The sequence below is a fragment of the uncultured Sphaerotilus sp. genome (assembly GCF_963924895.1).
Lineage (GTDB): Bacteria > Pseudomonadota > Gammaproteobacteria > Burkholderiales > Burkholderiaceae_C > Sphaerotilus.
In genome coordinates this window covers 1-57671 of the sequence record NZ_CAWURG010000024.1, presented here as the reverse complement: position 1 = coordinate 57671, position 57671 = coordinate 1, and the positions used below count along the sequence as shown (strand labels likewise).

The following is a 57671-nucleotide window of genomic DNA, read 5'->3' as shown; positions in this document are numbered from 1 at the left end:
GTGGACCAGGCGCCAGTTCAGCCGCACGCTGCCGTCGCTGCTGGCGCTGCCCCAGCGGGTGCGGGCGGAACTCAGGCGCAGCTGGCGCACCCGCACGTCCATACGGGCCGCGTGGTGCGCGATGCGGGCCTCGAACAGCGCGCGGGCCTGCAGCTGCAGCCAGCGCTGCACGGCGTCGCGGATCTGCTCGGGCGTGGCGCCGGGCGGCAGGCGCAGGTGCAGCGTGCGGGGCTGGCCGAGGTGGGCCTGCGGCTCCTGCAGCACGGAGCGGGTCAGCGTGCCCGTCGTGCGGATCACCAGGTCTTCGCCGAGGTAGGGCAGGCGTGCGCCGTCGCGCCAGTCGATGCGCGCCGCGTCGAGCTGCACCAGGCGCTGGCCCTGCTCGGCGAGCTTGCGCAGGATCCAGTCCGCCTTGAGCTGCACGGCGCCGTCGATCTGCGGCTGGCTGACCCAGCGTGGCGCGCTCACCGCCAGCCCGCGCGGGCCGACGACAAAGCCGATGGTGCGCCGCGTGGCGCGCTTGAGCAGGTAGCCCAGGTGCAACTCGCCAAGCACCAGCTCGCGGTTGGCTTCGACCGGCCGCAGCAGGGCCTCGGAGTGGGCGAGCCCGGTGTCGGCGGTGGAGCGTGGAGACACGGGCACGGTCCGCTGCCGGTCAGCCCTGCGGTGTGGTGGTGTAGGCCTCGGGGTCGAGGCGGCGCATCTCGGACTCGATCCAGGCCTCGATCTCGCGCATCAGGTCGTCGGGACGGCGGCCCTGCGGGTTGATCGGGCGGCCGATGGAGATGTCGATCGTGCCCGGGCGCAGCAGGAAGCTCTTGCGCGGCCAGCAGCGCGCCGAGGTCACGGCGATCGGCACCAGCGGGGTCTTCGTCGTCACCGCCAGCCGCGAGGCGCCGGTCTTGTACTCGCCCTGGCTGCCGCGCGGGGTGCGCGTGCCTTCGGGGAACATGATCATCCAGGTGCCCTGGGCCATGATCCGGGTGCCCTGCTCGACGACCTTGCGCCACGCGTCCGAGCCGCGGCCACGGTTGATGTGGACCATGTCCAGCCGGCCGATGGCCCAGCCGAAGAAGGGGATGTAGAGCAGCTCGCGCTTGAACACATAGGCCAGCGGGTGCGGCATCAGCGCGGGGAAGGCGAAGGTTTCCCAGGTCGACTGGTGCTTCGGGACCAGGATCACCGAGGCGGTGCCGTCGGCCGCGGTCGGCACGTGTTCCATGCCCTGCACGCGCCAGTGCACGCCGCAGATCCACTTCGCGCCCAGGATCGCCACCTTGAGCCAGCCCGCGCACAGCCAGTACAGCGGCGCGCCGCGCGTGAACGCCGAGGCGAGCACGGCCACCAGACTCCAGGGAATCACGGTGACGATGAGCCAGAGCAGGAAGACGGCAGAACGCAAGTAGATGAGCATGGACGAAGGGATCGGTTCAGGAAGGAGCACCGCCACCCGCCAGGCGCTTGCCCTCGGCGCGGGCGTCGCTGTGTTTCTTGCGTTCGGCGCCGAGCAGCGCGTCGGCGAAGGCGGCGAGGCTGGCGTGCACCGTCAGACCGGGGATCTGGTCGCGCAGCGCCTGCACGCCGGCCTCGTCGAGCGCGGCGGCCTTGCCGGTGCGCACCAGGTGCGGCGCACAGCCGACGGCGGTGGCCGCCTGCAGGTCGCGCAGCGTGTCGCCGACGGCGGGCACGGCCTGCATGTCGTCCAGCCCGAAACGTGACTGGATGTCCTCGAACAGCCCCGGCAGCGGCTTGCGGCAGCGGCACTCGTCTTCCGGCGCGTGCGGACAGAAGAACACCGCGTCCACCCGGCCGCCCAGCGGCGCGAGCAGCGCGTTCATCTTCAGGTGCATCTCGTTGAGCGTGTACATGTCGAACAGCCCGCGCCCGAGGCCGGACTGGTTGGTCGCGACGACCACATGCCAGCCCGCCTGGTGCAGCTTCGCGATGGCCTCCAGCGCCCCCGGGATCGGCACCCATTCGTCCGCGGACTTGACGTAGTCGTCGCTGTCCTCGTTGATGGTGCCGTCGCGGTCGAGGACGACCAGCCGGATGGCGCTGCGCTCGCCCATGTCAGCTCGCCAGCCGGGACAGGTCGGCCACACGGTTCATCGCGCCGTGCAGCGTCTTCAGCAGGCCGAGGCGGTTGGCGCGCAGGGCGGGGTCTTCGGCGTTGACCATCACGTCGTCGAAGAAGGCGTCCACCGGGGCCTTCAGCGCGGCGAGGGCCTGCAGGCTGGCGGCGTATTCGCCCTGCTCGAACAGCGTGTCGGCCTGCGGCTGCACCGACTGCAGCGCGGCGGCCAGCGCCTGCTCGGCGGCGTCCTGCAGCAGCGCGGCGTCGATCTTTGCCTCGACCGTGCCCTCGGCCTTCTTCAGGATGTTGCCGATGCGCTTGTTGGCCGCGGCCAGCGAAGCGGCTTCCGGCAGCGCCGAGAAGGCGCGCACGGCGGCCAGGCGGCGCGGGATGTCGCCCAGGCGGCTCGGTGCCAGCGCGAGCACGGCGTCCACCTCCTGCGCGCTGTAGCCCTGTTCGCGCAGCGACACCGACAGGCGGTCGGCGAAGAAGGCGCGCAGCGGCGTGCTCGGGTCGGTGATGCGCTCGCCGAAGGCGGGCAGGGCGGCCTGGATCAGCGCGTCCAGGTCCAGCGGCAGGTTGTTCTCGACCAGGATGCGGATCACGCCCAGCGCGTGGCGGCGCAGCGCGAAGGGGTCCTTGTCGCCGGTCGGCAACTGCCCGATGCCGAACAGGCCGACCAGCGTCTCCAGCTTGTCCGCCAGCGCCACGACCGTGCCGGTGTGGTTGCGCGGCAGCGCGTCGCCAGCGAAGCGCGGCTTGTAGTGGTCCTCGATGGCGATGGCCACGCCATCGCGCAGGCCCTCATGGCGTGCGTAGTAGCCGCCCATGATCCCCTGCAGCTCCGGGAACTCGCCGACCATGTCGGTCAGCAGGTCGGTCTTGGCCAGCAGCGCGGCCTGCTGCACCTTGCTGTCGAGCACCTTGAAGTGGTCCTCGGCGTCCACCGTGAACGGCAGCGTCGCCATGCTGAGCTGCTGCACGATGGCGTGGCCGATGGCGCGCACACGCTCGGCCCGTTCACCCTGCGTGCCCAGCTTGCCGTGGTAGACGACCTTGGACAGGCCCTCGACCCGGGAGGCCAGCGTCTTCTTGCGGTCCTGGTCGAAGAAGAACTTGGCGTCGGCCAGCCGCGGGCGCACCACACGCTCGTTGCCCTGGATCACCGCGCTCGGGTCCGCCGGGCTGATGTTGCTGACGATCAGGAACTTGTGGGTCAGCTTGCCGTGGCTGTCCAGCAGCGGGAAGTACTTCTGGTTCGCCTTCATCGTCAGGATGAGGCACTCCTGCGGCACGGCCAGGAACTCCGCCTCGAACTGGCAGGTCAGCACGTTCGGCCGCTCGACCAGCGCGGTGACCTCGTCCAGCAGCGCGTCGTCGTCGATCGGCTTCAGGCCTTCCTTGGCGGTCGCGGCGGTGAGCTGGCGCACGATTTCGCTGCGGCGGGCGTCGAAGCCGGCGATCACGGCGCCTTCGCTGGCGAGCTGCTCGGCGTAGGTGTCGGCATGGCGCAGCGTGACGGTTGGGTGCGCGGCCTCGAAGCGGTGGCCGGTGGTCGTGCGGCCGGCGGTCAGGCCGAGCGTCTGGATGTTCACCACGTCATCGCCGTGCAGCGCGACCAGCCCGTGGGCAGGGCGCACGAAATTCACGCTCGACCAGCCATCGGCGAGCTGGTAGGTCATGACCTTCGGGATCGGCAGCTTGCGCAGGGCTTCATCAAGTGCGCTTTGAAGACCAACGACCAGAGACGTACCTTTAGCCAAACTGCGGAGATAAACGGCCTCGGCTTTGCCGTCCGATTGCACGATTAGCTCGTCCGGACCATCTTGGCAATTCGGCCAGTTGTCTGCCAGATTCGGCCGCCCCTCTTTGGCGAGGCGCTTCTTCAGTGCGTCAGTTGCTTTGCCTTCTTTGATGGCGACAGCGAGCGGCATCAGCTTGACTTCGACAGGCGAATCCTGGGCCGTCGATGACACGGACTGGATATGCACCGCGAGGCGGCGCGGCGACGCGAACGGCGTCACCACCGCATCGGCACTGGCCAGACCGCTGGCCTTCAGCGAGGCGGCCAGCGTGCCGGCGAAGGACTCGCCCAGCTTCTTCAGCGCCTTGGGCGGGAGTTCTTCGACGAAGAGTTCAACGAGGAGGTTCTTGGTATCGATGCTCATGGTCGTGATATTCACTGGTGCGCCGCTGCATGGGACATTATTTGCTGAGGCGTTGTCTCAGAGGGGCCTGATCGAGGATCTCGATGAGATCGCCTCGGCGGAAGGTGGCAGAAAGGCGTTGCAGCGACACGGAACCCTTGCCGTAGAGCTGGTTCAATGCTTGCTGAATGTCCTTCTGGGCAAAATCGGCGTAGCGTTCACCTTTCTCCAGCAGCATTGACTTCGCCTGACTGAAATTCTGGTGCGTGATTTGCTCCGGATTTTCTAGGCCCAGGTCTCGCAGCAGATATTGAGCTGAACGCATGGCAAGAAAACAGGACGCATATGCGATGAAATCGGGTGCGTCTGGCGCGGGTCTTTTACGGCGGTTTTCTGCCACGCGATAGACCAGCACGGCGATCACCAACTGCGCGCCTGAAAGTTTCGTCGAAAAAATACGGTCGTACAACTTGCCAAAGTGTTCGCGGGCTAAAAACTTCGCCTGATGGGGAAGCTTTCGCCAGACTGCCAGCACTGCTTCGGCGGCGACACTGCTGGTGATGTCCTCCGGGCGTGTCGGGCCATCGGTTCGTTTGCGCCGATAGGTGTACCCCAGTTCGGCAACCGAGAGGTCGAGGCGGCGCTGCACCGCATCATTGGCACGCAGGTCACGCAGATCGACTGGATTCTGGCTGTTGGTCGCATAGGTGACCTTGCTGACGAAGTCGGTGCGTTCGTCTTGCAATTCGTACAGTCGCAGCAGCACGAACGCTTGGTCGAGGTGGTCCTGGCTTGCCAGATCGAGGTCAGCCAGAACCCGCGCGATCGTGTTGGAGGTCTGCCCGCCGTTGATGATCTGCAGACCTTCGACCCGCACCTGATAATCTGTCCCTTGCAAGGCATTATAGGAAAACTTCGAGCAAGTCAGCGTGATGCCATTGTTGTAGAAATAAAAATGGCCGCGCTCTGCAGGATCAAGCAAGGTGGCGCGGATGCCTTCGTTGACCCGATTGCCACTCAGTCCGAGGTAACGCCGGATATTGCGTTCGAGCAGTTTTTCTCCGTGGCGCTGCACCAAGGCCGCCAGTTCCATCAATCCAATCTTTCCGACCAGAACGCGGCTGAAATCGAAATCCTCGACCAATGCTTTCCCTGACAGACGCAGGGTTTCATTGACGGGTTTGGTGGACTGCATGATGCCCACCAGTGTGTCATGGTTAACATGTTCCAGGGTGACCTGATCACCCAGATCGGCGCGCTGGAGATGGGCTTGTGCAAGGTCGGTCCACCGCTGGCCGTTGTTGCAGAGGATGACCCTGACACGGGGGAGCAATCCATCCCGGACACGGGAGCGGATATCTTCCACACGAACGGCAAGGCGTTTGTTGAGTGTGATCGCCGACGCTGGATCGAACAGGTAGCGTGCAGCAGTCAAGGCTTTCTGGACGCCGTCTTCCGGGAAATTGGCTTGGCCTTCCAGCTTGCGCTTGTATTTCCCTTGGAACAAGGTGACCAAGAATTCCCCATCCTGCTCCGGGCCGACATGAATGCCGTCAACACCGAAATCGTTGCCACCTTCCGTCAGTGCGTCCAATCCCTCATCCAGATCAAGATCAAGCAGCATTTGCATGACCAGCAGCACGAAGGCGGCCGACACAGCCTTCTCATCGGACAGCGTGCCCAAGCACTCCTGCAGCGATTGGCGCTGCTCGGTGGCCAGTTTGTTGACACGCTGGTCAATGATGGATGCGTTGAGGTTCATGCCAGTGTTGATTTTCAGGCTGGCGTGAGCTTGGTCAGGATCTCGTCCGCCCAGGCCTTGGGTGCCATCGGGAAGCCCAGGCGCTTGCGGCTATCGAGGTAGGCGGCGGCCACGGCGCGGGCGAGGTTGCGGATGCGGCCGATGTAGGCGGCGCGCTCGGTCACCGAGATGGCACCGCGGGCGTCCAGCAGGTTGAAGGTGTGCGCGGCCTTGAGCACCTGCTCGTAGGCGGGCAGGGCGAGCTGCTGCGCCATCAGGTGCTGCGCGTTGCCTTCGTGCGCGCCGAAGGCGTGCAGCAGGAACTCGACGTTGCTGTGCTCGAAGTTGTAGGTACTTTGTTCGACCTCGTTCTGGTGGAACACGTCGCCGTACTTCAGGTCGGCCGCGCCGTTGGTGCCCTTGGCGTAGACGAGGTCGTAGACGTTCTCGACGCCCTGCAGGTACATCGCCAGCCGCTCCAGCCCGTAGGTGATCTCGCCGGTGATGGGCTTGCAGTCGATGCCGCCGACCTGCTGGAAGTAGGTGAACTGCGTCACTTCCATGCCGTTCAGCCAGACTTCCCAGCCCAGGCCCCAGGCGCCGAGCGTGGGGTTCTCCCAGTCGTCCTCGACGAAGCGGATGTCGTTCTTCTTCAGGTCGAAGCCGAGTGCTTCCAGCGAGCCGAGGTACAGCTCCAGGATGTTGGCCGGCGCGGGCTTGAGCACGACCTGGTACTGGTAGTAGTGCTGCAGGCGGTTCGGGTTCTCGCCGTAGCGACCGTCCTTGGGGCGGCGGCTCGGCTGGACATAGGCGGCCTTCCAGGGCTCGGGGCCGAGGGCGCGCAGGAAGGTGGCGGTGTGGCTGGTGCCGGCGCCGACTTCCATGTCGTAGGGCTGCAGCAGCGCACAACCCTGGGCGTCCCAGTATTCCTGAAGGCGAAGAATGATTTGCTGGAAGGTCAGCATGGTGGTGGGCAGCTTGGAGGACGAGGGAGGGCGTGGAGGGCTTGGACTTGTTTGGCGTGAATTCTAGGCGCCAGGGTGGGGCTGGTCCTGCAGTGCGGCCAGCTGCGCCGGCGTGCCGACGTTTTCCCAGCGTCCGACACCCGCTTCCAGCCCGATCCGGCCCGCCGCGACGCCGTCGATCAGCAGCGGCCCGAGGGCTGCGCGCCGGCCGGCGGGCAGCCCCGCGCAGAGCGTCGGCCGCATCAGCGCGAAGTTGGCATAGGTGACCCGTTTGCCGGCGAGGTCGAAGTCGCCACGCAGGTGGTAGGGCGGGTTCGGCACGACCCAGAGCCGGGCGTCCTGGCCGCTGGCGAGGAAGTCGTCCACACGGGCCTGGTCGAAGCGGAAGTCCGGCGCCCAGATGTCGCCCGAGACGACCCAGAAGGCGTCGCGGCCGTCGGCGCAGAGCCAGTCCTGCACGGTGGCGATGCCGCCGGCGGTTTCCAGCGCGCCGCCGAAGTCGCGGCCTTCGTGCGAATAGCGGATGGCCAGACCGAAGCGCGATCCGTCGCCGAGTACGGCGGGGAAGCGGTCTTCGAGCCACGCGGTGTTGACAACGACCTCGCGCACGCCGCCGCGGGCGAGCGCCAGCAGGTGCCACTCGATCAGCGGCCGTCCGAAGACCGGCAGCAGCGGCTTCGGCGTGGTGTCGGTCAGCGGGCGCATGCGCTCGCCACGGCCCGCGGCGAGCACGATGGCGCGCGGCGGCAGGGAGGGGGGGGTGGAGGTATTCACGGGCTCCGGAGTGTAGAGCCCGCTGCGGCGTCCGGGGCCTGCGCCCGCGGGGTTGCCGCGCTGTCTGTCAGGCCGCGCCCCCCAGCCCGATGGGGGCCGGCGCGGTGCGCACGATGCGGCTGAAGAGCTGTTCGTATTCCGCCGACGGCGGGTGGCCGGTCAGCGGGTCGCGGTTGTCGCTGAAGGCCTCGTCGAGCACAGCCCAGTCCGCCGGCTCCAGCACCTGCTGCGCCAGCGGCAGCACGATCTCCTCTTCGAGCTGCATGTGCTTCAGGTAGAACGACAGGTAGCGCTCCGCCGCCTGCTCGAACCCGTCGCGGCGGCTCTCGCCCAGCATCTCCCAGGACAGCAGCGTGTGCTCCAGATCGCGGATCGCCCGTTCGCCGGCGCCGTGGTCGCGGTCGAGCTTGTCGAGGATCTCGGCGGCGCTGTCGCTGCGTTGGCGGATCAGCGGGAACAGCAGGTCGGTCTCCTTGCGGTGGTGCAGCCGCTCGGGGAATTCGTCGATGTAGAACAGCATTGCGCGCAGCACGTCGAAGCGCACGGGCGTGCCGTCCTGGCGGTGCTGGCGCAGCAAGAGGTGCAGCGAGCTGAGCATGGCGCCGAGCGCCTGGTGCTCCTCGCGGATGATGCGGATGGCGGTCGGGGTGGGCAGCGTGGACATGGGAAGCAACTCCTGGGCGGTGGCCGTGTCGGCCCGTTCCGGCAGCGTCGCAGCTTCGCGCCCGGCCGGGTTGACGGGAGTCAAGGGATGATTCAGCGGGCTGTCTGGCGCTGCCGTTTAAAATCCTCGATTCGCCCTCCCGACCACACCTACTCTGCTTGTGTCCATGGCCGCCACACCTGTTTCCCTTTCTTCCTCGATGGCCAACGCCATCCGCGCACTGGCCATGGACGCCGTGCAACAAGCCAACTCCGGCCACCCCGGCGCCCCGATGGGCATGGCCGACATCGGTGTGGCGCTGTGGAAGCGTCACCTCAAGCACAACCCGGCCAACCCGCAGTGGGCCGACCGCGACCGCTTCGTGCTGTCGAACGGCCACGGCTCGATGCTGGTCTACGCGCTGCTGCACCTGACGGGCTACGCGCTGTCGCTGGACGACCTGAAGGCCTTCCGCCAGATGCACAGCAAGACGCCGGGCCACCCGGAAGTCGGCGTGACGCCTGGCATCGAGACGACGACCGGTCCGCTCGGCCAAGGCATCACCAACGCCGTCGGCATGGCGCTGGCCGAGAAGCTGCTGGCGGCCGAGTTCAACATCGACGGCCACACCATCGTCGACCACCGCACCTACGCCTTCCTGGGCGACGGCTGCCTGATGGAGGGCATCAGCCACGAAGCCTGCGCGCTGGCCGGCGCCTGGAAGCTGAACAAGCTGATCGCGCTGTACGACGACAACGGCATCTCGATCGACGGCCAGGTCGCCCCCTGGTTCATCGACAACACGCCGCAGCGCTTCGCCGCCTACGGCTGGAACGTCATCGACGCCGTCAATGGCCATGACATCGACGCCGTGGACGCCGCCATCGCCCAGGCCAAGCTCAGCACCGACAAGCCGACGCTGATCGTCTGCAAGACCCACATCGGCAAGGGCTCGCCGAACCGCGCCAACACCTCCAAGGCCCACGGCGAGCCGCTCGGTGCCGCCGAGATCGCGCTGACCCGCGAAGCGCTGGGCTGGTCGGCCGAGCCCTTCACCATCCCCGCCGACATCGCTGCCGCGTGGGATTGCCGCGCCGCTGGTGCCGCGGCGCAAGCCGAGTGGGACGAGCGCTTCGAAGCCTATGTGCGTGCCTGCCCGACGCAGGCGGTCGAGTTCGAGCGCCGCATGATCGGCGACCTGCCGGATGCGTTCGCCGAGATCGCGGTCGACGCGGTCGGCGATGCCCATGACAAGGCCGAGACCGTCGCCAGCCGCAAGGCCAGCCAGCTCGCGCTGGAGCACTTCACCGCGCAGCTGCCCGAGATGCTGGGTGGCTCGGCCGACCTGACCGGCTCGAACCTGACCAACACGAAGAGCACGCCCGCGCTGCGCTTCGATGCGGCAGGCGCCCCGGTGCGCAACGCCGAAGGCCAGCTCGGCCGCCACATCAACTACGGCGTGCGCGAGTTCGGCATGGCCGCGATCATGAACGGCATCGCGCTGCACGGCGGCTACATCCCCTACGGCGGCACCTTCCTGACCTTCAGCGACTACAGCCGCAACGCCATCCGCATGGCCGCGCTGATGAAGCTGCGCGTGGTCCACGTCTTCACCCACGACTCCATCGGTCTGGGCGAAGACGGCCCGACCCACCAGTCGATCGAGCACGCCGCCAGCCTGCGCCTGATCCCGGGCCTGGATGTCTGGCGTCCGGCCGACACCTGCGAGACCACCGTGGCGTGGACGATGGCCCTGGCCAACCGCAACCGCCCGAGCGCGCTGCTGCTGTCGCGCCAGAACCTGCCCTACGCCCCGAAGGCCAGCGCCGACGCGATCACCAAGGGCGCCTACGTGCTGTCCGAGCCGAGCGACGTCGGCTTCAAGAAGGGCAAGAAGCCGGACGCCGTGATCGTGGCCACCGGCTCCGAAGTGCAGCTGGCGCTGGCCGCGCAGGCGGAACTCGCCAAGGACAAGATCGCGGTCCGCGTGGTCAGCATGCCCAGCACGACCGTGTTCGACCGCCAGAGCGTCGAGTACAAGTCCGACGTCCTGCCGCGCAAGGTGCCGCGCATCGCCGTCGAGATGGGCGTGACCGACTTCTGGTGGAAGTACGGCTGCGCAGCGGTCATCGGCATCGACACCTACGGCGAGTCGGCCCCGGCCGGTGTCCTGTTCAAGCATTTCGGCTTCACGACGGAGAACGTCGTCGCCACCGTGCGCAAAGTCCTCGGCGAATAAGGCCGGACGCGCGAAACTCGGGTGATTTGCTCGGGTTTTCGCGGGCTTTTTCAGGGCTCAGCTTCCCCGGTTCCCAGGTTTTCAGGTTTCCCATTCCCACTGGAGTTTTCCCATGACCATCAAGATTGGCATCAACGGCTTCGGCCGCATCGGTCGCATGGTGTTCCGCGCTGCGGTGCAGAACTTTGCTGACGACATCGAAATCGTCGGCATCAACGACCTGCTGGAGCCGGACTACCTGGCGTACATGCTCAAGTACGACTCGGTCCACGGCCGCTTCAAGGGTGAAGTCTCGGTCGACGGCACCAACCTGGTCGTCAACGGCAAGAAGATCCGCCTGACCGCGGTCAAGAATCCGGCCGAGTTGGCCTGGGGCGACGTCGGCGCCGACATCGTCATCGAGTCCACCGGCCTGTTCCTGACCAAGGAAACCGCCGAAGCCCACCTGAAGGCTGGCGCCAAGAAGGTGATCCTGTCGGCGCCGTCGAAGGACGACACCCCGATGTTCGTCTACGGCGTGAACGACAAGACCTACGCCGGCCAGGCCATCATCTCCAATGCGTCCTGCACGACGAACTGCCTGGCGCCGGTCGCCAAGGTGCTGAACGACACCTGGGGCATCAAGCGCGGCCTGATGACCACCGTGCACGCCGCCACTGCCACGCAGAAGACCGTGGACGGCCCGAGCAACAAGGACTGGCGCGGCGGCCGCGGCATCCTGGAAAACATCATCCCGTCGAGCACGGGTGCTGCCAAGGCCGTCGGCGTGGTGATCCCCGAGCTGAACAAGAAGCTGACCGGCATGGCCTTCCGCGTGCCGACGTCGGACGTCTCGGTCGTGGACCTGACGGTCGAACTGGACAAGCCGGCCACCTACGCCGAGATCTGCGCCGCCATGAAGGCCGCCAGCGAAGGCGCCATGAAGGGCGTGCTGGGCTACACCGAAGACAAGGTCGTCGCGACCGACTTCCGTGGCGAGCCGTGCACCTCGGTGTTCGACGCCGAAGCCGGTCTGGCCCTGGACAGCACCTTCGTGAAGGTGGTGTCCTGGTACGACAACGAGTGGGGCTACTCGAACAAGTGCCTGGAAATGGCGCGCGTCATCGCCAAGTGATCAGACAGGACCTGCGGGTCCGCTGATGCAGAAAGGCTCCGCGAGGAGCCTTTTTTCATGGGCACTGCGCCGCGAAACTCAGCGCTTGCAGGTCTCGAACAGGTGCCCGCTCAGCCGCGGCTTGAGGGCGGCGACGCGGTCCTGGATGTCCGCGTCGGCTTTCTGGATGCGCACGGTGTGCAGCGTCGTCGGCTTGACCAGCGGCACCACGCGCACGTACTTGACCTTCTGCGCCGTCAGGCGGGTCTGCAGGGCGCGGGCATCGGCCTCGACACCGTGGCGGCCGAAGATGAAGCCGGGGATGTACTCGTCCGGCAGGTCGTGGGCCTCCTCGAAGGCGATCTCCAGCTTGCGCAGCTGCTCGGCGCGCTTGTCCATGATGACGCGGCTCTTGTAGGGGCCGACGTAGACCATCCAGTTGCCCGGCTTCTCGCGGGTGATGAGCTGCCACGGGCCTTCGCCCAGCGTGTTGCGCAGCGCGCGCTCGGCCGTCCGCCATTCGACCGGCGTGAAGGGGCCGGCTTCGAGACAGACGGGTGGCGCCGGTGCGGGCGTGGGGACAGGCGCCGTGGCCATGTCTGCGGCGGCGCTGGCCGGGGCGGGTGGCTCGGAGGCCTCGGGTGCGGGCACCTGGCTCGTCACCGGCGGTGGCTCGGGCACCGCCGAGGCCGGCGCCGCCGCGCTGGAGGCCAGACCACGGGGCGGCACGACCCGCAGTGCCGCCGGATCGATCTGGGCGCTCAGGCGCTGCGGCTCGCGGTCACCGTCGGGCGACAGGCCGAGCACGTCGGTCAGCCAGCCCTGCGTCCAGCCGTAGAAAGCCAGATTGGCCAGCATCAGGATCACGACCAGCGCTCTCAGCATGGACGCACGCTCACTTCGCCGCTGTGGAGGGTGTGGAGGGCGCCGAGGGCATCGCGCACCTGCAGCGAGCCGTCTGCGGACAGGCCGCAGGCGAGGCCGGTGAGGGCGCCGGCCTGCACGCTGCGTCCGGTCAGCACGTCCCGCGCGGCATAGCGGGCGTGCAGGGTTGACAGGCCATCGGATTCGAAGGCCAGCACCGCGCGCAGCAGCGGCCCGGCCACCCGGTGCAGCACCTGCGGGGCGGTCAGCGCCGGCTCGAACTCCTGCAGGCAGGCGTAGCCGGTGCGGAAGGTGTCGGGGTCCTGCGGAGTCTCGGGCAGTGGGGCCATGTTCAGGCCGACGCCGATCACGACCCAGCGCTCGCCGGGGCGCAGGCCGGGTTCCGCCAGCGGCGCAACCTCGATCAGGATGCCGCCGAGCTTGCGGTCGTCGCCGCGCAGCCACAGGTCGTTGGGCCACTTCAGGCCGATGTGTTCGCCCAGGGCCTCGGCCAGCGCGAGACCGACCGCCAGCGACAGCCCGCTCCAGTCGGCCGGGGCCAGCTTCAGGCCGAGCGAGAAGGTCAGCGCCTGGCCCGCTTGCGACCACCAGACGCGGCCCAGGCGACCGCGACCGGCGGACTGGCGTTCGGCGACGAGCAGGCAGGGCGCGTCCAGGCCCTGGCGACCGCGATCGAGCAGCAGCGTGTTGGTGGAGCCGGTCTCGGCCAGCACCTCGACGCTCAGGCCGGGGGCCTGCGGTTCCAGGTCTTGCCAGAGCGTTTCGGCGTCCCAGTGCAGCATGGTGGTGGTCGTGGTGGTAGGGCGGGGCGGGGGGCGAAGGGGCGCTGGTTCAGCGCTTGGGGCCGAGCATCGTACCCCGGCAGTCTGCTGCACCGCAGCGACACGCGTAAGCTTTCTTCAGTTTCGCGGTGTAGCGTTCATCGATCACCAATCGGTAGTCGAAGAACAGCTCCTCTCCGGGAGCGATGTCGCGCAGGGCCTTGATGAAGATGCGGCCGTTGTCGTCCTCGGTTTCGCAGTTCGGTGCGCAGGCGTGGTTGATCCAGCGTGCCGAATTGCCGCGCACGCCGCCGTCGATCACATGCGTGTCATCGATGTGGAAGTAGAAGGTATGGTTCGGGTCGGACGGATCGTGCGGGTGGCGGCGCAGGGCCTCGTCCCACGGGATGACTTCGCCCTTGTATTCGATGATGATTTCGCCCGCTCGCAGCGGTACCTGTGCATAGACACCCTTGCCGTGGACCCCGGAGCGGCGCACCTGCAGACGGCGCTGTCCGGGTGACGGTGTCGGGCTGGGCGCGGTCGAATCTGGCAGCGGTGCAGACATGGCAGTGCGAGATTGGTTAGATTGGGGTGTGAGCGTGTGCGTGCCCGTGTGTGTGCGTGCACGCGTATAGCCTTGGATTGTAGGGAGCACCCTGACGCCGTGTCGGGTGCATGAGCAGCGTTCTGCAGAGTTCGAACATCATGAGCAAATCTCTCGTCATCGCCGAGAAGCCTTCCGTCGCGCAGGACATCGTCCGCGCGCTGACCCCGGTGTGCGGCAAGTTCGAGAAGCACGACGACCACTTCGAGAACGACCGTTACGTGGTCACCTCCGCCGTCGGCCACCTGGTGGAGATCAAGGCGCCGGAGGAATTCGACGTCAAGCGTGGCAAGTGGAGCTTCGCCAACCTGCCGGTGGTGCCGCCGCATTTCGATCTGGCGCCCATCGACAAGGCCAAGAGCCGCCTGAGCGCGGTCGTCAAGCTGGTCAAGCGCAAGGACATCACCGACCTGGTCAACGCCTGTGACGCGGGGCGCGAGGGCGAGCTGATCTTCCGGCTGATCGAGCAGTACGCGCTGGGTGCCAAGGTCGGCACGAAGCCCGTGCAGCGCCTGTGGCTGCAGAGCATGACGCCGCAGGCCATCCGCGACGGCTTCGGCAAGCTGCGCAGCGAGGCCGACATGCGCGGTCTGGCCGACGCCGCTCGCAGCCGCAGCGAAGCCGACTGGCTGATCGGCATCAACGGCACCCGCGCCATGACCGCGTTCAACTCGCGCGACGGCGGCTTCTTCCTGACCACGGTCGGGCGGGTGCAGACGCCCACGCTGTCGATCATGGTCGAGCGCGAGGAGAAGATCCGCAAGCACGTGGCACGCGATTACTGGGAAGTTCGTGCCGATTTCGGTGCAGATGCCGGCGTCTACGAAGGCAAGTGGTTCGACCCGAAATTCAAGAAGGACGACGACGCCGAGCGCCGCAGCGACCGCCTGTGGAACGCCGACGAGGCCAAGGCCATCGCCGACGCGGTGCGCGGCAAGTCCGGCACCGTGCGCGAGGAAGCCAAGCCGAGCACGCAGGCCAGCCCCTTGCTCTACGACCTGACCACGCTGCAGCGCGAGGCCAACTCGCGCTTCGGCTTCTCGGCCAAGACGACGCTGTCGATCGCGCAGGCGCTGTACGAGAAGCACAAGGTCCTGACCTACCCGCGGACCGACGCGCGCGCGCTGCCCGAGGACTATGTCGACGTCGCCAAGCAGACGCTGGACATGATCGCCAGCGAAGACCTGCCCGGCCCGCTGCAGGACCTCGCCACCCACGCCCGCAAGGCGCTGAAAGAGGGCTACGTCAAGCCGACCAAGCGCATCTTCGACAACTCGAAGATCTCGGACCACTTCGCCATCATCCCGACGCTGCAGGCCCCCAAGAGCCTGAGCGAGATCGAGGCCAAGCTGTACGACCTGGTGGTCAAGCGTTTCATCGCGGTGTTCTACCCGTCGGCCGAGTTCATGGTCACGACCCGCATCACGCAGGTGACCGCGGCCGGTAAAGACCACCAGTTCCAGACCAATGGCAAGGTGCTGGTCAACCCGGGCTGGCTGGCGGTCTACGGCAAGGAAGCCGCCGGCGAGGACGCCAACCTCGTGGCCGTGAAGCCGGGCGAGATCGTCACCGCCGATGAGCTGAAGATCGCCGCGCTGCGCACCAAGCCGCCGGCGCGCTACAACGAATCGACGCTGCTCAGCGCGATGGAAGGCGCCGGCAAGCTCATCGACGACGAGGAGTTCAAGGCGGCGATGCAGGAAAAGGGTCTGGGCACGCCGGCCACGCGCGCGGCCACGATCGAAGGGCTGATCACCGAAAAGTACCTGCTGCGCGATGGCCGCGACCTCGTGCCGACCGCCAAGGCGTTCCAGCTCATGACGCTGTTGCGGGGTCTGGAGGTGGAAGACCTGACCACGCCGGAGCTGACCGGCCAGTGGGAGCACCAGCTCAACCTGATGGAGAAGGGCCAGCTCAGCCGCGCCGACTTCATGCAGGGCATCGCCGACATGGCCCGCCGTGTCGTCACCAAGGCCAAGGAATACGACCGCGACACCATCCCCGGCGACTACGCGACGCTGAAGGCGCCCTGTCCGAACTGCGGCGGCGTGGTCAAGGAGAACTACCGCCGCTTCGCCTGCATCGGCGCGGACGCGCAGGCCGAAGGCCAGGGCGCCGGCTGCGGCTTCTCGATCGGCAAGATCCCTGGTGGTCGCAGCTTCGAGCTGCACGAGGCCGAGGTGTTCCTGACCGAGCACCGCATCGGGCCGCTGGAAGGCTTCCGCTCCAAGGCGGGCTGGCCCTTCACCGCCGAGCTGAAGCTGGTGCGCGACGAGGAAGCCGGCAACTGGAAGCTCGAATTCGACTTCGGCGACGACGCCAAGAAGGAAGCCGAGGAGTCCGAGGCGGTCGATTTCACGGGTCAATCGTCGCTGGGCCGCTGCCCGAAGTGCGGCAGTGCGGTGCACGAACACGGTACGAACTACGTCTGCGAGCACGCGGTCGGCACGGCGTCCACCTGCGATTTCAAGACCGGCAAGGTCATCCTGCAGCAGCCGGTGACCCCGGAGCAGGTGACGCTGCTGCTGGCGACCGGCAAGACCGCGCTGCTCGACGGCTTCGTCTCGAACAAGACCAAGCGCAAGTTCAAGGCCTTCCTCGTCTACGACAAGAAGGAAGGCAAGGTGGTGTTCGAGTTCGAGCCGCGCGCCGCCAAGGTGCCGGCGAAGAAGGCCGCCGCGAAGAAGGCGCCCGTCTGATCCTGCGGTGACGTTGCGCAGAGCAGCGTCACCGCCGACGCACCGCGACCCGCAATGGAGCGGGCTCGATCACCGAGTCCCGCAGCCGGTCCAGGAAGGGCTCCAGCGGCAGGACCGCAAACGGCAGATCCCGGCTGGCGTTGAGCAGCGCAGCGTCGGAGGTGACCAGCACATGCGCCTTGCCCGCCATCGCGAGCTGCACGAACGGCAGGCTGCACGGAATGTCCTGACCCGGGCTGGCCGCTTCGGGCACGCGCACCCTCAGCACGTAGGGCAGGTATTCCCCCAGCATCCTGGAGACCTCCTGGGCCGAAAATCCGAACCGCGCGTCGGTCAGTGTGCGCTGCAGATCCAGCAGCGTGCTCTTGCACACCATCGGGCGGCAGAAGCCGGACCGCCAGGCGCGCCGCAACCGTGCAGAAGGCGCGCCGCCGAACACGAGGGCCGACGTGACCAGCGCCGAGTCGATCACCACCCGTGGCGGACGGCCCGTGTCGGCAGAAGCGTCCCAGCTGCCGTGGCGTGGCGGCATGTCCATCGGGGTCTGGCAGTCGTGGTCGGCGGTCATGGTGGCGGTGAGGAGCGAGTCCGTGTGCGGGGTGCGTGTGCATGATCCTGCGCCGTGGACCTGGGTGACCATCCGCAGGCCGACAGGAAGCGCGGGTTCATGAGAAGTTGCGCGCCGCAGGCTGTGGCGGGTGGTCTGGCAGGACCACTGTCCGGAGATGCCCGGGGTGGTCACCGCCCGGTATCTCTGACAGGATCGGCTGATCGGGGCTCGGTCTGCCCGAGCCGGCAAGGATGTTGCCTCTGAGGAGCTGGACAATGGCTTTGGATGTTTCCACCGCAATGGACTGGACGCTGTTCCTGGTGCCGCATGCCAAGACGCAGTGCGCGGCCTGAGTTCGAGGGCCTCGGCATGCTGCGCGCCCTGCTCACCCAACGGCTGTGGGCCGTCTTCGTGGGCGGCTGGGCCCTGCTGAATTTCCCGCTGCTGACCCTGTGGGGGGGCGATGTGCGCGTGGGCGGGTTGCCGCTGCTGCCCGTGGCGCTGTTCCTGATCTGGGCGGGGCTGATCGGGCTGGTGGCGTGGCTGGTCGAGCGCCAGCCCGACTAGCGCGGTCACGCCACAGCGGTGCCCGGGGCGCTCTCCATGCTGCCGATGTCCCTGGTCCTCGCTGCGTCCTTTGCCTACCTGCTGGTGCTGTTCGCGGTGGCGCACCGCGCCGATCGGCGGGCCCGCTCCGGCCACTCGGTGATCGCCAATCCCTGGGTCTACACACTCTCGATGGGCGTGTATTGCACCGCGTGGACCTACTTCGGCAGCGTCGGACGCGCCGCCACCGCGGGCATCTGGTTCCTGCCGATCTACCTGGGGCCGACGCTGGCCATGGTGCTGGCCTGGCTGGTGGTGCGCAAGATGATCCGGCTGTCGCGCAGCTACCGCATCACCTCGATCGCCGACCTGGTGGCCAGCCGCTACGGCAAGAGCCGCACCCTGGGCGGGCTGGTGACACTGATCACCGTGGTCGGCATCGTTCCCTACATCGCGCTGCAGATCAAGGCCATCGCCAGCGGCTATGCGCTGCTGACAACGCCGCTCGGCCAGCCGCTGGGCGCCCCGCCGGCCTGGTGGCTCGACGGCACCTTCTACATGGCGCTGGTGCTGGCCGGCTTCACGATGGTCTTCGGCGCGCGCCATCTGGACGCCACCGAGCGCCACGAGGGCCTGGTCGCGGCGATCGCCTTCGAGTCGGTGGTCAAGCTGCTGGCCTTTCTCGCCGTGGGCGTGTTCGTCACCTGGGGGCTGTTCGCCGGGCCGGTCGACCTGTTCGACCGGGTGGCGGCCGTGCCCGAACTGGCCGCGCTGCTGCGCATGGAACGCGGCGGGCGCTTCGACCATGTCCAGTGGTTCGCGCTGACGCTGCTGGCGATGCTGTCGGTGATCTTCCTGCCGCGGCAATTCCAGGTGATGGTGGTGGAGAACGTCGACGAGCGCCACCTGCGCCGGGCGGTCTGGGCGTTTCCGCTGTATCTGCTGCTGATCAACCTGTTTGTGCTGCCGATCGCGCTGGGCGGCCTGCTGCATTTCGGCCCGGGCACGATGAACCCGGAGACCTTCGTGCTCTCGCTGCCGCTGTCGCAGGGGCAGCGGGCGCTGGCGCTGCTGGCCTTCATCGGGGGGCTGTCCGCGGCGACCGGGATGCTGGTGGTCGAGGCGATCGCCGTGTCGACCATGGTCTGCAACGACCTGGTGCTGCCGTGGCTGCTGCGGACCACGCAGGTCGCCGGACGCCAGGGAGACCTGACCGGCGTGCTGCTGGGGGTGCGCCGGGTGGCGATCCTGGTGGTGCTGCTGCTCGGCTATGTCTACTACCACCTGGCCGGGGAGGCCTATGCGCTGGTCAGCATCGGCCTGATCAGCTTTGCCGCGGTGGCGCAGTTCGCGCCGGTCGTGCTGGGCGGGCTGTACTGGCGCGGCGGCACCCGGCACGGGGCGCTCGCCGGCCTGCTGCTGGGTTCTGCGCTCTGGGCCTACACCTTGATGCTGCCGTCGATCGCCAAATCGGGCTGGCTGGCGGATGACTTCCTGCGGGACGGACCCTGGGGCATCGCGCTGCTGCGGCCCGAGCAGTTCCTCGGCCTCTCCGGGCTGGACAACCTGACGCACTCGCTGTTCTGGAGCCTGCTGCTGAATGTGGTCGCCTATGTGGGGGTGTCGCTGTGGCGCACGCCGTCGCCGCGCGAGGCGACGCAGGCGCTGCTCTTCGTCGATGTCTTCACCCGGGCGCCTGCCGGCACCGCGCGCGAGGCACCGGTGTTCTGGCGTGGCCGCGCCCAGGTGGATGACCTGCACCAGCTGCTGTCGCGCTTCCTCGGCCCGGTGCGTGCACAGCGGCTGCTGGAGGACCATGCGCGCCAGATCGGGCTCGACAGCCCCACCGGCATCGTGCCCGATGCGCGGCTGGTGCAGTTCGTCGAGACGCAGCTCGCCGGGGCCATCGGCAGTGCCAGCGCCCACGCGACGGTGGCGGCCGTCGTCGAGGAGGAACCCCTCGGCATGGACGACGTGATGCGCATCCTCGACGAGGCCTCGCAGCTGCGGGCCTATTCGCGTGCGCTGGAAGCGCAGTCGGCGTCGCTGCGGCGCGCGACCGAGGAACTGCGCACCGCCAACGAGCAGCTCAAGAGCCTGGACCGCCTGAAGGACGACTTCATGTCCTCGGTGACCCACGAACTGCGCACCCCGCTGACCTCGATCCGGGCGCTGTCGGAGATGATGCACGACGACCCCGACATGGAGGCGGCCGACCGCCAGCGCTTCCACGGCATCATCGTCTCCGAGGCGGAACGGCTCACGCGCCTGGTCAACCAGGTCCTCGATCTGGCCAAGATCGAGTCTGGCCATGCCGAGTGGCGCACCACCGAGGTCGATCTGTGCCGCCTGATCGAGCAGGCGGCGCAGACCACCACCGAGCTGTTCCGGGAGCGGGGCGCCCGGCTCGAACTCTTGCTGCCGGCGCAGGTACCGCCGCTGCGGACCGATCCCGACCGCCTCACGCAGGTCCTGCTGAATCTGCTGTCGAACGCCTCGAAATTCGTGCCGAAGGGGTCGGGTCAGGTTCGACTCCGTCTGCGGTCCGATGCGGACGGGGTGATGGTCCGGGTGCAGGACAACGGCCCCGGCGTGCCATCGGCGCAGCGCGAGCTGATCTTCGAGAAGTTCCGCCAGGGCGGTGACCGCCTGCACCGGCCGCAGGGCACGGGCCTGGGCTTGCCGATCAGCCGCCAGATCGTCGAACATTTCGGTGGCCGCCTGTGGCTGGACACGGGTGCTGGCACGGACCCGCATTCTGACGACGGACAAGGTGCATGCTTCGTGTTCACGCTACCGTGGAACGGAACAGACGCGGCGGCCAGCCCCGACACCGCCCTGCGAGGAGACACGACCGATGACACAGCCCCGGACCATCCTGATCGCGGACGATGAGCCCAACATCCTGCTGTCGCTGGAATTCCTGATGAAGCGCGAGGGCTTCCGGGTGTGCGTGGCGGCCGATGGGCCCGCGGCGCTGGTGGCGGTGCAGCGCGAGCGACCGGACCTCATCCTGCTCGACGTCATGATGCCCGGCAAGACGGGTTTCGAGGTCTGCCAGGCGGTGCGTGCCGACGAGACGCTGGCCGGCACGCGCATCCTGATGCTGACCGCCAAGGGGCGCGAGACCGATGTCGCCAAGGGGCTGGCGCTCGGTGCCGATGGCTACATGACCAAGCCGTTCTCGACCCGGGATCTGGTCGAGCGGGTGCGCAGTCTGCTGGCCACTGATCCGGCGCGGGGTGGCGCATGAGTGCCCGCCGCCCGATGCCCGGCGCCCGTCGGGCGCTCGGGCTGGGTGTGGCGGTGGCGGCGGCCGGGCTGCTGCTGTGGTTCGGCAGCAGCCTGGCACTGGTGGTCGCCGCGCTGGAGGTGACCGAACGCACCTGGCTGGCCGAACACCTGCTGCCGCACCTGCCCCTGCTGCTGCTGACGACCCTGGCCGTGCTCGGTCTGGCGGCCTGGGGCGCCGGGCAGTTGTGGCAGCGCGGCTTCAGCAGTGCAGACGCGCTGCTGGAGGACGCGCAGGTGTTGCTGGCGACCGATGTCGAGCGCGCGCTCGTGCCGCGCGGGACCGCCGCGCAGCGTGGTCTGGCCCAGGCCTTCAACACCCTGGTGGCGCAGCGCCGCCAGTTGCGCGAGGACATGGGGCAGCAGATCCGCGAGGCCAGCCAGCACGTCGAGCAGGAGCGCAACCGGCTCGCCGCGCTGATGTCCGAGCTGACGCAGAGCGTGGTGGTGTGCAACCTCGACGGCCGCATCCTGCTCTACAACAGCCAGGCGCGGCAGCAGTTCCGTGCGCTGTCCAGCGTGCCGTCGGTGGCCGACGGGGCGGACATGATCGGGCTGGGGCGCTCGATCTACTCGGTGCTCGACCGCCATCTGGTGGCCCACGCGCTGGAGCGTGCGCAGGACCAGCTGCTGCGCGGCGATGCCCGGCCCGGGGCGCAGTTCGTGACCACCACCGCCCTGGCCCAGTTGCTGCGCGTGCACCTGACGCCGGTGCACTCGGGCGGCCCGCCGCCGGTCATCGACGGCTTCGTGCTGATGGTGGACAACATCACGCGCGACTTCGAGGAGGAATCCACCCGCGACCACCAGCTCAACGAGATGATGGAGACCCAGCGTGCTGCGCTCGGCAACCTGCAGGCGGCGGTCGAGATGCTCGACTACGGCGACATCGACCTGGCCACCCGCGAGCGCTTCCTGGCCGTGATCCGCGAGGAGGCGCTGCGCATGAGCGACCGCGTCCATGCCTGGTCGCAGCTCAGTGCCCGCGACATGGGCACCCGCTGGCCGCTGGAGGAACTGCACGGTGCCGATCTGGTCACCATCGCGCAGCGGCGCCTGGCGGCGCTGCCCGGGCTGCGGGTGTCGGCCGACGAGGTCGAGGCCTCGGTCTGGCTCAAGGTGGACAGCTACTCGCTGCTGCTGGCACTGGACTATCTGGCTGGTCGCCTGGTGGCGGAGCACGCGATCCGGCAGCTCTGGCTGCGGCTGCGCCCGGCCGGCACCCGCGCGCAGCTCGACCTGGTCTGGACCGGCCAGGCGATGAGCACCGAGACGGTGATGGGCTGGGAGATGGACAGCATGCGCGTCGGCGACGATGGCGCGAGCACGCTGTCGGTGCGCGATGTCGTGCACCGGCACGGTGGCGAGTTCTGGTTCGAGCGCGAGCGGGTGCGCCACCAGGCCTTTTTCCGCTTTCTGCTGCCGTGTGCCGAGACGCCGGCGCAGCCGGCGCCCGGTGGCGCGCCGGTGTCCTTCGTCCACAGCCAGAGCCGGCCCGAGTACTACGATTTCGACCTGTTCGCGACCACGGAAAACCGTGCCGGCGTGGCCGCGCTCGACGAGATGCGCCTGACCGATCTGGCCTACACCGTCTTCGATACCGAGACCACCGGCCTGAACCCGTCCGAGGGCGACGAGATCATCCAGATCGGTGCGGCCCGTGTCGTCAACGGCAAGCTGCTGCGCCAGGAGTCCTTTGAACAGCTGGTCAATCCGCAGCGCATCATCCCGGCCGCCTCGGTTCCGATCCACGGCATCCAGCCGGAGATGGTGTGGGGCCAGCCGACGATCGAGCAGGTGCTGCCCACCTTCCATGCCTTCGCGCGCGACACGGTGCTGGTGGCGCACAACGCGGCGTTCGACATGCGCTTCCTGCAACTGAAGGAGGCGGTGACCGGCCTGCGCTTCGACCACCCGGTGCTCGACACGCTGCTGCTGTCGGTGGTGGTTCACCCGCACCAGGACTCGCACCGGCTCGAAGCCATCGCCGAGCGCTTCGAGATCACCGTGATCGGGCGCCACACTGCGCTGGGCGATGCGATGGTGACGGCCGAGGTCTTCCTGCGGCTGATCCCGCTGCTGGCCGACAAGGGCATCCACACCCTCGGGCAAGCGCGCCAAGCCCAGCAGCAGAGCTACTACGCGCGGCTGAAGTACTGACGTACCGACCCGACAGGCACTCCAGCGCGTCGCGCAGGTCGTGGCCTTGCCGCAACCAGCACAATTGCAGGTGGTGGTCTTCGGTGGCCAGCACGACCTGACCGGCGGCGATCTGCTCGACGGCCATGTCGGCGGCCAGTGCCGTGCGCTCCTGGGCGTCCAGCACGGCGAAGACACGGTGGGCGGACATGGCCGAGACCAGATCCGGGCGCAGGCTCGGCTCGGTGGGCCTGTTCATCCATTCACTGTAGTGCTGCGTCTCCTGCGCGGCGCTTGTCTCAGCGCAACGTTTTCTCCGGGTTTGCCCACATGTCCGATCTCCCTGTTCCGGTTTCCCCGGCGTCCGTGCCTTATCCGTCCGAGCGTGTATGCGCTGTCGCCGACTGGCTGCTTGAACGAGGGCATCCGCAGGCCCCCGTCTGGCTCGACGTGGCCGCGCACACTGCCGCCGAGGCCGCCGCCGCGCTGGGCGTCACGGTGGGCCAGATCGCCAAGAGCGTCATCTTCCGGCGCCGGGCGGACGCATTGGCGGTGCTGGTCGTGACCTCGGGCGATCGCCGGGTCGACGAGCGTCTGGTGGCCGCCCAGGTGGGGCCGATCGGCCGGGCGGACGCCGAGTTCGTGAAGGCGCAGACCGGGTTTTCCATCGGCGGCGTCTCGCCCGTGGCCCACCGCAACGCGCCCGTTGTGCTGATCGACCGGGCGCTGTTCCGCTTCCCGGGGATCTGGGCCGCGGCGGGCCATCCCAATGCGGTGTTTCCGCTCACCCCGGCAGAGCTGGTGGCGCTGACCGATGGTGCGCCGGTGGCCGATGTGACGCAGGTGGTGAGCGCCACACCCCCGCCCCCGCCGAAAGAGCGGCCGAACAGCCCGTGCATCAATACCTGCCGGATCGATCCCGACACCGGATGGTGTGCTGGATGCGGCCGCACCATTGCGGAAATCACGACCTGGTCCAGGCTGTCAGCCTCGGAGCGCGAACCGATCTGGGCGGCGCTGCCGAGTCGCTTGGCCGCCACGAAAATTGACCTCGGTCACGATCAGAACTAACCCTAGCCTGTAGACCTATTCTTGAAATATTCCGCATCATGAAATAATTGATGCGGGTTGTTGTTTATTTCGTAAGATTCTGTTGGTTACTCGTCAGGAAATCGTCAGAGGCCAGTTCGACAGTGAACCCAAGTGCCGTGGTCGCGGCGCTGCTATCTGGTCGAGGAGACAAACACATGTCCAGCATTCCTGCGAACGCTCGGGCCACCGATTCGCCGATGACAGCAGAGGAGAGGAAGGTCATCTTCGCCTCGTCGCTCGGCACCGTTTTCGAGTGGTACGACTTCTATCTGTACGGATCGCTCGCTGCGATCATCGCCAAGCAGTTCTTCAGCGGTCTGGATCCGTCCGCCGCCTTCATCTTTGCCCTGCTGGCCTTTGCGGCCGGCTTCATCGTGCGTCCTTTCGGCGCACTGGTGTTCGGTCGCCTCGGCGACATGATCGGCCGGAAGTACACCTTCCTGGTCACCATCTTGCTGATGGGTCTGGCGACGTTCATCGTCGGCATCCTGCCCAACTACGCCTCGATCGGTGTCGCCGCCCCGGTGATCCTGATCTCGCTGCGCATGCTGCAGGGCCTGGCGCTCGGTGGTGAGTACGGCGGTGCAGCAACGTACGTGGCCGAACACGCCCCGCACGGCCGCCGCGGCGCCTACACCGCGTGGATCCAGACCACCGCAACGCTGGGTCTGTTCCTGTCGCTGATGGTCATCCTGGGTACCCGCACCGCGATCGGTGAAGAAGCCTTCGCCGACTGGGGCTGGCGCGTGCCGTTCATCGTGTCGATCCTGCTGCTGGCCATCAGCGTCTGGATCCGCCTGTCGATGAACGAATCGCCTGCCTTCAAGAAGATGAAGGAAGAGGGCAAGACCTCCAAGGCACCGCTGTCGGAATCGTTCGGCCAGTGGAAGAACCTGAAGATCGTGATCCTGGCCCTGTTCGGTCTGGTCGCTGGTCAAGCGGTCGTCTGGTACACGGGTCAGTTCTACGCGCTGTTTTTCCTGACGAGCGTGCTGAAGGTGGACGGCCCGACGGCCAACATCCTGGTCGCCGCCTCGCTGATCATCGGCACGCCGTTCTTCGTGGTCTTCGGCACGCTGTCGGACAAGATCGGTCGCAAGCCGATCATCATGGCCGGCCTGCTGCTCGCGATCCTGACCTTCTTCCCGCTGTTCAAGGCGCTGACCGCAGCCGCCAACCCGGACCTGGCCAAGGCGCAAGCCACCGCCCAGATCTCCGTGAAGGCAGACCCGGCCACCTGCTCGTTCCAGGGCAGCCCGATCGCCCGTGAAGTGGACTTCACCAATCCTTGCGACATCGCCAAGCGCGCACTGGCCCAGAACTCGGCCAGCTACGAGAACGAAGTGGTGCCGGCTGGTTCGCCCACGACGATCAAGATCGGCGACAAGGAAATCGTGCCTCCGACCGGCGTGCTGCTGGCGGGTGGTCACAAGTTCGACGAAGCGTCGGGCAAGGCGATCGCGCAGTTCAAGAAGGACATCGCGGCAGCCCTGAAGGAAGCTGGCTACCCGGCCAAGGCGGACCCGGCCAAGATCGACAAGGTCAAGATCATCATGATCCTGTCGGTCCTCGTGCTGTACGTGACCATGGTCTACGGCCCGATCGCCGCCATGCTGGTGGAGATGTTCCCGACCCGCATCCGCTACACCTCGATGTCGCTGCCGTACCACATCGGCAACGGCTGGTTCGGTGGGCTGATGCCGACGATCGCCTTCGCGATGGTCGCCCAGAACGGCAACATGTTCTACGGTCTGTGGTATCCCGTCACGATCGCTGCCATCACCCTCGTGGTCGGCATGCTGTTCGTGAAGGAAACCAAGGACGTGGACATCTACGCCGGTGACTGAACGCCTGACATCGGCTGAAGTCCGACTGACGCTCCGCTGATGTGACAAGGCGCCCCGCGAGGGGCGCCTTATTCGTTTGTCCGGACGACCTTACCCTGTTCTTACCCTGTATCCACCCACCCCAACCCCCAAGGAGTTTCACCCATGTGGAAGATTGCTCTGGCCTTCATCGCCTTCGCTGCCCTCGCCATGTTCATCCTGATGAAGAGCGGTGGCGACATCGACATGAGCGGCGAAAAGCACGGTGTCGATGCGCATGAACCCACCGCCCCCGCAGCCAGCGGCGCTGCCCCGGCCGCTTCGCACTGAGCGCCTCAGGCTTCGATCAAGCCCCAGCGCAGCGCCAGCAGCGTCAGCTCCGCCTGGTTGGCCGCTTCGAGCTTCTGCTTGACGTGGTACAGGTGGGTGCCGACGGTGCTGGCCGAGAGCTTCAGATCGCCCGCGATGTCCTGCACCGAGCGGCCGCGGGCGAGCTGCACGAAGACCTCGAACTCGCGCGAGGACAGCCGGTCGGCCGGGTTGTCGCTGCCATCGATCGCGGCGAGCGCGAGCTGGCGGGCGATGTCCGCATCCAGCCAGCGCCGGCCCGCCGCCACCGCGCGGATGGCTTCCGGCAGGTTCTCCGGCGCGCTCCGCTTGGAGAGAAACCCCATCGCCCCGGCATCCAGCGCCCGCCGCGCGTGGGCGCTGTCGTCGTGGGCGGACAGCATCAGCAGCTTCAGCGTGCCGTCGCGTGCGCGCAGCCGCCGCAGCGTCTCCAGCCCGCCCATGCCCGGCATGGAAATGTCGAGCACCACCACGTCCGGCGCGGCTGCCGCGATGTGCAGCAGCGCCTGCTCGCCGCTGTCGGCCTCGCCGGCCACCACCAGGTCGGGGCACTCGCCCAGCAGCATCCGGAAGCCCATGCGCACCAGCGCGTGGTCGTCGACCAGCATCACGCGGATCATGTTGTCTCTCCTTCGGGTCTGGCCATCGGCAACCAGGCCTGCACGCGGGTGCCGCCTTCGGGTCGCCGCTGCACGCTCAAGCGTCCGCCCAGCGTGGCGGCCCGTTCGCGCAATCCGCGCAGCCCGTAGTGTCCACGGCGGGCCCAGTCGTCGGGCAGGCCGGTACCGTCGTCCTCGACCGTGAGCTGCAGCGAGGTCGGATCGGCCTCGGCGAAGATCCGCACCCGCGTGCCGCCGCTGTGGCGCAGCGCGTTGGTCAGGGCCTCCTGTGCCACGCGGTAGGCGGCGCGCGCCGGCTCGACCGGCAACGACTGGCTCTGCTCCAGGCCGCTCAGGTTCAGCTCCAGCGTCATGTCGCCGTAGCGGCTGCGCGAGGCGTCGACCAGCTCGGTCAGCGCGTCCGCCAGTCCCAGGTCGTCCAGCGCGGGTGGCGCCAGCCGCGGGATCAGGCCGTGCATGGCCTCGTAGAGCCGCGCGGCCTCGTCGGCGATCAGGCCGGTGGCCTGGGCGCTGGTGGGGTCACGCTCGCCCAGCCGGGTCTGCACCGTGCGCGCCAGCGAGCGGATGGCGGTGACCGACTGGGCGAACTCGTCGTGCAGCTCGCGGGCGATGGCGCGCCGCTCGGCCTCGGTGTGTACCTCCAGCCGGCGGGCGAATTCGCGGCTCTCCAGCAGCGTGCGCTCGGCCTCGAAGGCGCGCATCCGGGCCTCGATCTCGGCTTCGATCGCCTCGGCGAGCTGGTTGACCGCCTGCCCGATCACGGCGGCCTCGCGCCCGGGCAGGGCGGGCAGGCGCGCGGCGTAGTCGCCGGTCTGCAGCCGGGCGAGGCCTTCCACGATGGTCGGCAGCGGCCGCAGTGCCCGCCCGACCCCCCAGAACACCGCCAGGTTCAGCAGCACCAGCACGGCCGCGCCGGTGCTGCCGAGCACGACAAAATCGTCCCAGCCATCCAGGACCGCGCGCGACGGCTCGGCCTCCACCGTCAGCCGGCCGCCCGGCATCTGGATGACCTGGCGCTCCAGCGTCGGCGAGACCAGCGCGCTGTACCAGGCCGGTGCGTAGCGGCCCTGCTTGTAGGTCGCCTGCGGCGAGGTGAACAGCACGCGCCCGTCGTCGGACTCGAAGCGGATGTCGTTGGCGCGGACCCGGCCGAGCTGTTCCAGGAAGCGCACCAGCGTCTGCGGGCCGGCGTTGGCGTAGACCCAGGTCACCCGCTGCAGCAACTGGCCGGCGACGCGGTTGCCCGCGGTGATTTCCTCGCGCACGCTGCGGCGGGTCGCGTCGATCTGCAGCGCGATGACAGCCACGACGAACAGGCCCATCAGCGCGGCGACGATCAGGTGGATCTGCAGGCGCAGGCTCGGGCCGCGCGGACCGGGCACGGGGTCAGGTACTGGAGAGGACATGGCCCGGATTGTCTGCGGCCAGCCGGTGCGCGCAAGGCAGTGCGCTGTATCTTCGGTATCTGTCGGGACCCCCGCGCAGCGCTTTCATGAAAATCATGAGGCACGAATCATGGGTGTGGCGACGACGGCGCGCCGGCCGGTCGCGACACTGGAGACTCCCAACCCCCCCCCACCCTGAAGGAGTTCCACGATGACCTGGCAAACCCCCACCGCCTGCGACTTCCGTTTCGGCTTCGAAATCACGATGTACGTCGCGGCCCGCTGAGCCTCGGGACGACACCATGAAACTGCGGGTGCTCGGCTCGGCCGCAGGTGGCGGTTTTCCCCAGTGGAACTGCAACTGCGCGCAATGCACCGCCGTCCGGGCGGGATCCCCGAACCACCGCGCCCGCACCCAGTCGTCCGTCGCCGTCGGCGGCCCGGACGACTGGCTGCTGGTCAACGCCTCGCCGGACATCCTGACGCAACTCCAGCGCAGCCCCGCGCTGCAGCCCGCCCGCGCCGTGCGCGACACGGGCATCGCGGGCGTGCTGCTCTGTGACGGGCAGGTCGACCACAGCACCGGCCTCTACATGCTGCGCGAACGCGGCGTGCCGCTGCCGCTGTGGACCACCCGCCCGGCGCACGACGACCTGCGCATCGGCAACCCGATCCTGCGCGTGCTGTCGCACTACTGCGGCGTGGCGTGGAACGAGCTGCCCATCGACGGCGCTGCCATCACCATCCCCGGCGTCGCCAATCTGCGCCTCACCGCGCTGCCGCTCGACAGCAAGCCGGCGCCGTACTCGCCACACCGCGAATCGCCGGTGCCGGGCGACAACGTCGGTCTGGTGTTCGAGAACGTCGCCACCGGCCGCCGCGTGTTCTACGCCCCCGGCCTCGGCGAGATCAGCCCGGCTGTCTGGGAGGCAATGTCCACCGCCGACGTGGTGATGGTGGACGGCACCTTCTGGACCGACGACGAGATGATCCGCCTCGGTTTCTCGAAGAAGACCGCGCGCGACATCGGCCACCTGCCGCAGTCCGGTGCGGGCGGGATGCTGGAGTGGCTCGGCCGCCTGCCGGCGACGACCCGCAAGCTGCTCATCCACATCAACAACACCAACCCCATCCTCGACGAGGCCTCGCCCGAGCGGCAGGCGGTCGCCGCGGCGGGTGTCGAAGTCAGCTTCGACGGCCTGGAGATCTCGTTTTGACCCCCTTCAACGCCCCGGCCGTCTTCCGGCCGCGCGACCCGGACGCGCCCGCCTGGGACGCCGCCACCTTCGAGGCCCACCTGCGCGAGCAGGGCAAGAGCTACCACATCCACCACCCCTTCAACGTCATGCTCAACACGGGCAGGGCGACGCCGGAGCAGATCCGCGGCTGGGTGGCGAACCGCTTCTACTACCAGATCGCGATTCCGGTGAAGGACGCGGCGGTGCTGTCGAACTGCCCGGACCGCGCCGTGCGGCGCGAGTGGATCCAGCGCATCCTCGACCACGACGGCTTCGAGTTCCGCGCGCCCGACGGGTCGGTTGTTCGCGATGAGGGCGGCATCGAGGCGTGGATCCGCTTGGGGCTGGCGGTCGGCCTGACGCGCGAGGAGATCACCGACCTGCGCCACGTGGCACCGGCAGTGCGCTTCGCGGTCGATGCCTATGTGAACTTCGCGCGCCACGCCCCTTGGCAGGAGGCGGTGTGCTCCTCGCTGACCGAGCTGTTCGCGCCGGAGATCCACAAGCAGCGCCTGGCGACCTGGCCGGAGCACTACGCCTGGATCGACGCCGAGGGCCTGTCCTACTTCCGCAACCGCGTCAGCCAGGCGCGGCGCGACGTGGAGCAGGGGCTGGCCGTCACGCTCGGCCACTTCCGCACCCGCGCGCAGCAGGAGCGGGCGCTGGAGATCCTGCGCTTCAAGCTCGACATCCTCTGGGCGATGAACGACGCGATGGCGCAGCGTTACGGGGTGAATCCATGAACCCCCGCGTGGCCCGCGGCTTCCGCCTGCAATGGGAAGCCGCGCAGGACTGCCACGTCCTGCTCTACCCCGAAGGCATGGTGAAACTCAACCGCAGCGCGGGCGAGATCCTGACCCGCTGCACCGGCACCGCCAGCGTTGCCGAGATCGTGGCCGATCTGGAAACCGCTTTTGGCGCGACCGGCCTGCAAGCCGATGTCGAGGCTTTCTTGGACATGGCCCGCCAGCAGCGCTGGGTGGATCTGGCATGAGCGCGCCGGTCATCGGCCCGCCGCTGTGGCTGCTGGCGGAGGTGACCTACCGCTGCCCGCTGCACTGCGTGTTCTGCTACAACCCGGTCGACTTCGCGAAGACCGAGCGCGCGGACGAGTTGTCCACCGCCGACTGGCTGCGTGTGCTGCGCGAGGCGCGGCAACTGGGCGCTGTGCAGTGCGGCTTCTCGGGTGGCGAGCCGCTGGTGCGCGATGACCTCGAAGAGCTGATCGCCGAGGCGCACCGGCTGGGTTATTACACCAACCTGCTCACCTCCGGCGTCGGGCTGACGAAGGAGCGGGCGCATGCGCTGAAGGCGGCCGGACTCGACCATGTGCAGCTCAGCTTCCAGGACTCGACCCGCGAGCTGAACGACTTCCTCAGCCACACCAAGACCTTCCAGCTCAAGCAGGAAGTCGGCGAGACCATCAAGGCGCTGGGCTGGCCGATGGTGATGAACGTGGTGATCCACCGCCTCAACATCGACCACATCGACCGCATCATCGCGATGGCGGACGCGCTCGGCGCCGAGTACCTGGAGCTGGCGAACTCGCAGTACTACTCCTGGGCGCACCTGAACCGCGACCACCTGCTGCCGACCAGCGAGCAGATCCGCCGCGCCGAAGCCGTGACCGATGAGTGGCGCATCAAGGTGGCCGACCGGATGAAGCTGTTCTTCGTGGCACCCGACTACCACGAGGGCAAGCCCAAGAAGTGCATGAACGGCTGGGGCAACATCTTCCTGACCATCTCGCCGGACGGCACGGCGCTGCCCTGCCACACGGCGAAGATGCTGCCGGGACTGGCCTTTCCGAACGTGCGCGAACACGACATCCGCCACATCTGGCAGGACAGCGAAGGCTTCAACCGCTACCGCGGCACCGGCTGGATGAAGGGCGCCTGCGTCACTTGCCCGGACAAGGAAAAGGACCTCGGCGGCTGCCGCTGCCAGGCCTTCCTGCTGGCGGGCGATCCGGCGGCGACCGATCCGGTCTGCCCGAAAAGCGAGCGCTACGGCGTGGTGCAGGCGGCGGTGGCGGCGGCTGACGCGGGCGTGGTGCCCGAGCGGCCGCTGGTGTTCCGCGACCCGAAGCAGTCGCGGGTGCTCATGATGGAGATCAAGTCCGGCTGATCGGTCGAGGTCTAGAGTGAAACCGTCACTCTCGAAGGATCGATCATGTTCAAGCATCTCTTTGTTCCGGTCGATGGCTCCGCGCTGTCGATCCGCGCCATGGACGCGAGCATCGAACTGGCCCGTTCGCTGGGGGCCTGCATCACTGGCTTCGTGGCCGAGCCGGACATCCCGCTGTCGGCGGTCAGCTCCAGCCCGACCGTGTTCGTGCAGCAGATCGCCGCCCACGAGAGTCGCACCGACGCCCACGCCCACACCGTCCTGAACACCTTCGCCGATCGCGCCAAGGCGGCCGGTGTGGTCTTCGCCAGCGAATACCGCCGCAGCGACCAGACCGACGCGGTGATCGCCGAGGTGGCCGACATCGTCAAGGCCGACCTGATCGTCATGGTCACCCACGGCCGTGGCGCGTTCAGCGAGTTGCTGTTCGGCTCGCACACCAAGAACGTCATGTCGCGCACCAAGGTGCCGCTGCTGGTGCTGCACTGACGCCCGCCCCGGCCTGTGGGCCGGGATCGTGCGCTGACGAACAGACATGTGCGCCCCCGGGCCGCTACAAACGGCGGCACCTTGGGGAGATTGCACATGACCACTGACCCGACCGCCTCGAACGACACCTCGCCGCTCGACCTGCGCTGCGTCAACACCCTGCGCACGCTGGCGATCGACGCGGTCGAGCAAGCGCAGTCCGGCCACCCAGGCACGCCGATGGGCGCCGCGCCGATCGCCTACACGCTGTGGCAGCGCTTCCTGCGCTTCGATCCGCAGGACACCACCTGGCCGGACCGGGACCGCTTCGTGCTGTCCGGCGGCCATGCGTCGGCCTTGCTCTACGGGCTGCTGCACCTCTGCGGCGTGCGGGACGCGGCTGGCGCCGAGGCGGTGTCGATGGACGACCTGCAGCGGTTTCGCCAGCTTGGCAGCCACTGCACCGGCCACCCGGAGCATGGCGTGACCGCGGGCGTGGAGACCACCACCGGCCCGCTCGGCCAGGGCATCGCCACCAGCGTCGGCCAGGCCATCGCCCAGGCCTGGCTGGCCGCCACCTACAACCGCCCCGACCACCGCCTGTTCGACCACCGCATCTACGCCCTGTGCGGCGACGGCGACCTGATGGAGGGCCTGAGCGCCGAGGCCGCCTCGCTGGCCGGCCACCTGCAGCTCGCCCACCTCTGCTGGCTCTACGACTGCAACCGCATCAGCATCGAAGGCTCGACCACGATCACCTTCACCGAGGACGTCGGCGCCCGCTTCACCGCGCAGGGCTGGCAGGTGCTGCACGTGGCCGATGCCAACGACCTGGGCGCGCTGACCCGTGCGCTGCAGACCTTCGTGGACACCACCGACCGGCCCACGCTCATCATCGTGCAGAGCACCATCGGCTACGGCGCCCCGCACAAGGCGGACACGAAGGAGGCCCACGGCGAGCCGCTCGGCGCCGAGGAAGTGCGGCTGACCAAGCGCTTCTACGGCGTCGATCCGGACGCCACCTTCGCGGTGCCCGAGGGCGTGCGGGCGCACCTCGCGGCGCAGTTCGGCCAGCGCGGTGTGCAGGCCCACGGCGCGTGGACCCAGCGCTTCGCCGCCTACCGGGCGCGGTATCCGAAACTCGCCGTGCAGCTCGACCAGATGCAGCACCGCACCTTGCCGCCTGGCTGGGAGGCCGACTGGCCGACCTTCGCCGCCGATGCCCACGGGCTGGCCACGCGCGACGCGTCCGGCCAGGTGCTCAACGCGATCGCCGCCCGGGTGCCCTGGCTGATCGGCGGGGCGGCCGACCTCGGACCCTCCACGAAGACGCGCCTGGGCGACCACGCCGGTGATTTCGAGCCGCCCGGTGGTGGCGGTGGTGCGGGTGACTACCGGGGCCGCAACCTGCACTTCGGCGTGCGCGAACACGCGATGTGCGCCATCTCCAACGGGCTGGCGCTGTCCGGCCTGCGGCCGTTCGCGGCCAGCTTCCTCGTCTTCTCCGACTACGGGCGCGGGGCGATCCGGCTCAGCGCGATGATGGGCCAGCCGGTGCTCTACCTCTGGACCCACGACTCGATCGCCATGGGCGAGGACGGCCCGACCCACCAGCCCGTCGAGCAGCTCGCCTCGCTGCGCGCGCTGCCGGGCATGGTGGTGCTGCGGCCGGCCGACGCGAACGAGGTGGTCGAGGCCTGGCGGGTGGCGATGCAGTGCACCGACCGGCCGGTGAGCCTCGTGCTGTCGCGCCAGGCGCTGCCGACGCTGGACCGCAGCCGCTACGGCAGTGCGCGCGGCGTGGCCCGCGGCGCCTACGTGCTGGCCGATCCATCCGACGGCCGCGCGCCCGACGTGCTGCTGATCGGCACGGGCAGCGAAGTGGCACTCTGCCTGGCCGCCTTCGAGCAGCTCAGCGCCGAGGGCATCGCGGCGCGGGTCGTCAGCATGCCCTCGTGGGACCTGTTCGAGGCCCAGAGCGCCGACTACCGCGACCGCGTGCTGCCGCCCGAGCTGCTGGCGCGGGTGGCGGTCGAGGCCGCCTCGCCGCTGGGCTGGGAGCGCCATGTCGGCTCGGACGGTGTGGTGATCGGGATGACCGGTTTCGGGCACTCGGCGCCGGGGGCGGTGGTGCAGGCAGCCTGCGGCTTCGATGTCGCGCACGTGGTCGCCGCGGCGCACGAGCAGTTGCTGTGGCACCCGGGACTGGCGGCCCGCACGGCATAGGCCCCGTCCTACAGGCGATGGTCGTGCCGTCCGCTGCCGGGGGTGGGGCGGTCTTTCCATACTCGTTCTTTGTCACGCGAAACGAAGGTTCCCCATGAACAAGCTTTTCACCCTGGGCGCGGCCGTGCTGATCGCCGCTGCGCTGCTGCCGGTGGCCGAAGCCGCCCCGATGACCCGCGCCGACTACGACGCAGCGATCAAGAAGTGCAACCCGCTGGTGGGCGATCCGCGTGCGCTGTGTACCGAGGCCGTCCAGCAGCAGTGGCAGATCGAATCCAGGCGCAACCGCCCGGCCGACAGCAGCCGGCGCCAGCGTCCGGCCGACTACTACGTGGCGATGAAGAAGTGCAAGGCCCTGTCGGGCAGCGACCAGGCGGTCTGCTCCGAAGAGGCCAAGCAGAAGTGGCCGCTGCCGCCCAAGGTGGACACCGCGCCGAAGGACGCCGCCACCGTCCGCCGCGACGCGGACTACGCCATCGCGATCCAGCAGTGCAACACCCTGGTCGGCGATCCGCAGGCGCTGTGCACCGAAACGGCCAAGCAGAAGTTCGGCAAGCACTGAACGCCGCTTGGCGGGCATAGACTGTGCGGCCGAAGAGGAGGCCGCGATGGGGTCGATGCGCAGCAGGACGGTGGCAGGGTGGATGGCGGCGGTGCTGACCGGCTGGACGCTGGCCGGCGCGGCACAGGCGGCCCGGGTGGTCACGGCGACGCCCAGCGGCGAGGTGTCCGAGGCGGTGCAGATCCGGCTGCGTTTCGACACCGCGGTCGTCCCCTTCGGCTCGCCGGCCTTGCCTGATCCGGCCACGCTGCGCTGCGAAGGCCTGGGCGCCCAGGCGGCACCCGCCGGCAGCCGCCGCTGGATCAGCGACCGCGAGTGGACCTACGACCTGAACGACGCGCTGCCGCCCGGTGTCGCGTGCCAGCTGTCGATCGCGTCGACCTGGAAACCGCTGAACGGCACGCTGGACGGGCCGCGCGAGTTCCGCTTCTCGTCGGGCGGGCCGGCGGTGCTGTCGGTCGAGCCATACGAAGGCGCGCAGGTCGAGGAAGACCAGCACTGGCTGCTGCGCCTGAACGGCCCGGTCGTCGCCGACACGGTGCGGCGCAACGCCTGGTGCGAGGTGCAGGGCATCGGCGAGCGGATTCCCGTGACCTGGGTCGAAGGAGCGCCGCGCACCGCGCTGCTGAAGAACCAGCAGATCAAGGACCAGGACGCCGAGCGCGTCGCGGTGCTGACCTGCCAGCGCCCGCTGCCGCCCGCGGCCGGCGTCAAGCTGGTGTGGGGGCCGGGCATCGCTGCGGCCAACAACCCGAAGATCGTCACCCGCACGCCGCGCCGCTTCGCGTGGGAGGTGCGCGAGCGCTTCACCGCCGAGTTCAGCTGCGAGCGCGAGCGGGCCGAGGCGCCGTGCATTCCGCTGCGGCCGATGCAGCTGCGCTTCTCGGCGCCGGTGGCACGCGAGGTGGCGGCGCAGATCCGCCTGGCGCGCGTGGACGGGCAGGGCACCGCGCTGGCACCGAAATTCGCCCGCGACGCGACCGATGCGACCGTCGAGGTCATCGACTTCCCCTCGCCGCTGGACGAGCGCACGCGCTACCAGCTCACGCTGCCCAAGGACTTCCGCGACGCCTCGGGCCGCGCGCTGGCGAATGCCTCGGCCTTCCCGCTGCAGACGGCGACGGGCGGGATGCCGCCGCTGGCCAAGTTCGCCGCGGCGCCGTTCGGCGTGGTCGAGCTGGGCACCGCCGCCGAGCCGGGAATGCTGCCGATCACCGTGCGCCATGTCCACGAAGGCAGCGGCCCGCCGCCGAAGGCGCGGCTGAACATCAAGACGCTGGACGCGGGCACCGCCGACAAGGAGATCCTCCAGTGGTTTTCCAAGGTGCAGCGCCACCATGAAACCAGCTTCACCGCCAAGGAAGTCGGCTGGCCGCAGAAGGACTGGACCGTCACCGAAACCGTGACCGGCGACGACGGCAAGCCGCGCCAGGTGACGCGCGACCGCATGGTCGGCGCGCGTGAGCTGTCGCTGCTGGCCAAGGAAACCGAGGTCCAGCGCAGCGACCTGCCCGGCCCCAATGCGGACACCGCGAAGACCCCCGGCGTGACCGAGGTGCTCGGCCTGCCGCTGACACGCTCCGGCTACCACGTCGTGGAAATCTCCTCGCGCGTGCTCGGCCGCCAGTTGCTGGCCCGGGAGACGCCGATGTACGTCCGCGCCGGCGTGCTGGTGACGCCGATGGGCGTGCATTTCAAGCGCGGGCGCTCGTCCAGCCTCGTCTGGGTGACGACGCTCGACCGCGCGCAGCCGGTGGCGAATGCCGACGTGGCGGTGAACGACTGCCGGGGGGACGTGCTCTGGTCCGGCCGCACCGATGCGCAGGGCGTGGCGCGGATTCCGCGCGGCTTCGAGACGAGTGACGACCAGTGCCTCACCGACAACGGCCTGTTCGTGACGGCCCGCAGCCCGGCGCGTGCCGATGGCGGGCGCGACCTGTCGTTCGTGTTCAGCGGCTGGAGCCAGGGCATCGAGTCGTGGCGCTTCAACCAGCCGACCGCCAGCGGCCCGCTTGACGACCGCAACGCCGTGCGCGCCCACACGGTGTTCGACCGCACGCTGCTGCGCGTGGGCGAGACGGTGTCGATGAAGCACTGGCTGCGTCTGGAAACCGAGCGCGGCTTGGCGGCGTTCAAGGCCGAGCAGCAGCCGGACGAGGTGGACATCACCCACGTGGCGACGGGCGAGGTGGTGACGCTGCCCTATGCGCGGGCGATGCGCTGGGCGATCCCCAAGGAGGCCAAGCAGGGCTTCTACGAGGTGACGCTCAAGCGCAAGGACGGCGCGTCGTGGTCGTCCGGGCAGTTCCGTGTCGAGGCGTTCAAGACTCCGTTGGTCGATGCACGGCTGTCGGCGCCGACCGGGCCGCAGATCGCGCCGCGTGCGCTGAACCTCGGCGTGCAGCTCACGCACCTGTCGGGCGGCGGGCTGTCCACCGCGGCGTCGCTGAACGCGCTGCTGCGGCCGGCCTACATCCATTTCCCCGACTACAGCGACTACAACTTCACCCCCCAGTCCCGCACCGACCCGGCGACCGGCGAGTCCGTCAGCCGCGTGCGCGAGCAGGTACTCGCCGACCGCCAGCCGGTGAAGACCGATGCACAGGGTGCCGCGACCGCCAAGGTGGAGCTGCCCGCCAGCGTGCAGGCGCTGCAGGTGCCGGCCGAGCTGGTGACCGAGGTCAGCTTCGACGACCCGAACGGCGAGCGCCAGACCGTGGGCCGCACGACGGTGCTGTGGCCGTCGAGTCTGGTGGTCGGCATCCGGGCGCGCAGCTGGCTGGCGCAGAAGGGGCGGGTGCCGGTGCAGATGGTCGTGCTCGACACCGCGGGCAAGCCGCAGGCGGGGCAGTCCGTCGTGCTGCGCGGCGAGCAGCGCACGTCGCTGACGACGCGCCAGAAGGTGGTCGGTGGTTTCTACGCCTACGACTCGAAGGAGCAGGTGAAGGATCTTGGCCAGCTCTGCAGCGGCAAGACCGACGCGCGCGGCCTGCTGGTCTGCGACCTCGACGTGACCCAGTCGGGCGAACTCCAGCTCATCGCGCAGGCCAGCGACAGCGCCGGCAAGCGGGCCGAATCGAGCGCCTCGGTCTGGGTCAGCCTGGGCGGGGAACTCTGGTTCGAGCAGGACAACGACGACCGCATTGACCTGCTGCCCGAACAACGCGACCTGAAACCGGGCGAGACGGCGCGGCTGCAGGTGCGCATGCCGTTCCGCGAGGCGACGGTGCTGGTGACGGTCGAGCGCGAGGGTGTGCTGGACGCGAAGGTGGTGAACCTGCGCGGCAGCGACCCGGTGATCGAGGTGCCGATTCCGAAGGCGTCCGCGGCCGGCGCGGGTTCCTGGGCGCCGAACGTGTACGTCAGCGCGCTGGTGCTGCGCGGGCGGATCCGGCATGTGCCGTGGTATTCGTTCTTCGACTGGGGCTGGCGCGCGCCGACGCTGTGGTGGAACGCCTGGCGCCACGAAGGGCCGGACTACCAGCCGCCGACCGCGATGGTCGATCTGGCCAAGCCGGCGTTCAAGCTGGGCGTGGCGGCGCTGCGCGTCGGGCTGGACGAGCACCGGCTGGAGGTGAAGGTCACGCCCGCGCAGCCGCAGTACGGCGTGCGTCAGACGGCGAAGACCACGGTGCAGGTGCTGCGCGGTGGCCAGCCGCTGGCGGGCGGCGAGGTGGCGTTCGCGGCGGTCGATGAAGGGCTGCTGGCGCTGATGCCGAACAACTCGTGGGAGTTGCTGGAGGCGATGTTCCAGCCGCGCGCGTGGGGCGTGGAAACGTCCACCGCGCAGAACGAGATCATCGGCCGCCGGCACTACGGCCGCAAAGCCATCGCCCCCGGCGGCAGTGGCGGTCGCAACCCGACGCGGGAGCTGTTCGACACGCTGCTGCTGTGGCAACCGGCGGTGAAGCTCGACGCGCAGGGCCGCGCGACGATCGACGTGCCGCTGAACGACTCGCTGACCAGCTTCCGGCTGGTGGCCATCGCCGACGGTGGGACGAGCGGCGTGGACCAGTTCGGCACCGGCAGCGCGTCGATCCGCGTCAGCCAGGACCTGCAGATGCTCGCCGGCCTGCCGACGCTGGTGCGCGGCGGTGACCAGTTCGAGGCGCTCTACACGCTGCGCAACACGACGGCGCGGGCGATGAAGGTCAAGGCGACGCTGACTGGCCAGCCGGAACAGCAGGTGTCGATCCCGGCGGGCGCCGCCACGGAAGTGCGCTGGAAGGTCACGGTGCCGCAGGACGTGACGGCGCTGACCTGGGAAGGTGGTGCCGAGGAGGTGGGCGTGGCCGCGGGTGGCCAGCCGGCGCGCGACCGCATCAAGGTCGTGCAGCAGGTGCAGCCGGCCGTCCCGGTGCGCGTGCAGCAGGCGACGATCCGCCAGCTCGACGGCGCAGTGAGCTGGCCGGTGGCGCCGCCCGCGGACGCGCTGCCGGGGCTGGGCGGTGTGCAGGTGACGCTCAAGCCGACGCTGGCCGGGGCGCTGCCGGGCATCCGGCGTTTTTTCGAGCTGTACCCGTACCGCTGCCTGGAGCAGCAAACCTCGCGCGCCATCGGCCTGCACGACACGGCGGCGTGGACCACGCTGGTGGGCGAGCTGCCGACCTACCTCGACCGCGACGGCTTGGCCCACTACTTTCCGCCGTCATCCGACAGCGCCGGCGGGGGCAGTGACGCGCTGACGGCGTATGTGCTGGCGGCCTCGCAAGCGGCCGGCTGGAAGATCCCGGACGCGCCGCGCGAGGCGATGCTGGCCGGGCTGACCGCGTTTGTCGAAGGCCGGCTGGAGCGCCGCCTGCCGTCGCCGCGGAGCGATGCGCTGGAGCGCGACGTGCGCAAGCTCGCCGCGATCGAGGCGCTGTCGCGGCACGGCCGGGCGTCGGCGCGGCTGCTCGGCTCGCTGGAGATCGCACCACAGCAGTGGCCGACCGGCGCGCTGATCGACTGGCTGGCCATCCTGCGCCGCGTCGACGGCATCCCGCAGCAGGCGCAGCGGGTGGACGAGGCGCGCAACCTGCTGCGCGCCCGGCTGGTCGCAGGCGGCACGACGCTGAAGTTCGCCGACGAGTCGGGCGATGCGTGGTGGTGGCTGATGACCGGCGCGGACGCCAACGCGGCGCGGCTGCTATTGACGGCGGTGGACGATGGCCCGGGCTGGCGCGAAGACCTGCCGCGGCTCGTCACCGGCCTGATGGCGCGTCTGGACGCCCAGCGCAGCGGCGCGTTCTCGACGACGACGGCCAACGTCTGGACCACGCTGGCGCTGGACCGCTTCTCGGCGGTGCACGAGTCGACGCCGGTCACGGGCCGCAGCCGCGCCGCGCTCGGGACGACCACGCGGGAACTCGACTGGGCGAAGCAGGCCGGCGGTGGGGCGATGAGCCTGCCGTGGGCGGCGCCGTCCAGCACGCCGGCCACGCTGACGGTCACGCAGCAGGGCACCGGCAAGCCGTGGGTGGCGCTGCAGAGCCTGGCCGCCGTGCCGCTGAAACAACCGTTCAGCGCCGGCTACCGCATCGAGCGCAGTGTCACCGGTGTCGAGCAGAAGACCGCGGGCCAGTGGACGCGGGGCGACGTGCTGCGCGTGCAGTTGAAGGTGACGGCGATGGCCGACCTCGGCTGGGTGGTCATCAGCGACCCGGTGCCGCCGGGCGCGGCGCTGCTGGGCAACGGGCTGGGCCGCGATTCGCAGATCGCGACCCGCGGCGAGCAGTCGAGCGGAGCCGCCTGGCGCGTGTACGAGGAACGTCTGCCGAAGGCCTGGCGCGCCTACTACGCCTGGCTGCCGCGCGGCACGCACACGGTCGAGTACACGATGCGGCTGAACACCGCCGGCCGCTACCTGTTGCCGCCGAGCCGCGTCGAGGCGATGTATGCGCCGGAGAACTTCGGCGAAGTGCCGGTGGGCGTGATGGATGTCTCGTTCTGAACAATCCACCCTGAAATCGGGGGTGTAGTTCACAGGTACTTGGACGTATCTTTCAGTCCAACGCGGCACGGCATGTCAAGGCCTTGGCGCGGTATCTGAACCTTTTTATCGATTCATCGAGCGATTCATGAAATCAGGGGGGGCCTGTCAAAGCGACAGGCCCTTTTATCTTTGGCGATACAGTCTGTCGACTGATTGCGTCAACATGAACCGCTCCCGCCATGCCCCTTTCCACGCCGTCATTCCCGCGCAAGCGGGAACCCACGCGGTCAGAAAGTGGTGGCGTGCGTGGGTCCCCGCTTTCGCGGGGATGACGGTGTGGGGGGTGAGTGCGGTGGCGCTGGCGCTGCCGACCTACCCCGAAGTCCGCGCCGCCCACCGCCCCTCCGACTTCACCCTCCTCGACCGCCAGGGCACTCCTCTCCAGTCGATCCGCACCGACCCCACCGCCCGCCGCCTGCCCTGGGTCGCGCTCACCGATTTCTCCCCCGCGCTGCGCACGTCGATCGTGCTCGCCGAAGACCACCGCTTCCACGCCCACACCGGCGTGGACTGGTCCGGTCTGGCGCGCAGCACCTGGGCGAACCTCGCGGGCGACGGCGCGAAGCAGGGCGCATCCACCATCACGATGCAGCTCGCCGGCCTGATCGACGCCGACCACGCCCGCCCGGCGCAGGGCCGCAGCGTCGTCGGCAAGCTTGGCCAGATCGCTGCAGCCCGCCAACTGGAAGCCCGCTGGAGCAAGGCGCAACTGCTGGAGGCTTATCTGAACCGCGTGCCGATGCGCGGCGAGCTGGTCGGCATTCCGGCGGCGTCGCGGGTGCTGCTCGGCAAGCACCCGAGCGGGCTGGACGCGGCCGAGTCGGCGTTGCTCGCCGCGCTGGTCCGCGGGCCGAACGCGGCGCGGGACGTGGTGGTGCGCCGCGCCTGTGCGCTGATGCAGCAGCAGCGGCTGGACTGCGCTGCGCTGGAGCCGGTCGCGTCGCGGGCGCTGGTGCCTGGTGCCTCTGCTCGTGCCGTGCAGCCTGCGCCGCCGAGCGATGCGCCGCACTACGCCCGCCACCTTCTTCGCTCGCTGAAACCGCCGTTCCCCGCCACGCTGAAGACGACGCTCGACGCCGGCCTGCAGCGGCTGGCTGTTCAATCGCTGCGCCAGCAACTTGCCGAACTCAGCCTGCGCCACATCGAGGACGGCGCCGTGCTCGTGCTCGACAACGCCACGGGCGCCGTGCGCGCCTGGGTCGGCTCGTCGGGCGCGGCGCTGTCGGACGCCGCCGCCGTGGACATGGTGCTCACCCGCCGCCAGCCCGGCTCTACGCTCAAGCCCTTCGTCTACGCGATGGCCTTCGAGCGCCGGCTGATCACACCCGCCAGCCTGCTCGAAGACGCGCCCGCGCAGCTCATGGCCGGCAGCGGCGTCTACGCTCCGCAGAACTACGACCACGACTACCACGGCTGGGTCAGCGCCCGCAACGCGCTGGCCGCCAGCCTGAACATCCCCGCCGTGCGCCTGGGCGTGATGCTGACGCCGGATGCGCTGTTCGACCGCCTGAACGCCTACGGCCTGGCGATCCGCCACAGCGGTGGCTTCCACGGCGCCGCGCTCGCGCTTGGCAGCGCCGAGGTGACGCTGTTCGCGCTGACCAATGCCTATCGCGCGCTCGCCAATGGGGGCCGGACGGCGAATGGGCAGGTCGGCACACCGGCTGCGGCCTGGCTGGTCGGTGACATCCTCTCGGACAACGCGGCCCGCGCGATCACCTTCGGCCTCGACAGCCCGCTGGTCACGCGCGGCTTCGCGGCGGTGAAGACCGGCACCAGCAAGGACTTGCGCGACAACTGGTGCGTCGGCTGGACGGACCGCTACACGGTCGGCGTCTGGGTCGGCAACGCCAGCGGCGAGCCGATGCAGGCGGTCAGCGGCACGGTCGGCGCCGCACCCGTCTGGCGCACGCTGGTGCAGGCGCTGCACGACGGCCAGCCCTCACGCCCGCCGCCGATGCCCGCGGGTGTCGTGCGCCAGCTCGTCGCAGGTGACGCCCAGCCCGCGCGCATCGAGCATTTCCTCGCCGGCACCGAGCAGGCCGAGATCCGCCGCGGTGGACATACCCTGGCGTCCGCCCAGTACCACGGCATCGCCAGCCCGCAACAGGGCGCGCTGTTCGCGATCGACCCGGACATCCCGCCCCAGGTCCAGCGCCTTGTCTTCGAAGGCGAGCCGGGGCAGTGGTGGCTCGACGGCAAACGCATCGGGCAGGGCCGCCGCGTGAGCTGGGCGCCGTGGCCGGGGCGGCATGTGCTGGAGCTGCGACTGGCGGGGGGGCGGGTGGAGACGGTGCGGTTCGAGGTACGCGGGGCGGTGGCGCGGCCTCGGCCCTGAACTGGATATGCTGGCCGGGTTGCAGTTCTGATCTGACCCGAGGAGACAACCCCCATGAACGAACTCGCTTCCCGCATCGCGCTGGTTACCGGCGCCGGCAGCGGCATCGGCCGCGCCACCACGTTGACCCTGCTGCGTGCCGGCTGGACCGTCGTGCTCACCGGCCGCCGCGCCGAACGCCTGCACGGTGTCATCGCCGAGGCGCAGGCCGCACAGCCGGACGACGACCTGGCCGCCCGCACGCTGGCGGTCGTCGCCGACGTGACGGACGAGGCCTCGGTGCTCGCGCTGTTCGAGGCGGTGCGCGCCCGCTTCGGCCGGCTGGACATGCTGTTCAACAACGCCGGTCTGTTCACGCCCGCCGCGCCGGTCGAGGACGTGACGCTGGAGAACTGGAACCTCTCGGTCAACACCAACCTGACCGGCGCCTTCCTCTGCACCCGCGAGGCCTTCCGGCTCATGAAGGTGCAGTCGCCGCAGGGCGGGCGGATCATCAACAACGGCTCGATCTCGGCCCACGTGCCGCGCCCCTGGGCGATCGGCTACACGGCGACCAAGCACGCGATCACCGGGCTGACCAAGGCGGCGTCGCTGGACGGGCGGCGCTGGAACATCGCGGTCGGGCAGATCGACATCGGCAATGCGGCGTCCGACATGACCGTGAAGATGCGCGCCGGCACGCTGCAGGCCGATGGCGAACTGCGCACCGAGCCGGTGATGGACGTGCAGCACGCGGCGGATGCCGTGCTGCACATGGCGAACCTGCCGCTGTCGGCCAATGTGCTCACCATGACGGTAATGGCGACGGCGATGCCCTACGTCGGCCGCGGCTGAAGCGGCTACATCGGCGCGCTCAGGCCGTCGGGCAGCCGCCCGAGTGCTCGTGGCGCAGGTAGAGGTCGGTGTCGGGCAGTTGCTCGCGCAGCACGTCGAAGGCGAGTTCCGCCAGCACCTGGGCACTGCCGCAGTGCCCGCCGCCGAGGTGCATGGTCAGCACCACTTCGTCCGGCGTGATCTCCAGCGAGCGCACCCGGCCGCTGCTGACGATGTCCGGGCCGCCCTGGGCTTCGCGCACGCGGCGCAGCGCGTGCACCACCTTGTCCAGCAGGACCGGCTCCCCGACCCAGACGGGTTCGACGGGCGGGGACTTGGCCTGGCCGTTCGGGGCCACGTGCATCCAGATGGGGCGGTGAACTAAGGACATTCCCTGATGATGCACCGCCTTCGGGCGCACTGGGATTGATGTTGGTCAATCCTCGTCTGACCACCCGAGCCGTCGTCGCAATGCAACGCTGGCGCGCCTGGGCGACCACTCGACGTCGTGGTCGAGGGTCAGGTAGATGTCCGTGTCCGGCAAGACGGACTGGATGGCGCGGAAGGCGGCGTCGGCCGTCAGGTCGCTGAGCGGGCAGCCGGCGCCGAGGCTCACGAAGCGCAACCAGGCCTCGCCCTGGGTCAGGCGCAGGGACTCAATCAGGCCGAGTTCGAGGATGCTGGCTGGTACCTCCGGATCGCGTACCTGGCGCAGCGCATCGAGGCTGCGCAGCAAGGCATCGGCCGGACCTTCCAGCGTCAGCTCCGGCACGGGGGACAGACAGGACAACGGGGACAACGACGGTGCGGCGGGGATCATGGGCCAGTCCTCCACGGCGGGTTCAAGCGGTGCGGCAGTCGTTGCGACTATCGGCAGTGCACTCCCCCAAGGGCTTGCGCCGCATCAAGCGGATGGCGCAAGCCCAGCCCTTGGTCAGTGCAATGCGGCCGGATACGCCTGCTGGGCCAGCCGCGCCTGCTGCTGCAGGGCATCGAAGGTGAACGGCTCGGGCTGGTGGAAGTAGTAGCCCTGGCCCCACTGCACGCCCAGCTCCGCCAGCAGTTGCGCCACCGACTCGGTTTCCACGAACTCCGCCACCACCGGCTTGTCCAGCAGCCGTGCCATGTCGACCATCGAGCGCACCATGGCCTGGTGGGTCGGCTCGGTCTGCATGTCGCGCACGAACAGGCCGTCGATCTTGAGCGTGTCGAAGGGCAGCTCGCGCAGGTAGGCGAAGGACGCATAGCCCGAACCGAAGTCGTCGAGCGAGAAGCGGCAGCCCGCGTCGTGCAGCGTCTGCATGAACTCGCGCGCCTGGGCGAGGTTGCCGATGGCCTGGGTCTCGGTGATCTCGAAGCACAGCAGGTCCGGGCGCACGCCGTGCTGCGCGATCGAGGCCAGCACCTGCTGCGCCAGCCCCGGCTCGCGCAGCGACACGGCCGACAGGTTCAGCGTCACCTGGCCGAGCTGCTGCTGCAGTTCGGGGTGGCGGCCGATCAGCGCGAGCACCTCGCCGAGCATCCAGCGGTCGATCTCGCCGATCAGGTGGAAGCGCTCGGCCAGCGCGATGAACTGCGTCGGCGCGATGAGTTCGCCGCGCACCGGGTCCCACAGGCGCACCAGCACCTCCACGCGCAGCGGGCCGCCCGCATCAAGCGACTGCAGGCGCTGGAAGAAGATGCGGAAGCGGCCGTGGCGCAGCGCGTCCATCAGCACCAGCGCCCAGTTGGTGGTCTCGCGCTGCGAGGCTTCGCCGACGCGGGTCGGCGTGTAGGGGCGGACCTGGCCTCGGCCCTCGCGCTTGGCCAGGAACACCGTCTCGTCGGCCATCTGCATGAGCTGGTCGAAGGACACCAGATCGCGGTCCAGCGGCACGATGGCGATGGTGGCGGCCAGCGAGAAGCGGCGCTCCTGCCAGACGAAGGACCAGTCCTGCAGGGCGGCCAGCAGCTGCCGCACCAGCCCCGCGCCCAGATCGGCCTCCTCGCTGACGACGGCGAACTGGTCGCCACCCAGGCGCGCGAGGAAGTCGCCCCGGCGCAGCAGCCCGCCCATCAGGTCGGCGAACTGTCGCAGCAGCTCGTCGCCGGCGATGCAGCCGCAGCTCTCGTTGACGAGGCGGAACTGGGCAATGTCGATCAGCAGCATCACCGCCGGACCCGCGGGGGCCGCCTGCCGCTGCAGCCGGGCGAGCAGTTGCGTGACGTGGGCGTCGAGCGCGCCGCGGTTGTGCAGCCGGGTGATGAAGTCGTGGCTGGCGAGGTAGCCCAGGCGGTCCTGCATGTAGCGGCGCTCGTTGATCTCGTGGCGCAGCTGCTGGTTGGCCAGCGTGAGGTCGGCGGTGCGTTCGCGCACCTTGTCTTCGAGCGCGCGGTTCAGCTCGCGCAGCTCGGCGAGCAACTGGCGCCGCTCCAGCTGGTGGCGCACCCGGGCGCGCACCTCGTCGGGCTGGATCGGCTTGGTGATGTAGTCGGTGCCGCCGACGGCGAAGCCGCGCGCCACGTCGTCCACCCGCGCGGTGCAGAAGATCACCGGGATGTCCGCCGTGCGCGGATCGGCCTTGAGCTGGGTGCAGACCTCGAAACCGTCCAGGCCCGGCATCATCACGTCGAGCAGGATCAGGTCCGGCTGCAAGCGCTGGGCCAGATCCAGTGCGCGGGTGCCGTTGGTGGCGATGAGCAGGTCGGCGTCGATCTCGACCAGCGTGGCCTGCAGGACGTCGATGTTCTGCGGCGTGTCATCGACGATGAGGATGCGGGAAGGGGTCGTGCTCACAGGGGTGTTTCCTCGGCTTGCAGGGCGCGGGATTGCTGGATCAGGCGATCGAAGTCGTAGTCGGCGGCTGCGGCTTGCAGCGCGGCGAGCGTGTCGGCGGGCAGGGCGTCGGCGGTACCCGCGCGGTCGGCCAGCCCGGCCAGGGCCTGGCGCACCTGCTTGAGCGCGCCGCGGTCGGCGGCTTCGGCCAGTTCGGCGAGCAGGGCGGTGCTGGCCGGGCCGATGCAGGTGGTGGCGGACACGGGTTCGGCCGCGGCCGGCCTCGGCGGCGTGTCCGTGACCGGCACGAAGCGGGCCCCCGCGTGCAGGGCCAGCATGTGGTGGATGTCCTCGAAGGCATAGGGCTTGCCGACGAAGTCGCTGAAGCCGAGTCCGATGTAGTGCCGCCGTTCGTGCTCGAGGCTGGAGGCCGACACGGCCACCACCGGCGGTTGTGCCCCGTCCGTCTGTTCGCGCAGCCGCTGCAGCATCTGCATGCCGTCGAGCACCGGCATCCGGATGTCGGTGAACACGATGTCGAAGCCGCCCTGGCCCGCGGCGCGCAGGCCTTCCAGCCCGTTCTCCACCGCCTCCACCGTGCAGCCGGTCCGCTGCAGCAGTTCGACCAGGATGTCGCGGCTGTGCGCATCGTCCTCGACCACCAGCGCCCGCACCGGCGTCTCGCCCGACAGGCGCTGCGGCCCTTCATGGCGCGGCAGGGCGACGCTGCTTTCGGTGCTGCGCGGCAGTGGCAGCGTCAGCCGCGCCTGCGTGCCCTGGCCGGGCGTGCTGTCGAGCACCAGATCGCCGCCCATCGAACGCGCCATGTGCCGCGCCAGCACCAGCCCCAGCCCGGTGCCGCCCTTGTCCAGCCCGGCCTGGCCCTGGCGGAAGGGCGCGAAGAGCTGCGCCAGTTCGTCGGCGGCCATGCCCGGCCCGGTGTCGGTGATGTCGATGTGGACCAGCTCGCCCGCGCGCCGCACCGCCAGCGTCACCCGGCCCTGGTCGGTGAACTTGACGGCGTTGCTCAGCAGGTTGAGCACCATCTGCCCCACCTTGGTCCGGTCGGCATGCACCGGCTCGGCGGCGTCCAGCGCCAGATCGACCATGAACGCCAGCCCGCGGGCGTGGGCGCGCGGCCCCATCAGCTGCACGATCTCGTCGAGTTCCTGGCGCAGGTCGAAGTGCTGGCGGTGCAGTTGCAGCCCGCCGGCCTCGATCTTGGACAGGTCCAGCACGTCGTTGATCAGCCGCAGCAGCCGCTGGCCCGCCTGCAGCACGACGCGCAGCCGGCCGCGGGTGCTGTCGTCGTGGCGCGGCTCTTCGAGCAGGATCTGGGCATAGCCGATCACCGCGTTCAGCGGCGTGCGGATCTCGTGGCTCATGTTGGCCAGGAACATGGTCTTGGCCTGGTTGGCCTGCTGGGCCTGGGCGCTGGCGTGGCGCAGGTCGGTCTCCAGGCGGCGGCGTTCCTCGACCTCGGCGCTGAGCTGGGTGTTGCTCTGCGCGAGTTCCTGCGTGCGGTGGCTGACCTGGTCCTCCAGGCCGTCGAGCACCGCCTGCATCGCGCGGTCATGGCGCTGGCGCACCAGCACGATGCCGCTCAGCAGCGCGGTGAAGGCCAGGCCACTGGCGAGGATGCCGCCCTGCAGCGCGCTGGGCCGGGGCGGCTCGTCCAGCCAGCCCGGGCGCATCAGCAGCGTCCAGCGCCGGTCGGCGAACTGCACTTCCATCTTCGCGTGCAGCCCGGATTCGAACAGCCGCTCCACCTGGGGCGACGTGCGGGGCTGCCAGGGCTCCACCGGGCGCGCCTGGCGTTTCAGGTCGTGGTGGGAGTAGACGCCGGTGCTGTTCGCCTCCAAGGCTTCGTGCAGCAGCAGGTCGAGCCGCCCGCCGGCCATCTGCGCCTGCGTGCGCTCGACCATCTGCCCCAGGTCGATCACCCCCGACACCAGCCCGTGCACGCGGCTCGGGTCGTGGCGGCCGTCCACGTCCATGCTGCCCGTCAGCACCGGCGCGTACAGGGTCACGGCGCTCACGTCCGAGGCCGCGCGGGCCAGCGACACATACGGCGCCGTCGCCCGCACGCCGCCGAAGGCCACCGCCTCGGAGATCGCGCCGTGCCGCTCCGGGTCGCCGGTTTCGTCCACGCAGACCAGCGCCTCGTTGCCGTCGGACGGCGTGGCCCAACGCAGCGGGTAGTAGAGCGGCCGGTCATCGGCCCGCACCAGCGCGCCGTCGGCGTTCATCTCGCGGATGTACTGGCCGTCCAGTCCGAACGGACTGTCTTCGAACACGGCGCGGTTGTCTGCCGACACCCGCTGCAGCCAGCCGAAGTGCAGCACCCAGGGGCTGCGTGCGGCCATCGGTTTGGCCACGGTGTTGAACTCGTCCTGCGCGATCTCGCGCCGGTAGTGGAAGTCGCGCAGCCGCTCGACGTCGCTCACCGCCATGTCGATGTGGTTCTGGAGCGCCATCGCCATCGCCCGGGCTTCGCCGCGGAAGGCTTCGGTGCGGGTCTGCACGGCCAGACTGCCGGCCAGCGACACCGCCAGCAGCGTCAGCCCCAGGCCCAGGCACTGCACCGGAAAGGTCAGCATCGCCAGCAGCGCCCGGCCCGACACCTGCCCGCCGCCCTGTGGCGGTATCAGCATCAGCGGGGTCACCAGCAGCAGCCCGACCAGTTGCGCCAGCCCCATGTCCAGCCACAACCGGACCAGCCCGGCGGTGTGCCCGTCCGGCGCGCTGACGAGACCGAGCAGGCACCACACCCCGATGAGCAGCCCGCTGCCCGCCATGCTGGCCAGTGCGGCCACCGCGGCGAAACGCAGCGGTTGCCAACCCGGCTGTTCGCGCACGCGCCGGCGCAGGCCGCGCAGCAGCTGCGCGCTGGCCATCGTCTGCACGGCGGTCACCGAGCCGAGCGCCAGGGTGCCCAGCACGAGCGACATCGGCGCGTCCAGCACGTCGGTCTTCCACTGGGCGAGCCACAGGCCGTAGCCCACCACCCAGCCGAAGGCCAGCGCCGGCCAGGCCTGCTGCCGCCATTGCAGCAGCAGCCCCAGCGACAACCCGGCCACCGGCCACAACCCGGCCGAAGGCGCCACGGGGGACGGGCTGCCGATGCCTTGCCCGAGCAGCCACGCGAGCACCACCCCTGCGGCCGCCTGCAGCGCCCACGGCGGCGCTGGCCGGTGGAGGGCCGGTTGGACGGGGCGTGGGGTGGGAGGGGCAACGGCGCTGCTGGCCATCTCGATCACGAAACAAGCGAATTAATGGCAAAAACCAAACCGAAGGATACGGGAGGCTTCTGGCAGTACCGTTGTCTTCGATGTGGGCCAGACAGATCGGCCCGGAAAATCGTGTGGCTGCCGCTAAAGTGACACGCTTGATGCCCCGAGGAGTGCCGCATGTCCCGCCCAGTTTCGAGCCTGCCCGCCCAGCCCATCAGCCGCGAGGTGCTGCAGGAAAAATACGCCAAGGGCACCGAGACGACTGCCGACGAGGTCCGCCTGCGTGTCGCCCGCGCCCTGGCCGAGGTCGAACCCGAAGCGCAGCGCGCCCACTGGGCCGAACGCTTCGCCTGGGCGCAGGCGCAGGGCTTCGTCCCCGCCGGGCGCATCGCCTCGGCGGCGGGCACCACGCTCGGCGCCACGCTCATCAACTGCTTCGTGCAGCCGGTCGGTGACTCGATCGCCGAGCCCGAGAACGGTTTCCCCGGCATCTACACCGCGCTGACCGAAGCGGCCGAGACCATGCGCCGCGGCGGCGGCGTCGGCTACGACTTCTCGCGCATCCGCCCGCAAGGCGCCTGGGTGGGGTCCACCGACAGCCACGCCAGCGGCCCGGTCAGCTACATGCGCGTCTTCGACCGCAGTTGCGAGACGGTCGAATCCGCCGGCAGCCGCCGCGGCGCGCAGATGGGCGTGCTGCGCTGCGACCACCCCGACATCGAAGCCTTCATCCACGCCAAGGACAGCGGCGACCTGCGCAACTTCAACGTCTCGGTCGGCGTCACCAACGAATTCATGCGCGCGGTCGAAGCCGATGGCGAGATCGACCTGACCCACCGCGCCGAACCCGGCCGCAAGCTCAAGACGGCGGGTGCCTTCGAGCGCGCCGATGGCCTGTGGGTCTACCGCCGCGTCCGCGCCCGCCACCTGTGGGACCAGATCATGCGGTCCACCTACGACCACGCCGAGCCGGGGATTCTCTTCATCGATCGTATCAATGAGGACAATAATCTTGGGTATTGCGAGGAGATTACCGCTACAAATCCGTGTGTGACCGGCGATACCCGATTGGCGACGCAGTTCGGGCTGATTCCGATCCGTCAACTCCAGGCGTCTGGACTGCCGCTGGAGGTGACGGTGGACAACCGCGCGCTCGGCGAGTTGACCCGTGGGACGAAGGTGCGGCCCGCGGTCCCGGCGTTCATGACGGCGCACCAGGCCGAAGTGTTCAAGGTGGTCACGCAGGACGGCTATGAAATCAAGGCCACCGCGTGGCACGACTTCTATACCGCCCGCGGCAAGCTGAAGCTGTCCGAACTGGTGCCCGGGGATGAATTGCTGGTGCAGTCGGGCAAGGGGCAGTTTGGGTTTGAAGGCGGGGCGGAGCTGGGCGCGCGGATGCTGGCCGTGACGCGCGAGGCGCTGGCTGTCGGGCAAGCGGACATTCGAATCCCGGACGCCGTCTGGTGGGGATCTGAAGCGTGCGTGCGGACGTATCTGGACGGTTTGCACGCCACCCTGCGCACCCGTCATCCCCGCGCAAGCGGGGACCCACGGGAATCACCGACGCTGCATGGCGTGGGTTCCCGCTTTCGCGGGAATGACGAGGCGGGCGGGAATGCCGAGGTCGGCGCGAAAGACGAGCCGGAGTGGCGTGGCTCGGCGTGGGTGTCCGCGCATCCGGGCTTGTTGCGGGATGTTCAGATGCTGCTGGCGAATTGTGGGTTCGTGTCCACCTTGCGCCCGCTGGGAGATGCGGACCAGCCAGACCTGCACGCGCTCGCCATCGTCGATCGACCGGGTTTCACCACCCGCATCACCGAAATCCTCCCCGTCGGCATCGAGCCTGTCTACGACACCACCCAGGCCGACCACAACACGGTGATCTTCAACGGCCTCGTGACAGGGCAGTGCGGCGAACAGCCATTGCCGTCCTACGGCTGCTGCTGCCTCGGCTCCGTCGACCTGACCCGCTTCGTGCGCAATCCCTTCGCTGCGGATGCTGCGTTCGACGAGGTGGGTTTCGCCGAGGTCTGCGCCGTGGCCACGCGGATGCTGGACAACGTGCTCGACGCCACTGTCTGGCCCCTGCCGGCGCAGCAGCGCGAGGCGATGAACAAGCGCCGCATCGGGCTGGGTTTCACCGGGCTGGGCGACGCGCTGATCATGCTGGGGCGCCGGTATGACACCGAGCCGGCGCGCGAGATGGCGCGGCGGATTTCCGCGGTGATGCGGGATGCGGCGTATGGCGCGTCGGTGGAACTGGCGAAGGAGCGTGGGGCGTTTCCGCTGTTCGATGCGGACCGGTATCTGGGCGGCGAGAGTTTTGCCTCCCGGCTGCCGGATGAATTGAAGGACCGCATCTACGCCTACGGCCTGCGCAATTCGCACCTGCTGTCGATCGCACCGACCGGCACCATCAGCCTGGCCTTTGCTGACAACGCCAGCAACGGCATCGAGCCGCCGTTCAGCTGGACCTATACCCGCCGCAAGCGCGAGGCGGACGGCAGTTTCAAGGAATATGCCGTCGAGGACCACGCCTGGCGTCTTTACCGCCATCTGCACGGCCCCGACGCGCCGCTGACCGACGCCTTTGTCACCGCGCTGGAGATGAGCGCCGAGGCGCACGAGGCGATGGTCGCGGCGGTGGCGCCGTATGTGGATACCTCGATCAGCAAGACGGTGAACGTGCCGGCGGATTATCCCTACGCGGATTTTCAGGGGCTGTATTTCACGGCCTGGAAATCCGGGCTGAAGGGATTGGCGACGTATCGGCCGAACAGCGTGCTCGGTGCGGTGCTGAGTGTCGAGCCGGCGGCTGCCCCGGCAACGGCCCCCACGCCCGCCGCGGCGCCGCAACCCCAGCCGCTGACGGTGGCCCAGCCGGCCTTGTCGATCGACCAGGACGGTGCCAACCGCCGCCTGCGCGTCGAGCGGCTGCCGCAGCCGGTCTTGGCGAGTCTGCGCTGGCCGGGGCGGCCGGAATTGCCGTCGGGGAATCCGGCCTGGAGTTACATGATCCAGCACCCGCACGGCAGTTTCTCGCTCTTCGTCGGGGAATTGCCGGCCGAGGCGGGGCCGGATGCTGGCTTGTTCGGCCAGACGCTGCCCTTCGAGGTCTGGGTGAATGGGGCCGAGCAGCCGCGGGGATTGGGCGCGCTGGCGAAAACCCTGTCGATGGACATGCGTGCGAATGACCCGAGCTGGCTGCGCCTGAAACTCGACGCGCTGGCGACGGTGGCGGAAGAGCGGGCGTTCGACATGGCCTTCCCGCCGAGCGGGGAAAAGCGCCTGTTCCCCGGCGTGGTGGCGGCGACGGCGGCGGTGATCCGCTGGCGCTGCGAGCAACTCGGTGCCTTGCAGGAGGGCGGGGCGACGCCGGTGCTGGATGCGATGTTCAGCCGCGAGGAGCCGCGCACCGGGGTGGATGGCACGCTGGCGTGGGCGGTCGACATCGAGAATCCCGGCACGGGCGAGCAATTCACGCTGACGCTGAAGGAAGTCACCCTGCCGACGCCGGAGGGCGGCCACGTCACCCGGCCGTGCGCGATCGGGTTTGCCGGCAATTACCCGCGGGCGCTGGACGGGCTGGCTCGGCTGCTGTCGCTGGACATGCGGGTGATCGACCCGGCGTGGATCGGCATGAAACTGCGCAAGTTATTGAACGTCGGCGAGCCGCTGGGGCATTTCATGGCGCCGGTGCCGGGTTTGCCGGCGGGACAGCGGCGGCAGAAAGTCTGGCCGAGCACGGTGGCGTATGTGGCGCGGCTGGTGATTCACCGCTACGCGATGCTGGGCGTGCTGGACGAGGAGGGGTATCCGGTCAACGCCATGGGCGTCCTGGCCACGCCGACGGCGGCGACCTCCGCGGTGGCCGCTTCCACCGCCCGCGCCACGATGCCCGGCAAGCCGTGTCCCGAGTGCGGGAACGCGACGATGATCCACAAGGATGGGTGCGAGTTCTGCACGTCTTGTGGGTATGTGGGGGCTTGCGGGTAACTACTGGGATTTGGTGAATATTCACCTAGGCGGCGTGGAGGAAGTCACGCCGTTTTTTCATTTGTGGCTGCGCGGTGTGCGGTAGTGCGTGGATTTTTCGTGCTCTCGCTACACTGGGTTAATGCAGGGTTTGATGAGACTTTTAGGAACGGGTTATGCGTCAACTACAGCAAAAAAATCAATGTCGACAAGGACTTGGAGCCGAGTCTCGGTCTGAGTTAGGCGTCACGAGCCAAGTTAGACAGCAGCGCCGTGAGGTCTAAATTACGTTAGCCGTCATAACTACGCGGTGCCCCTCCCAGTTTTCTTGGGTGGCTCTCGGCAAAAGGAGCCGGAATTTTAAGCTCGCGCCAATTTCCGTCTGCCAATTGCCAGCAATTTTCTAAAAATTTGACAGACCGAGTTGACTGTCAAACCAAATCCAATTCCCAACTCAATCACCGGAGAAATATGATGAAATTAATATCGAAGAAACTGCTGGCAATGTTGAGCCTTGCCGCCTCCGCCACGTCCTATGCGGCTGACTTTACATTTAGTGGAAATATTGAATATCATAATGACGTCGTGCGAATAGACTTCACACTTCTATCAGACGCAGTCGACGTTAGCGTTTGGACCGACTCATTCATGATCGGCCAGAATTTCGATCCAATTACGGCAGTATGGCGACTTCCATCTGGACTACTGGTGGGCCAAAATGATGACAATGCTTCTATTTTTGCTGGTCAGTCATACTACGATTCAGGCTTAAAGTTCGCTTCATTGTCTGCTGGCTCCTATGCATTCACTGTAACGCCTTTCAGAAACTTCGCGCCGGCCAATTTATTCGATCCGTTTGGTTATTCAGGCGATACTCCAATTCCAATTGCTGATTGGTGCCAGCCAGCTAGTAACGCTTGCTTAAATCAAAAAGGCACGTTCTGGCGCGTGCATCTTTCCGGAGTAGATAGCGCAGCACCGATTCCAGAACCGAGCACAACCGCGCTTCTTATGGCAGGACTGATGGTTATAGGAGCAGTTGCCCGTAGACGTTCTCAATACAAGGATGTACAACCACTAAGATTGGGGTGACACTCTGTTCGGCGATGAGTTATGGTATCTAGAAATGCGCCTCTGAAAGTCGGATCGCCAATCAGGCGAGTCCATGACGGCTAACCCGCCATTGCACCGGACCGCCTTCGGCGGCCGGTGAACGGCAACGTCAGTCCCCACTTGCAAGAGCTGATTCTCCGCAGTGAAATGATCTTCCCATCTCACCCGCGGAGATCCCCATGCCCACCCCCTACGACCCCGACAAACTCGTCGACGCCACCCTGGCCCTGCTCGGCGCCTTCGAGTTCGACAGCGGCCGCGCCTGGAAGGGCTACGACTTCGACGTGATGGCCCGTCTTCACGCCGAGGGCTGGATCAGCGACCCTCGCAACCGGTACGAATCGGTGCACCTGACCCCCGAAGGGCTGACACGCGCCAAGGCGCTCGCCGCCGTCTGGTTCGGCGCGTCATCGCCCACCCACTGACCCCACCCATGCGCCTCGAAGGCACCCTCAAATCCTGAAGCGACGACCGTGGCTTCGGCTTGCCAAACCGGCCTTCCGCGCCGCGTTCTGGGCGATGGTGGTGGTGAACGTGCTGGGCTTGGTGGCGGTGCCACGCCGATCGCCCGGAGGTTCTTGCAGATCTCAGGCTGACTGGTCAGTCTGTATTGACAAAGTAATTACGAAAACGCCATGATCTCAACCATGGATGTCCGCTACGAATTCAACGGCACAACGTTCATCTGGAATGCTGCCAAGGCGGTGACGAATGTACGCAAGCACCACATTACGTTCGAGCAGGCCGCACAGGTGTTCTTCGATCCGCTGTTCCAGTTGGTCGAGGCTGGCAGGAGCGACGAGGCGCGTGATGCCGTGCTGGGTTTCGATGCCGCAGGCCGTGTGCTGTTCGTGGTCCACATCGAAGTCGATGGCGAGTACATCCGCATCATCTCCGCCCGCAAGGCCACTTCGCAGGAAAGGATCGATCATGATTTCTGATGCACTCAAGACCCGCCTCGCCAAGGATCGCCCAATGACCTCGATCACGCTGCGCATCCCCGTCGATGTGGTCGAGTCGCTCAAGGCACTGGCACCGTTCAGGGGCTTTTCAGGCTACCAGGCGCTGCTGAAGGCCTACATCAGCGACGGACTGCGCCGCGATGAGGCGGAGTACCAGTCGGGTCGAACGGCCAAGTTGCTGGCGGAGTTGAAGGCGCGTGGTGTGCCGGACAGCGTGCTTGAAGAGGCTCAGCGCGCTGCGGCCTGAACCTCAACCCTTCTGGTGGTCGCTACCCGGTTGTCGCCTGTTGCCCTTGTGGTCGTTCTGACCGGCATTCTTGTGCCTGCCGGCCACTTCCGCTTCTTCTGCCTTCTGCTTCTGCATGGCGACCTCATCCACCTGAGGTGGCTTCGGATGCTGCGGCTGTTGATTGAAGTCCTTGGTTTGCTTTGTCATGTCATGCTCCTGAAAAGGCCATGCGACTGTGCCAATACACCCCGAATCGCAACCCAACCCTGCGCTCAATCGGACGGGCTGGCAACCGACTTTTGTCTGGCTGTCCCCCATCCCTAGTGTGATTGCATGTAACTTATCTTGACACTGGTGGCTGATGCAACAATTCGCTGACAAACTTCGGCTTCTTTGTGGTTGTCGGCCGCCACCCCTGAAACTTGCACTGTCGGCTATTTCTGCCAATGATGGAGAGCAACATGACAGGCGATTCCGGATCCTGTAGGGCCTTGCCTGTTCCGCCTGCAGCCAGTATCAAAATCCAGAGGATGGCCGGACGTCATTTCATTCTTCCTCGAATCGCTGACCGAACACTGGGACGGCCAGCTCATCGCTGTCATTGTCTCTGGTTACAACGGTGACGGGGCGGCAGCGCTGTGCGGCATCAAGGACGTCGGCGGCATTACCATCGCGCAAAGGCCGGATATAGCCAAGCAGCCCGACATGCCCGAGAGCGCCATTGCGAGCGGCTGCATAGACTTTGTTCTCTCCCCGGAAGAAATCGCAGTGGAACTCGTGCGAATTGCGCATGCGGCTTCACCGCGACACCTCAAATGACTAGCGAGTCGATTTACTCGCCCCACACCGCCCAGCGGCGCATGGCGGAGCGCAGTCAGCAGCGTGAGGCGCCGGTGTCGTGGACACTGGCCAGAGCGGGGCTGGCGCTGCCGGCGTTCGCCGTGTGGTGCGCGGTGGTGGCGTTCCGCTGGGGCTTGCCGGGGGCTGTGCTGGTCGGCGGCTGGCCGGGGGCGGGCTGCTCGCCCAGCACCTGCTGCGCCACAAGACCGCCAAGCCGTCGTTCCGCGCCGCGTTCTGGGCGACGGTGGTGGTGACCCGGACGAAGCGACAAGCCCCGGGGTTCAGCCCGGGGTCGAGCGTTCAAGCCGGGACGGCTTGTCAACCGACATGTATGGAAATACAGTTGCCGGATGGAAGCCGTGAAGACCCTCAAGCTGCGCATCAAGGACA

Annotated in this window: 46 protein-coding genes (1 of these 46 running past the window's edge); 26 read left to right on the top strand and 20 right to left on the bottom strand. The window is 68.4% G+C overall.

Annotation, left to right across the window (positions count from 1 at the left end):
- The 8 genes from AABN02_RS10085 to AABN02_RS10050 form a co-directional block, all read right to left on the bottom strand.
- A protein-coding gene (locus AABN02_RS10085) for a SprT family zinc-dependent metalloprotease (protein ID WP_338414798.1) crosses the window boundary here: on the bottom strand, nucleotides 1-636 show its 5' portion. The gene continues 162 nt to the left of window position 1, outside the view; the window shows 636 of its 798 coding nt (coding positions 1-636); it begins with the start codon at nucleotides 634-636; its stop codon lies off the left edge, out of view.
- Between the two features lie 19 nt (nucleotides 637-655).
- Nucleotides 656-1414 (bottom strand): lysophospholipid acyltransferase family protein, encoded by a 759-nt coding sequence (locus AABN02_RS10080; RefSeq protein ID WP_338414797.1) that lies wholly within the window; start codon nucleotides 1412-1414, stop codon nucleotides 656-658.
- A gap of 16 nt (nucleotides 1415-1430) precedes the next feature.
- A complete protein-coding gene (gene gmhB / locus AABN02_RS10075; protein WP_338414796.1) occupies nucleotides 1431-2069 on the bottom strand; it encodes a D-glycero-beta-D-manno-heptose 1,7-bisphosphate 7-phosphatase in 639 nt (212 codons plus the stop codon).
- Nucleotide 2070: 1 nt separating this feature from the next.
- Nucleotides 2071-4242 (bottom strand): glycine--tRNA ligase subunit beta, encoded by a 2172-nt coding sequence (glyS, locus tag AABN02_RS10070; protein WP_338414795.1) that lies wholly within the window; start codon nucleotides 4240-4242, stop codon nucleotides 2071-2073.
- A 37-nt stretch (nucleotides 4243-4279) separates the two neighbouring features.
- Nucleotides 4280-5983 carry an AIPR family protein gene (locus AABN02_RS10065; protein WP_338414794.1) on the bottom strand — a complete coding sequence of 568 codons (1704 nt, stop codon included), beginning with the start codon at nucleotides 5981-5983 and terminating at the stop codon, nucleotides 4280-4282.
- 14 nt (nucleotides 5984-5997) lie between these two features.
- A complete protein-coding gene (gene glyQ, locus AABN02_RS10060; RefSeq protein ID WP_338414793.1) occupies nucleotides 5998-6927 on the bottom strand; it encodes a glycine--tRNA ligase subunit alpha in 930 nt (309 codons plus the stop codon).
- A 63-nt stretch (nucleotides 6928-6990) separates the two neighbouring features.
- Nucleotides 6991-7701, bottom strand: a complete 711-nt coding sequence (locus AABN02_RS10055) for a nucleotidyltransferase family protein (RefSeq protein WP_338414792.1) — start codon at nucleotides 7699-7701, stop codon at nucleotides 6991-6993.
- 67 nt (nucleotides 7702-7768) lie between these two features.
- The gene (locus tag AABN02_RS10050; RefSeq protein WP_338414851.1) at nucleotides 7769-8365 is read right to left on the bottom strand and encodes a hemerythrin domain-containing protein; all 597 of its coding nucleotides are present in this window, start codon (nucleotides 8363-8365) and stop codon (nucleotides 7769-7771) included.
- Nucleotides 8366-8531: 166 nt separating this feature from the next.
- Between AABN02_RS10050 and tkt (AABN02_RS10045) the strand changes: the two genes are divergently transcribed.
- The gene (gene tkt, locus AABN02_RS10045) at nucleotides 8532-10583 is read left to right on the top strand and encodes a transketolase (protein ID WP_338414791.1); all 2052 of its coding nucleotides are present in this window, start codon (nucleotides 8532-8534) and stop codon (nucleotides 10581-10583) included.
- Nucleotides 10584-10695: 112 nt separating this feature from the next.
- Nucleotides 10696-11697, top strand: a complete 1002-nt coding sequence (gene gap / locus AABN02_RS10040; protein WP_338414790.1) for a type I glyceraldehyde-3-phosphate dehydrogenase — start codon at nucleotides 10696-10698, stop codon at nucleotides 11695-11697.
- Between the two features lie 78 nt (nucleotides 11698-11775).
- Here the strand turns inward: gap and AABN02_RS10035 are convergent, their stop codons facing one another.
- From AABN02_RS10035 to AABN02_RS10025, 3 genes are read right to left on the bottom strand one after another with little or no spacing between them, the layout of a single operon-like run.
- Nucleotides 11776-12561 (bottom strand): hypothetical protein, encoded by a 786-nt coding sequence (locus AABN02_RS10035; RefSeq protein WP_338414789.1) that lies wholly within the window; start codon nucleotides 12559-12561, stop codon nucleotides 11776-11778.
- Complete coding sequence (locus AABN02_RS10030) at nucleotides 12555-13343, bottom strand: biotin--[acetyl-CoA-carboxylase] ligase (RefSeq protein ID WP_338414788.1); 789 nt, start codon at nucleotides 13341-13343, stop codon at nucleotides 12555-12557. The genes AABN02_RS10035 and AABN02_RS10030 overlap by 7 nt, the downstream gene beginning before the upstream one ends.
- Before the next feature lie 49 nt (nucleotides 13344-13392).
- A complete protein-coding gene (locus AABN02_RS10025) occupies nucleotides 13393-13890 on the bottom strand; it encodes an SET domain-containing protein-lysine N-methyltransferase (RefSeq protein ID WP_338414787.1) in 498 nt (165 codons plus the stop codon).
- 140 nt (nucleotides 13891-14030) lie between these two features.
- Here AABN02_RS10025 and AABN02_RS10020 point away from each other — a divergent pair, with 140 nt between their 5' ends.
- Entirely contained in the window at nucleotides 14031-16628 is a 2598-nt protein-coding gene (locus AABN02_RS10020) for a DNA topoisomerase III (protein ID WP_338414786.1), read from the top strand.
- A gap of 28 nt (nucleotides 16629-16656) precedes the next feature.
- Here the strand turns inward: AABN02_RS10020 and AABN02_RS10015 are convergent, their stop codons facing one another.
- Nucleotides 16657-17196, bottom strand: coding sequence for a PIN domain-containing protein (locus AABN02_RS10015; RefSeq protein ID WP_338414785.1), 540 nt, complete (start codon nucleotides 17194-17196; stop codon nucleotides 16657-16659).
- A 309-nt stretch (nucleotides 17197-17505) separates the two neighbouring features.
- Here AABN02_RS10015 and AABN02_RS10010 point away from each other — a divergent pair, with 309 nt between their 5' ends.
- The 7 genes from AABN02_RS10010 to AABN02_RS09980 all read left to right on the top strand — a co-directional run bounded on the left by AABN02_RS10010 (nucleotide 17506) and on the right by AABN02_RS09980 (nucleotide 26402).
- Nucleotides 17506-17745, top strand: a complete 240-nt coding sequence (locus AABN02_RS10010; RefSeq protein ID WP_338414784.1) for a hypothetical protein — start codon at nucleotides 17506-17508, stop codon at nucleotides 17743-17745.
- 36 nt (nucleotides 17746-17781) lie between these two features.
- Nucleotides 17782-20619 carry a sensor histidine kinase gene (locus AABN02_RS10005; protein WP_338414783.1) on the top strand — a complete coding sequence of 946 codons (2838 nt, stop codon included), beginning with the start codon at nucleotides 17782-17784 and terminating at the stop codon, nucleotides 20617-20619.
- Nucleotides 20582-20977 (top strand): response regulator, encoded by a 396-nt coding sequence (locus AABN02_RS10000; RefSeq protein ID WP_338414782.1) that lies wholly within the window; start codon nucleotides 20582-20584, stop codon nucleotides 20975-20977. The genes AABN02_RS10005 and AABN02_RS10000 overlap by 38 nt, the downstream gene beginning before the upstream one ends.
- On the top strand, nucleotides 20974-23175 hold the full coding sequence (locus tag AABN02_RS09995; RefSeq protein WP_338414781.1) for an exonuclease domain-containing protein: 2202 nt from the start codon (nucleotides 20974-20976) through the stop codon (nucleotides 23173-23175). Before AABN02_RS10000 ends, AABN02_RS09995 begins: the two co-directional genes overlap by 4 nt.
- A gap of 309 nt (nucleotides 23176-23484) precedes the next feature.
- Nucleotides 23485-24225 carry a YbaK/EbsC family protein gene (locus AABN02_RS09990; RefSeq protein ID WP_338414780.1) on the top strand — a complete coding sequence of 247 codons (741 nt, stop codon included), beginning with the start codon at nucleotides 23485-23487 and terminating at the stop codon, nucleotides 24223-24225.
- A 176-nt stretch (nucleotides 24226-24401) separates the two neighbouring features.
- The gene (locus tag AABN02_RS09985; RefSeq protein ID WP_338414779.1) at nucleotides 24402-26093 is read left to right on the top strand and encodes an MFS transporter; all 1692 of its coding nucleotides are present in this window, start codon (nucleotides 24402-24404) and stop codon (nucleotides 26091-26093) included.
- A 144-nt stretch (nucleotides 26094-26237) separates the two neighbouring features.
- Nucleotides 26238-26402, top strand: coding sequence for a hypothetical protein (locus AABN02_RS09980; protein WP_338414778.1), 165 nt, complete (start codon nucleotides 26238-26240; stop codon nucleotides 26400-26402).
- 5 nt (nucleotides 26403-26407) lie between these two features.
- On the opposite strand, the gene AABN02_RS09975 is transcribed toward AABN02_RS09980, so the two are convergent.
- Nucleotides 26408-27040, bottom strand: a complete 633-nt coding sequence (locus AABN02_RS09975; protein ID WP_338414777.1) for a response regulator transcription factor — start codon at nucleotides 27038-27040, stop codon at nucleotides 26408-26410.
- Nucleotides 27037-28446 (bottom strand): sensor histidine kinase, encoded by a 1410-nt coding sequence (locus tag AABN02_RS09970; RefSeq protein WP_338414776.1) that lies wholly within the window; start codon nucleotides 28444-28446, stop codon nucleotides 27037-27039. Before AABN02_RS09970 ends, AABN02_RS09975 begins: the two co-directional genes overlap by 4 nt.
- Nucleotides 28447-28727: 281 nt before the next feature.
- Between AABN02_RS09970 and pqqB the strand changes: the two genes are divergently transcribed.
- The 10 genes from pqqB to AABN02_RS09920 all read left to right on the top strand — a co-directional run bounded on the left by pqqB (nucleotide 28728) and on the right by AABN02_RS09920 (nucleotide 44192).
- Nucleotides 28728-29642 carry a pyrroloquinoline quinone biosynthesis protein PqqB gene (pqqB, locus tag AABN02_RS09965; protein ID WP_338414775.1) on the top strand — a complete coding sequence of 305 codons (915 nt, stop codon included), beginning with the start codon at nucleotides 28728-28730 and terminating at the stop codon, nucleotides 29640-29642.
- Nucleotides 29643-29722: 80 nt separating this feature from the next.
- Nucleotides 29723-30406, top strand: coding sequence for a pyrroloquinoline-quinone synthase PqqC (pqqC, locus tag AABN02_RS09960; RefSeq protein WP_338414850.1), 684 nt, complete (start codon nucleotides 29723-29725; stop codon nucleotides 30404-30406).
- On the top strand, nucleotides 30403-30657 hold the full coding sequence (gene pqqD / locus AABN02_RS09955; RefSeq protein WP_338414774.1) for a pyrroloquinoline quinone biosynthesis peptide chaperone PqqD: 255 nt from the start codon (nucleotides 30403-30405) through the stop codon (nucleotides 30655-30657). The genes pqqC and pqqD overlap by 4 nt, the downstream gene beginning before the upstream one ends.
- Nucleotides 30654-31790 carry a pyrroloquinoline quinone biosynthesis protein PqqE gene (gene pqqE, locus AABN02_RS09950; RefSeq protein ID WP_338414773.1) on the top strand — a complete coding sequence of 379 codons (1137 nt, stop codon included), beginning with the start codon at nucleotides 30654-30656 and terminating at the stop codon, nucleotides 31788-31790. Before pqqD ends, pqqE begins: the two co-directional genes overlap by 4 nt.
- Nucleotides 31791-31835: 45 nt before the next feature.
- A complete protein-coding gene (locus AABN02_RS09945) occupies nucleotides 31836-32279 on the top strand; it encodes a universal stress protein (protein WP_338414772.1) in 444 nt (147 codons plus the stop codon).
- Between the two features lie 96 nt (nucleotides 32280-32375).
- Entirely contained in the window at nucleotides 32376-34484 is a 2109-nt protein-coding gene (gene tkt / locus AABN02_RS09940; protein ID WP_338414771.1) for a transketolase, read from the top strand.
- A 94-nt stretch (nucleotides 34485-34578) separates the two neighbouring features.
- A complete protein-coding gene (locus tag AABN02_RS09935; RefSeq protein WP_338414770.1) occupies nucleotides 34579-35046 on the top strand; it encodes a hypothetical protein in 468 nt (155 codons plus the stop codon).
- Nucleotides 35047-35092: 46 nt separating this feature from the next.
- Nucleotides 35093-40978, top strand: coding sequence for an alpha-2-macroglobulin family protein (locus AABN02_RS09930; protein ID WP_338414769.1), 5886 nt, complete (start codon nucleotides 35093-35095; stop codon nucleotides 40976-40978).
- 310 nt (nucleotides 40979-41288) lie between these two features.
- Entirely contained in the window at nucleotides 41289-43358 is a 2070-nt protein-coding gene (gene pbpC / locus AABN02_RS09925) for a penicillin-binding protein 1C (protein WP_338414768.1), read from the top strand.
- Nucleotides 43359-43412: 54 nt separating this feature from the next.
- Nucleotides 43413-44192: an SDR family oxidoreductase gene (locus AABN02_RS09920; protein WP_338414767.1), complete on the top strand. Its 780-nt coding sequence runs from the start codon at nucleotides 43413-43415 to the stop codon at nucleotides 44190-44192.
- 19 nt (nucleotides 44193-44211) lie between these two features.
- Here AABN02_RS09920 and AABN02_RS09915 read toward each other — a convergent pair whose 3' ends face one another.
- The 4 genes from AABN02_RS09915 to AABN02_RS09900 all read right to left on the bottom strand — a co-directional run bounded on the left by AABN02_RS09915 (nucleotide 44212) and on the right by AABN02_RS09900 (nucleotide 50177).
- The gene (locus tag AABN02_RS09915; RefSeq protein WP_338414766.1) at nucleotides 44212-44562 is read right to left on the bottom strand and encodes an iron-sulfur cluster assembly protein; all 351 of its coding nucleotides are present in this window, start codon (nucleotides 44560-44562) and stop codon (nucleotides 44212-44214) included.
- A gap of 45 nt (nucleotides 44563-44607) precedes the next feature.
- Nucleotides 44608-44991 carry an iron-sulfur cluster assembly protein gene (locus tag AABN02_RS09910; RefSeq protein WP_338414765.1) on the bottom strand — a complete coding sequence of 128 codons (384 nt, stop codon included), beginning with the start codon at nucleotides 44989-44991 and terminating at the stop codon, nucleotides 44608-44610.
- Between the two features lie 114 nt (nucleotides 44992-45105).
- Nucleotides 45106-46947, bottom strand: a complete 1842-nt coding sequence (locus AABN02_RS09905) for an EAL domain-containing protein (protein WP_338414764.1) — start codon at nucleotides 46945-46947, stop codon at nucleotides 45106-45108.
- On the bottom strand, nucleotides 46944-50177 hold the full coding sequence (locus tag AABN02_RS09900; protein WP_338414849.1) for an ATP-binding protein: 3234 nt from the start codon (nucleotides 50175-50177) through the stop codon (nucleotides 46944-46946). The genes AABN02_RS09905 and AABN02_RS09900 overlap by 4 nt, the downstream gene beginning before the upstream one ends.
- A gap of 159 nt (nucleotides 50178-50336) precedes the next feature.
- Between AABN02_RS09900 and AABN02_RS09895 the strand changes: the two genes are divergently transcribed.
- The 5 genes from AABN02_RS09895 to AABN02_RS09875 all read left to right on the top strand — a co-directional run bounded on the left by AABN02_RS09895 (nucleotide 50337) and on the right by AABN02_RS09875 (nucleotide 56459).
- Entirely contained in the window at nucleotides 50337-54158 is a 3822-nt protein-coding gene (locus tag AABN02_RS09895; protein WP_338414763.1) for a ribonucleotide reductase N-terminal alpha domain-containing protein, read from the top strand.
- Nucleotides 54159-54611: 453 nt separating this feature from the next.
- Nucleotides 54612-55229 carry a DVUA0089 family protein gene (locus AABN02_RS09890; RefSeq protein ID WP_338414762.1) on the top strand — a complete coding sequence of 206 codons (618 nt, stop codon included), beginning with the start codon at nucleotides 54612-54614 and terminating at the stop codon, nucleotides 55227-55229.
- A gap of 200 nt (nucleotides 55230-55429) precedes the next feature.
- Nucleotides 55430-55675 (top strand): DUF6429 family protein, encoded by a 246-nt coding sequence (locus tag AABN02_RS09885; RefSeq protein WP_338414761.1) that lies wholly within the window; start codon nucleotides 55430-55432, stop codon nucleotides 55673-55675.
- A gap of 222 nt (nucleotides 55676-55897) precedes the next feature.
- Nucleotides 55898-56191 (top strand): BrnT family toxin, encoded by a 294-nt coding sequence (locus AABN02_RS09880; RefSeq protein ID WP_338414760.1) that lies wholly within the window; start codon nucleotides 55898-55900, stop codon nucleotides 56189-56191.
- Nucleotides 56181-56459, top strand: coding sequence for a hypothetical protein (locus AABN02_RS09875; protein ID WP_338414759.1), 279 nt, complete (start codon nucleotides 56181-56183; stop codon nucleotides 56457-56459). The genes AABN02_RS09880 and AABN02_RS09875 overlap by 11 nt, the downstream gene beginning before the upstream one ends.
- A gap of 3 nt (nucleotides 56460-56462) precedes the next feature.
- Here the strand turns inward: AABN02_RS09875 and AABN02_RS09870 are convergent, their stop codons facing one another.
- Complete coding sequence (locus AABN02_RS09870; protein ID WP_310461147.1) at nucleotides 56463-56648, bottom strand: hypothetical protein; 186 nt, start codon at nucleotides 56646-56648, stop codon at nucleotides 56463-56465.
- Between the two features lie 264 nt (nucleotides 56649-56912).
- On the opposite strand from AABN02_RS09870, the gene AABN02_RS09865 reads away from it, so the two are divergent.
- Entirely contained in the window at nucleotides 56913-57260 is a 348-nt protein-coding gene (locus AABN02_RS09865; protein WP_338414848.1) for a chemotaxis protein CheB, read from the top strand.
- A 55-nt stretch (nucleotides 57261-57315) separates the two neighbouring features.
- Here the strand turns inward: AABN02_RS09865 and AABN02_RS09860 are convergent, their stop codons facing one another.
- Entirely contained in the window at nucleotides 57316-57483 is a 168-nt protein-coding gene (locus AABN02_RS09860; RefSeq protein ID WP_338414758.1) for a hypothetical protein, read from the bottom strand.
- Between the last annotated feature and the right edge of the window lie 188 nt (nucleotides 57484-57671).

Bases quoted from the DNA above. Each gene is read 5' to 3' on its own strand.
- AABN02_RS10080 (WP_338414797.1), bottom strand. From the start codon at position 1,414: ATGCTCATCTACTTGCGTTCTGCCGTCTTCCTGCTCTGGCTCATCGTC.
- gmhB (WP_338414796.1), bottom strand. From the start codon at position 2,069: ATGGGCGAGCGCAGCGCCATCCGGCTGGTCGTCCTCGACCGCGACGGC.
- glyS (WP_338414795.1), bottom strand. From the start codon at position 4,242: ATGAGCATCGATACCAAGAACCTCCTCGTTGAACTCTTCGTCGAAGAA.
- AABN02_RS10065 (WP_338414794.1), bottom strand. From the start codon at position 5,983: ATGAACCTCAACGCATCCATCATTGACCAGCGTGTCAACAAACTGGCC.
- glyQ (WP_338414793.1), bottom strand. From the start codon at position 6,927: ATGCTGACCTTCCAGCAAATCATTCTTCGCCTTCAGGAATACTGGGAC.
- AABN02_RS10050 (WP_338414851.1), bottom strand. From the start codon at position 8,365: ATGTCCACGCTGCCCACCCCGACCGCCATCCGCATCATCCGCGAGGAG.
- tkt (WP_338414791.1), top strand. From the start codon at position 8,532: ATGGCCGCCACACCTGTTTCCCTTTCTTCCTCGATGGCCAACGCCATC.
- gap (WP_338414790.1), top strand. From the start codon at position 10,696: ATGACCATCAAGATTGGCATCAACGGCTTCGGCCGCATCGGTCGCATG.
- AABN02_RS10035 (WP_338414789.1), bottom strand. From the start codon at position 12,561: ATGCTGAGAGCGCTGGTCGTGATCCTGATGCTGGCCAATCTGGCTTTC.
- AABN02_RS10030 (WP_338414788.1), bottom strand. From the start codon at position 13,343: ATGCTGCACTGGGACGCCGAAACGCTCTGGCAAGACCTGGAACCGCAG.
- AABN02_RS10025 (WP_338414787.1), bottom strand. From the start codon at position 13,890: ATGTCTGCACCGCTGCCAGATTCGACCGCGCCCAGCCCGACACCGTCA.
- AABN02_RS10020 (WP_338414786.1), top strand. From the start codon at position 14,031: ATGAGCAAATCTCTCGTCATCGCCGAGAAGCCTTCCGTCGCGCAGGAC.
- AABN02_RS10015 (WP_338414785.1), bottom strand. From the start codon at position 17,196: ATGACCGCCGACCACGACTGCCAGACCCCGATGGACATGCCGCCACGC.
- AABN02_RS10010 (WP_338414784.1), top strand. From the start codon at position 17,506: ATGCCAAGACGCAGTGCGCGGCCTGAGTTCGAGGGCCTCGGCATGCTG.
- AABN02_RS10005 (WP_338414783.1), top strand. From the start codon at position 17,782: ATGCTGCCGATGTCCCTGGTCCTCGCTGCGTCCTTTGCCTACCTGCTG.
- AABN02_RS10000 (WP_338414782.1), top strand. From the start codon at position 20,582: ATGACACAGCCCCGGACCATCCTGATCGCGGACGATGAGCCCAACATC.
- AABN02_RS09995 (WP_338414781.1), top strand. From the start codon at position 20,974: ATGAGTGCCCGCCGCCCGATGCCCGGCGCCCGTCGGGCGCTCGGGCTG.
- AABN02_RS09990 (WP_338414780.1), top strand. From the start codon at position 23,485: ATGTCCGATCTCCCTGTTCCGGTTTCCCCGGCGTCCGTGCCTTATCCG.
- AABN02_RS09985 (WP_338414779.1), top strand. From the start codon at position 24,402: ATGTCCAGCATTCCTGCGAACGCTCGGGCCACCGATTCGCCGATGACA.
- AABN02_RS09980 (WP_338414778.1), top strand. From the start codon at position 26,238: ATGTGGAAGATTGCTCTGGCCTTCATCGCCTTCGCTGCCCTCGCCATG.
- AABN02_RS09975 (WP_338414777.1), bottom strand. From the start codon at position 27,040: ATGATCCGCGTGATGCTGGTCGACGACCACGCGCTGGTGCGCATGGGC.
- AABN02_RS09970 (WP_338414776.1), bottom strand. From the start codon at position 28,446: ATGTCCTCTCCAGTACCTGACCCCGTGCCCGGTCCGCGCGGCCCGAGC.
- pqqB (WP_338414775.1), top strand. From the start codon at position 28,728: ATGAAACTGCGGGTGCTCGGCTCGGCCGCAGGTGGCGGTTTTCCCCAG.
- pqqD (WP_338414774.1), top strand. From the start codon at position 30,403: ATGAACCCCCGCGTGGCCCGCGGCTTCCGCCTGCAATGGGAAGCCGCG.
- pqqE (WP_338414773.1), top strand. From the start codon at position 30,654: ATGAGCGCGCCGGTCATCGGCCCGCCGCTGTGGCTGCTGGCGGAGGTG.
- AABN02_RS09945 (WP_338414772.1), top strand. From the start codon at position 31,836: ATGTTCAAGCATCTCTTTGTTCCGGTCGATGGCTCCGCGCTGTCGATC.
- tkt (WP_338414771.1), top strand. From the start codon at position 32,376: ATGACCACTGACCCGACCGCCTCGAACGACACCTCGCCGCTCGACCTG.
- AABN02_RS09935 (WP_338414770.1), top strand. From the start codon at position 34,579: ATGAACAAGCTTTTCACCCTGGGCGCGGCCGTGCTGATCGCCGCTGCG.
- AABN02_RS09930 (WP_338414769.1), top strand. From the start codon at position 35,093: ATGGGGTCGATGCGCAGCAGGACGGTGGCAGGGTGGATGGCGGCGGTG.
- pbpC (WP_338414768.1), top strand. From the start codon at position 41,289: ATGACGGTGTGGGGGGTGAGTGCGGTGGCGCTGGCGCTGCCGACCTAC.
- AABN02_RS09920 (WP_338414767.1), top strand. From the start codon at position 43,413: ATGAACGAACTCGCTTCCCGCATCGCGCTGGTTACCGGCGCCGGCAGC.
- AABN02_RS09915 (WP_338414766.1), bottom strand. From the start codon at position 44,562: ATGTCCTTAGTTCACCGCCCCATCTGGATGCACGTGGCCCCGAACGGC.
- AABN02_RS09910 (WP_338414765.1), bottom strand. From the start codon at position 44,991: ATGATCCCCGCCGCACCGTCGTTGTCCCCGTTGTCCTGTCTGTCCCCC.
- AABN02_RS09900 (WP_338414849.1), bottom strand. From the start codon at position 50,177: ATGGCCAGCAGCGCCGTTGCCCCTCCCACCCCACGCCCCGTCCAACCG.
- AABN02_RS09895 (WP_338414763.1), top strand. From the start codon at position 50,337: ATGTCCCGCCCAGTTTCGAGCCTGCCCGCCCAGCCCATCAGCCGCGAG.
- AABN02_RS09890 (WP_338414762.1), top strand. From the start codon at position 54,612: ATGAAATTAATATCGAAGAAACTGCTGGCAATGTTGAGCCTTGCCGCC.
- AABN02_RS09885 (WP_338414761.1), top strand. From the start codon at position 55,430: ATGCCCACCCCCTACGACCCCGACAAACTCGTCGACGCCACCCTGGCC.
- AABN02_RS09880 (WP_338414760.1), top strand. From the start codon at position 55,898: ATGGATGTCCGCTACGAATTCAACGGCACAACGTTCATCTGGAATGCT.
- AABN02_RS09875 (WP_338414759.1), top strand. From the start codon at position 56,181: ATGATTTCTGATGCACTCAAGACCCGCCTCGCCAAGGATCGCCCAATG.
- AABN02_RS09870 (WP_310461147.1), bottom strand. From the start codon at position 56,648: ATGACAAAGCAAACCAAGGACTTCAATCAACAGCCGCAGCATCCGAAG.